The sequence below is a fragment of the Polaribacter sp. PL03 genome (assembly GCF_033875165.1).
In the GTDB taxonomy this organism is placed as follows: Bacteria; Bacteroidota; Bacteroidia; order Flavobacteriales; family Flavobacteriaceae; genus Polaribacter.
Window position 1 is genome coordinate 519,043 of sequence record NZ_JAWZSV010000004.1, and the last position, 50,542, is coordinate 569,584.

Here is a 50,542-nt window from a genome sequence, read left to right on the forward strand (position 1 = left end):
GTTTTTTAAATTAAAATATGAGTCATTTTAAAGAACTTTTCGATACTTATAATTGGGATTTTAGCCTAAAAAGTATTTTTGATAAAACAGCTGTTGAGGTACAACAAGCGTTGGCAAAAGATAAGCTAGATTTAGAAGGTTTTAAAGCCTTAATTTCTCCTGCAGCAAAACCATTTTTAGAAGAAATGGCGCATAAAAGTCAGATGTTGACTAAAAAGCGTTTTGGAAATACGATGCAAATGTACGTGCCCATGTATTTGAGTAACGAATGTCAGAATATTTGCACGTATTGTGGTTTTAGCATGACCAATAAAATTCCGAGACGAACGTTAACAGATACAGAAATTTTAAAGGAAGTCGCTTTTTTAAAAAATAAAGGCTACGATCATATTTTGTTGGTAACCGGAGAAGCAAATAAAACGGTTGGAGTAGCATATATTAAAAATGCGATTCAGTTAATCCGTTCTCAATTTTCTAATATTACTATAGAAGTGCAGCCTTTAGACCAGGATGAATACGAATTATTGGTAGAAAACGGCTTGTATGCAGTTTTAGTGTATCAAGAAACGTATCATAGAGACGAGTACAAGAAACATCACCCGAAGGGGAAAAAATCTAATTTCGATTATCGATTAGATACACCAGATCGATTAGGGAAAGCAGGAATTCATAAAATTGGTTTGGGTGCTTTATTCGGATTAGAAGATTGGCGTGCCGATAGTTTTTTTACCGCTTTGCATTTAAAATATTTACAGAAAACGTATTGGAAAACAAAATACTCGATTTCTTTTCCCAGATTACGCCCGCATTCTGGCGGCTTAGAGCCAAAAGTAGAAATGACAGATTCTGACTTGGTACAACTTATTTGTGCGTTTCGCTTGTTTGATGAAGATATCGAATTATCAATGTCTACCAGAGAAAGTGAAGTATTTAGAAATCACATTGTCAATTTAGGAATTACGTCTATTAGTGCCGAATCGAAGACAAATCCGGGAGGTTATACCGTAGAGCCACAATCTTTAGAACAATTCGAAATTTCTGATGAAAGAAGTACTGCTGAGGTGGTACAAATGCTAAAGAACCAAGATTTAGAAGTGGTTTGGAAAGATTGGGAACATTTTAAGTAATCAATAATCAGTGGTCAATTATCGGTGATCAATTATCATTTAATAATTACGGGTTTCAAATTATGAAGTTCACGTTCTAACTTAGTTTTATTATGCTAACATCAGAAGAAAAAAAACAATACAACCGTCATTTAATTCTAGATAAAATAGGAGAAGAAGGGCAGTTAAAACTAAAACAAGCCAAAGTTTTGGTTATTGGAGCTGGTGGATTAGGTTGCCCTGTTTTACAATATTTAACCGCTGCAGGAGTTGGAACGATTGGTATTATTGATGACGATGTGGTAGATCAAAGTAATTTACAACGTCAGATTTTATATACGATAGATGATATTGGTTTGTCTAAATCTAAAACTGCAGCAAAACGATTATCAAGATTGAATCCGTTTGTGAATTTTGACGTTTATAATGAAAAATTAACCCAAAAAAATGCCCTTTCATTATTCAATAATTATGATATTATTGTAGATGGAAGCGATAATTTTTCTACTCGTTATTTAGTAAATGATGCGTCTGTAATTACGAACAAACCTTTGGTTTACGGATCTATATTTAAATTCGAAGGTCAGGTGAGTGTTTTAAATTATCAAGGAAGTGCAACGTATCGCTGTTTGTATCCAACGCCGCCAAAACCAGATGAATCTCCAAATTGTTCAGAAATTGGAGTTTTAGGTGTGCTACCCGGAATTATAGGAAGTTTACAAGCCAATGAAACGATCAAAATTATTTGTGGAATAGGAGTGGTGCTTGCCAATAAATTATTGATTTATGATTCTTTAGAAATGAATCAAACAATCTTAAATTATGAAAAAGATACAACTTCAGAAGTTACTGTTTTAGAAAACGATTATGATTTTTTCTGTGGTATTGTATCATCAGAAGAAATTACTTTAGAAGAACTTAATAAAAATAAAGAGAAATATAATTTATTAGATGTTCGTGAAAATGGTGAACGACGAGAATATCATATTGGTGGACAACACATCCCTTTGGGCGAATTATTAGAGCGTATTGATGAGGTTTGTTTGAATAAAGATTTAGTTGTTTATTGCAAATCTGGTGCGCGAAGCAGTTCAGCAATTACTACTTTATTAAGTAGTAATTTTAAATCTAGAGTTTTAAATTTAAAAGGTGGTTGTTTTTAATTAATAACATAAAAAGTGTCTTTTTATATAAAATTAAGGTTTAGATAGTTAAACTTTTTTAGAATGAATAGATTCTTTAATCTAAAATCACTACTTTTGCACGAAATTTAAGAACATATTAATGCAGCCAATTAGAAATATTGCTATTATAGCCCATGTCGATCACGGAAAGACAACGTTAGTAGATAAAATTATAGATCAAGCTAAAATCTTAGACGATCGTAAAGAACGTACAGATTTATTGTTAGATAATAACGATTTAGAACGTGAAAGAGGAATTACGATTCTTTCTAAAAACGTTTCTATTCAATATAAAGGAACAAAAATCAACGTTATTGATACTCCTGGTCACGCCGATTTTGGTGGTGAAGTAGAGCGTGTATTAAAAATGGCTGATGGTGTTCTATTATTAGTTGATGCATTTGAAGGTCCTATGCCACAAACTCGTTTTGTATTAGGAAAAGCCTTAGCTTTAGGATTAACACCTATTGTTGTTGTAAATAAAGTAGATAAAGAAAACTGTACTCCTGACATCGTTCATGAAAAAGTTTTTGATTTAATGTTTGCATTAGAAGCTACTGAAGAGCAATTAGATTTTGCAACAATTTATGGTTCTGCAAAGAACAACTGGATGTCTACAGATTGGCAAAACCAAACAACTGATATCGTTCCTTTATTAGATGCTGTTTTAGAATCTATACCAGCAACTAAATACAATGAAGGTACGCCACAGATGCAAATTACTTCTTTAGATTTTTCTAAATTTACAGGAAGAATTGCTATTGGACGTATTTTTAGAGGAGACTTAGAAGTTGGTAAAGAATACAGTTTATGTAAAGCTGATGGTACTATTAAAAAAGTTAAAATTAAAGAATTACACGTATTCGAAGGAATGGGTAAAGTTCAAGTAGAAAAAGTACCTTGTGGAGATATTTGTGCAATTACAGGTATTGAAGGATTTGAAATTGGTGATACAATTGCAGATTTAGAAAACCCAGAAGCATTACCAAGAACAGAAATTGATCAACCTACAATGAGTATGTTGTTTACAATTAATAACTCTCCTTTCTTTGGTAAAGAAGGTAAATTTGTAACATCTCGTCACATTAGAGATCGTCTGTTTAAAGAATTAGAAAAAAACTTAGCATTAAAAGTTGAAACTACTGATAGTGAAGATAAATTTAACGTTTTCGGACGTGGAGTTTTACACTTATCTGTTTTAATTGAAACAATGCGTAGAGAAGGATATGAATTACAAGTGGGAAGACCACAAGTAATTATTAAAATGATTGATGGTAAGAAACATGAGCCAATGGAAACATTGTCTATTGATGTACCAGAAGAAATGGCTTCTAAAGCAATTAACTTAGTATCTCTTAGAAAAGGAGATATGTTAATTATGGAACCAAAAGGAGATTTACAACATTTAGAATTTTCTATTCCTTCTAGAGGATTAATTGGTTTAAGAAACAAAATTTTAACTGCAACTGGTGGTACAGCTATTATTAACCACAGATTTAGTGAATATGGTCCTTATAAAGGAGACTTTACTGAAGAAGTAAAAGGAGCAATTGTTTCTTCTGCTGCTGGTAAAGCAACTGCATATGCATTAAACCGTTTACAAGATAGAGGAGTTTTCTTTATCGATGTAAACCAAGAAATCTATGTTGGTCAAGTAATTGGAGAGAACAGTAAGTCTGATGAAATGGCTGTTAACTTAATTAAAGGAAAGCAATTAACAAACATGCGTAAATCTGGTACAGATGAAGCTATGAAAATTGCACCTAAAGTAGATTTTTCTTTAGAGGAAAACATGGAATACATTAAAGCAGATGAGTACTTAGAAGTAACTCCAGAAAGCTTACGTATGCGTAAAATTGTTTTTAAAGGATAATTTTAAAAAAATTATTATCATTTCTGTTTAGGCAGAAATCTATATAAAATTAAAAAGCTCAAGTTTTAAACTTGAGCTTTTTTTATGGACTTTAGTTATTCTTATTAATCTTAATTAAAGATGTTTCTTGTATTTTAAAAATAATAAAATGAAGCTCTATAAACTTATTAGAAAATTAGTTCTAAATCTTATGATTTTTGTAGTTTTCCGTTTTAAAAAATAATACAATGTTATATATAATTACAATTGGTATACTTCTTCTTATTTTGTTCGTTAGTTTTAAATCTAAGAAAAAAACAGCAACAATACCTTTAACAAACCTTGTAATTCCAACATATTGGCATCATTTATTATTAAAGAATGTTCTTTTTTATAAAAAGTTAACCATTAAGGAACAGCAATTATTCTGTTCTAAGATGTTGCATTTTTTAAAGAGAACAAATATTAGAGCCATTCATTTTAAATTAGAAGAGTTAGATACTTTGCTAATTGCAGCAAGTGCAGTAATACCAGTTTTTAGATTTTCTAATTGGCATTATTCTAATTTAACAACTGTTTTAATTTATCCAGATTATTTTGATGATGATTTACAGTTTGATGCTAAAGTGGAAGGTAGAACTATTGGCGGTTTGGTTGGTACTGGAAGGTTCGAAAATCAAATGATTCTTTCTAAGAAAGCTTTATATCATGGTTTTAGTAACAAGACAGACAAAGGAAATACTGCAATTCACGAGTTTATACATCTCTTAGATAAAGCAGACGGAGTTATAGATGGTATTCCTGCTGTTTTATTAGATAAGCAATACATAATACCATATTTACAGTTAGTACACAAAAAGATGGAGGCAATTAACAATGATGCTTCTGATATACGTAGTTACGGAGGAACTTCTGAAATTGAATTCTTAGCAGTAGCAGGCGAATATTTTTTTGAAAGACCAAAGCTGTTTAAAAGAAAACACCCAGAGTTATATAAAATGCTAGAAGCCTGTTTTATTAAATAATTTTAATTCTTATTTAGTTTAAAGTATGAACTCAATGAGAATAAAATGAGAATAAAAAGCAATTAACAATTTGTTATTTATATTTTTGCAGCATGAGTGAATTTAAAGTTTTATTTGAAACATTGCAACGTAGTCTTACAAATGATGAATTTGTAAAACTTACATTAAGTAAACCGATGCGAAAAAGTGAAGGATTATTAAATGTATATGTACGTTTATTTAAAATTGAAGATAAAGATGTTTTTGAGTTAAAATACCGTCATGAAGAAGAAAATAAATTCCAACAATTTTCTTTGGATGCATTAAAATCTGAAGTAGAAAGTTTATTAATAAACAAATTTAGAACAGGATGTTTATTTACTTTAAGTGAAGATTTAATTGTTCTTGTATCTAAAAAGAAATTAGTTTCTTACAGAGATAATGCACCAAGTTTTAAAAACAAATTACCAGAAATTCCATTACAATCTTAAGGTTTTTAAATAGATGATATATAAAAAAGCTCAAGAATTAAATCTTGAGCTTTTTTATTCAGAATATTAAAAGATATTCTTTATTGAATGAATTGTTTTTTTATATTCTTTACATCAATTTTAGATACTATTTTTGCAGACTTTTTTATTTTGTTAATAAATTCATTTACCTCTTCTGCACTTGCGGGCCCTCCTAAATTTTGACCATTATTATCGAAAGAATCAGTAATTACTTTTAAATCTGAATCTAATATTAACCAAAATGGCAAACCAGCTTTATCTCCTTTGTATTTTTTTAATAAATCTCTAGAACCCGGATTTTCTAACTGCTCTTTTCCTTTAGATTCATTTACTACAACTGGTACAATTACATAATTGTCTTCAAAAAACTTTTTAGTGTTTTTAGCTTTCATGTCTTTTGTCATTTTATGACACCAACCACACCATGAAGCTTCAAACTTTATAAAAACAGATTTACCTTCTTTTTTTGCTTTTACTTGAGCTTTTTCTAATAGACTAGCAGTAGTTTCTTGTGCAGAAACTGCAGTTGTAAAATAAAATATACTGGTAATTAATAGCACTAAAATTTTAATTTTCATAAACTAATTTTTGAGTTATTCTCAAATATAAAAAATTAATATTCTGTAATTTATAAAGAAATGATAAATTTTAAGCGAAATAAGAAATAAGACTCTTTAGATTTTTTTAGTTAAAGGGCTGAAAGCAGATAAACTAGATTGATTTTTTTTTGAACTTTAAAGAAATTAAACCAAAAACAGGACCAATAGCTAATAATAAATAAATAAAAGTAGAATTTGTAATATGGTACAAATTACTAACTAATTGTATGCTAATAATAGTAATAGTAAACCCAATACAATTTACAATGGTAAGTGCTGTTCCTTTGTCTTTTTCAGGAGCATTTTGTGCTACTAGAGTAGAGAATAATGGCGAATCTGCTATTACAACCATTCCCCAGAAGAGTAAAAAGAGTATGAAGATATTCTCATTTTCAATCATAAAAAAGAATGGAGAAATTAAACAGCAAATGCAAGATAATAACAAGGTGTAAAAAGCTGTTTTTTGAGTACCTAATTTTTCTGCCAAATAACTAGCTATAACACAAGAAATACTTCCTATAGCTATTATAAAAAAAGATAATAATGGTATGTTAAAATCTACATCATTATGTAATTTTGAATATGTTTTTAGTAAAATTGGCACAAACGCCCAAAAAGTATACAATTCCCACATATGTCCGAAATAGCCAAAAGCAGCTTTTCTAAAAGAGATATTTTTAAAAACTTTAAAACAAATTGCAATATCTAAAGAAGTTCCTTTTTTTCTAAACGGTCCATTAGGAACTAAAATAACTAATAAAAGTCCGCCAAGAGAAGCTAACATAGAAATAAAAAGTAATATTGTTTGCCAAGAAAAAGCATGCATACTATCTTTTAATAAATGAGGTAAAGCAGTTCCTAAAACCAGTGCACCAACTAAAAAACCTAAAGATTTACCCAATCCTTTTTGATAATAATCTGTAGCAATTTTCATTCCTACAGGATAAATACCCGCTAAGAAAAAGCCTGTTAAGAATCGTAGTATTAATAAACTAGAATAAGTATTGTTTTCTAATATTAAGCAACCATTAAAAACAGCACCTAAAATAGCACAAAAGAAAAAGACTTTAGAAGGTGAATAACGATCTGCAATAGTAAATAAGGCAAACAAAAGTGTACCAATTATAAAACCAAATTGAACGGCAGATGTTAAATTTTCTAAAGCATTTGAAGCCAAATTAAAGTTAGTAACTAAATCGCTTAAAACTGCATTTCCAGCAAACCACAAAGAGGTGCAGCAAAATTGAGAAATAACAATAATAGGAAGTACTAATTTGTGATGTTTCATTTACAAAGCAAATTTATTGAAAATAATGTAATATTCAATTTAAAAATATCATAGAAATCAGTTTCTTTCTATATCTTTGAATTGATGAAAAAAGTCAAAATTATAGAATGTCCTAGAGATGCAATGCAAGGAATAAAATCTCATTTTATTTCTACAGAACAAAAAGCATTGTATATAAATTCGCTTTTAAAAGTAGGTTTTGATACTATTGATTTTGGCAGTTTTGTTTCGCCAAAAGCAATACCGCAAATGCGAGATACCGCAGAAGTTTTAGCAAAGTTAGATTTGTCTAAAACAGAAAGTAAATTACTTGCTATTATAGCCAATGTTAGAGGTGCAAATGATGCATCACAATTTGAAGAAATAGATTATTTAGGATACCCTTTTTCTATTTCAGAGAATTTTCAAATGCGTAATACTCATAAAACTATTGCAGAATCTATAGAGACTTTAGATGAAATTCTAAATATTGCAGACAAATCTAAAAAAGAAGTTGTTGCATATTTATCTATGGGTTTTGGAAATCCTTATGGAGATCCTTGGAATGTTGAAATAGTAGGTGAGTGGACAGAAAAATTGTCTAAAATGGGTGTTAAAATTTTATCGCTTTCAGATACTATTGGTAGTTCTACGCCAGATGTTATAGAATATCTTTTTTCTAATTTAATTCCAGAATATTCTACAATTGAATTTGGTGCACATTTACATACAACTCCAGATAAATGGCATGAAAAAGTGAACGCTGCTTTTAAAGCCGGTTGTAATAGATTTGATGGTGCTATAAAAGGTTATGGTGGTTGCCCAATGGCCAAAGACGATTTAACTGGTAACATGCCAACAGAAAAATTATTGTCTTATTTTACTGCAGAAAAAGCGTACACAAATATAAAACCAATGAGTTTTGAAAGTGCATATAACAAAGCGTTAGAAACTTTTATTTAATTTTTTATTATAATTTATAGGTAACTTTAAATACCAAAATTCTTTAAAAAAAAAACGTACCTCTTTATTTTAGTAAATAAAATAGAAGACAAACTAGAACTTAATTTATACGTATAATTACCAATATTTGTAGCTACAATTTCTTAATCTTAAGCGCTATTTCTTTCTGATAAAAAACGGAAGCTTCTAATTTATTAACAGCTATTTATAATATAAAATTGCAACTTTTTAAGAAAGATCGTCTTCTTTTTCTTCTGTATAATCTATAAATTCAACACAATAGCAAGTGTTAAAATTACTTTTTTCAGAATAAAATTTTAATTAAATATTTTGTACCAATCTATAAGGTGTATTACATTTGCAATACTTTTATAGCTTTACCTTTTGTTTCTTTACGTAAGCATTAGTATTTAGGTTAACATTATTGGTAAACTGTTTCATTTAAACTTATAACCTATTTTTACTTTTTAAATAATTACGTAGGACATTAAATACCGATAAATATGGTATTAAAACTTAACCATAAAATTGTAACGAAAAGAAAACAATTTTTCTTTTCATTATTCAAATAATTTTTAGTGATAATAATAAAATATAAAAATAATATAAAATGAGTTTCTCAAATATTTTTTATAAAAATAAAAAAAACAAGTTTTTCTACTTAATTATAGTTCTAGTGTTTCTTTCTTGTAATAAAGATGACAATAAAATAGAATTTACATTTCTACAATTAAATGATGTTTACGAAATTGCACCAATACAAGGTGGTGAATTTGGTGGAATGGCAAGAGTAGAGACAATTCATAAAGAATTATTAAAGGAAAATGAAAATACTATGCTTTTTATGGCAGGTGATTTTCTAAATCCGTCTTTATTAGGAACTATAAAAGTTGACGGAGAACGTGTTCGAGGAAGACAAATGGTGGAAGTTATGAATGCTATGAATTTTGATTTGGTCGCATTTGGTAATCATGAATTTGATGTTTCTCAAAAAGATCTTCAGAAAAGATTAAATGAAAGTACTTTTCCTTGGATGTCTGCAAACGTAAAATTGAAAACTAAAGAAGCTTCGATTCCTTTTTACAAAGAAATAAACGGAGAAAAAGAAGCTTTAAATGAAACTTTCATAAAAGAGTTTACAGACGAAGATGGTACAAAAATAAAAGTAGGTTTTATTGGTGTTTGTATACCGTCTAACCCAAAAGAGTTTGTAGAATATGGCAATATGTTTATAAAAGCAAGAGCTTCATATGCTAATTTAAAAGATAAGGTAGATGTGGTTTTTGGCTTAACACATGTAAAATTAGCAAACGATAAAAGAATTGCTAAATTAATACCTAATTTACCTTTAATTATGGGAGGTCATGAGCATACAAATAGTAATAATTTTATTGGTAATGTTCAAATTTCTAAAGCAGATGCAAATGCAAAAACTGTATATATTCATAGAATTACTTATAACAAAAAGACTAAAAAAACAGTGGTAACATCAGAATTAAAAGAAATTAATTCAACTATAATAGAAGATGAAAAAATAGAGAAAATTGTAACAAAGTGGCAAGGTATTTTAAATACTAAAATTAAAGACGTTATATCAAATCCTTCAGAAATTATTTTTAAAACAGAAATACCTTTAGACGGAAGAGATACACCAATTAGAAGTACACAAACTAATTTAGGAGAAATTATAACAAGTGCTATGTCTTTTGCTTATGATGATAAAGTAGATGCAGCTCTTGTAAATGGTGGTTCTATTAGAATTGACGATGAATTGGTTGGTAATATTACAGCTGTAGATATTTTTAGAGTACTGCCTTATGGAGGTGCTATTTTAAAGGTTAAAATTAAAGGAAGATTGCTTAAACGTGTTTTAGATTACGGGCAATTAGCTGAAGGAACTGGTGCGTATCTGCATAGACATGATATTACATTAGAAGGAAAGAATTGGTTTATCTCTAAAAAACCATTAGATGTTAATAGAATATATACTATTGCTTTTTCAGATTACCTGCTAAAAGGTTTTGACATTCCATTTCTTTCAGATAAAAGTAAAGAAGTTTTGTCTATTTATACTCCTAAAGAAGATGATTTAGCAATTGATATTAGAAAAGCAGTGGTTTCTTACTTAAAAACAAAATAGCTATCTTATTTGTTTTTAGGTTATTATGAATTTTATTTTTTATTGTTTTAATTTATTCTAAATAAGCTTTGTAGGATTAGTTATGAGTAGTATATTTGCAGAAATATAAAACACTATTTATAGTTAATCTAAATAAAAATGAAAAAAGTACTTTTAACGCTAGCTTTAGCTGCATCAATAGTTTCATGTAATAACAATAACGAAGACGTAAATACAGTTGCACCTTCAACCTATAGTTTTACAAGAAACGCTACAACTTCTGTAAGTTTCGACGGACAAACAACAAGAATTAAAATGGGAGCAGAGTTTCTTACTGCTCTTAGAAATACTTCTGAAACAGTTACTACTTTAAATGCAAAATTTGCGCATGAAGAAGGAAATGCAGATTTTATAGATACAGATTTAAATGCATCTTCAAAAAATATTAGAAGTAAAACAGCTGCATCAACAGATTTTTTCTCTGCAAATACAACAGATGCTACAGCAATTAAAAATCAGTTTGATTCTTGGATAGCTGCACAAGTAAATGATGTTTTTCCTAATTGGTCTACTGCTGCTTCTGCAGGAGTTGCAGGTCAAATACAACAAGCAGGTGGTGGTTCTATAAGATATGTAAATGAAAAAGGAATAGAGTACAATCAATTAATAGCTAAAAGTTTAATTGGTGGTTTAATGGTAGATCAAATTTTAAATAATTATTTAAGTACTGCAGTTTTAGATGCAGGAACTAATAGTGCAGATAATACTGCAGATGTTTTAGAAAGTGGTAAGAATTATACTTCTATGGAACATAAATGGGATGAAGCTTTTGGTTATTTATACGGAAATGAAGCTGATGTAACTGCGCCAACTTTAGATGCAGATAAATTTTTAAATGAGTACTTAGGTCAAGTTAATACAAACCCTAACTTTGCAGGTATAGACGTAGCTGTTTATGATGCATTTAAATTGGGTAGAGCTGCAATTGTAGCAAAAGATTATAATACTAGAGACGCACAAGCAGCAATTTTAAAAGAAAAATTGTCTATGGTTATTGCGGTTAGAGGAATACACTATTTACAAAATGGTAAATTAAAATTAACATCAGATAAAGCAGCTGCTTTTCATGCATTATCAGAAGCTTTAGGTTTTGTTTATAGCTTACAGTTTACAAGAAAACCAAACTCTACAGATTCTTACTTTACAAAAGCAGAAGTAGATGGTTTTATGGCAACTTTACAAACAGGTAACGGTTTTTGGGATGTTACAGAAACAACTTTAGATGAAGTTTCTAATGCAATTGCTGCTAAATTCAATTTTACAACAGAACAAGCAGGAATATAAATTACGAAGGTAATTTAATAGCAAAAAGCAACCTTAATTGGTTGCTTTTTGCTATTTTTGTATCTTTATTTAGAATAAATAGAAATAATATGTTTAAAAGATTTTTAATACTTTTTGTATCAGTAATTACAATGTATGCGTGTTCTTCATCAGAAGGAGGAACCCCAGTTGTAACAGATAGTTTCGATAGAAGTGCTATGTTAGTAAATATTGCAGATAATATAATAATTCCTGCATATGATGATTTTAGCTCTAAAATGACTGCTTTAAAAATTGCAGGAGAAACATTCACTTCAAACCCTAATCAGGTTAATTTAGATGGTTTAAGAGCTTCTTGGTTAACAGCATACAAAACGTGGCAACACGTAGAAATGTTTAATATAGGTGAAGCAGAAGAACTTCAGTTTTCATTTTACATGAATATCTATCCATTAACAGTGCAAGATGTAGAAGATAATATAGCAAATGGAAGTTACGATTTAAACAGTGTAAATAATCATGACGCACAAGGTTTTCCTGCCTTAGATTATTTATTATATGGTGTTGCTGTTACAGATGCTGCTATTTTAGAGAAATACACAACTGCTACTAACAACGATAATTACAAGAAATATATTACAGATGTTTTAAAGCAGATGAATACACTTACTACAAGTGTTGTTTCAGCTTTTAAAGCAGAAAGAAATACGTTTATTACAAGCACACAAAATACGGCAACTAGTGTTGTAAATAAATTAGTAAACGATTATATTTTCTATTATGAAAAAGGGTTAAGAGCAACTAAGTTTGGTATTCCTTCTGGTGTTTTTTCTTCAACTACATTACCAGAAAAAGTAGAAGGATTTTATAAGAATGATATTTCTAAAGATTTAGCTTTAGAGTCTTTAACTGCTGTAAAAAATGTATTTGAAGGTAAATATTACGCTTCTTCTGATGTAGGCATTGGTTTTAAAGACTATTTAATTAAATTGAATAGAACAGATATTGCAACAAGTATAACAAACCAATTTAGTGTTGCAACAACAGAAATTAATAAATTAGATAACAGTTTTTCTACACAAGTAAATACAGATAATACTGCAATGACAAGGTCTTATGACGAATTACAAAAAGTAGTTGTGTTTTTAAAGGTTGATATGTTGCAAGCTTTCGATATAAATGTAGACTATGTTGATGCTGATGGAGATTAATAAAATATTTTAAATTAAATAATCACCTGATTTTCTATTGAGTAATCAATAAAAAATCAGGTTTTTTTATGTTGAATAAAAGACTCAAATACAATTTTAAAGAACAAACAAGTAGTGCTCCTTTGGCAATATTTCGTTTGTTTTTTGGGTTGATGATGTTTGCTAGTATTCTTAGATTTTGGGCAAACGGTTGGATTGAAAAACTTTACATAGAACCAGAGTTTCATTTTACTTATTTTGGTTTTAGTTGGTTGCAACCACTTGGTAATTATACGTATTTACTTTTTGTTATTTGTGGTGTATCGGCACTTTTTATAGCTTTTGGCTATAAATACAGAATAGCAATTATTCTTTTTTTTCTATCGTTTTTGTATATAGAATTACTAGACAAAACAACATATTTAAATCACTATTACTTTATAACTATTCTTAGCTTTTTGCTAATTTTTCTACCAGCTAACGCTTATTTTTCTGTAGATGCTTTTATCAGAAAAAAACAATACAAACAAATTCCAAAATGGACAATAGATAGCATTAAATTGCTATTAGTAATCGTTTATTTTTATGCAGGTTTAGCAAAACTAAATTCAGATTGGTTGTTTAAAGCAATGCCTTTAAAAATTTGGTTGCCATCTAAGTACGATTTACCTTTTATAGGAGAAAACTTAATGCAACAGAATTGGTTTCATTTTGCAATGAGTTGGTCTGGTATGTTGTATGATTTGGCAATTCCATTTTTGTTATTGTATAAGAGAACACGTTTTGTAGCATTTCTATTTGTAGTTTTTTTCCATGTATTTACTCGAGTTTTGTTTCCTATTGGTATGTTTCCGTTTATTATGATTGTTTCTGCGCTTATTTTCTTTGATACAAAATTGCATGATACAATTATAAACTTCATAAAAAAATACATTTTAAAATCGAAAGAAACACTTGTATTGGTTAATGAATTCCATTTTTCTAACGGAAAAAGAAAAGTACTTTTAGTGCTCTTTGGTATCTTTTTTACAATTCAGATTTTGCTTCCTTGGCGTTATCTATTATATCCTGGAGAATTATTTTGGACAGAAGAAGGATACCGTTTTTCTTGGCGAGTAATGCTTATGGAAAAAGCAGGAAGTACTAATTTTAAAATTGTAGACTTAGAATCTGGAAACTATTTTAGAGTAAATAATACTGATTTTTTAACTTCATTTCAAGAAAAACAAATGAGTCATCAACCAGATTTTATTTTAGAGTATGCACAATTTTTAGGAGATCATTTTACAAAACAAGGCCATAAAAATGTTGGTGTTTTTGCAGATAGTTATGTCGCTTTAAATGGTAGGTTAAGTACTCAATTTATCGATAAAAAAGTAGATTTATATCAACAAAAAGAATCATTTAAACATAAAGAGTGGGTAATTCCATTTCAATCAGAAATAAAAATTAAAGGAATATAAATAATGAAATTTAGAATACTAATTATATTATTAATCTTGTTACAAACAAGTGTTTTTAGTCAATATAAAATAACAGGAGTTGTATTAACAGAAGGAAATAAACCTATTAATAAAGTACAAGTTTATGATGAAACAGGTGGTTTATTAGCTCAAACAGGAGTTTTAGGTAAGTTTAGTTTTTCTACAGAAAAAACGGCATTACCCTTAATTTTTTATGTCGAAAATTATCGTCTTAAAAACGTATTTATAGAATTAAAGGATTTTGTAAATTTAAAAGTGACTTTAGAAAATTTTACAGAGAGTTTATCTGAAATTCAAATTAAAGCAAGAAAAGAAAAGGTTTTTGAATTGAAGCGTTTAAAAGATGTCGAAGGAACATCGATATTTGCAGGTAAAAAGACAGAAGTTATTTTAGTAAATCAATCTACAGCAAATTTAGCAACAAATAATGCACGTCAGATTTTTAATCAAATAGCAGGTTTAAATATTTACCAAAATGACGATGCTGGTTTGCAATTAAACATAGGAGGTAGAGGATTAGACCCAAATAGAACCGCTAATTTTAATACACGCCAAAATGGATATGATATAAGTGCAGATGTTTTAGGTTACCCAGAAAGTTATTATACTCCAGCAGCAGAAAGTTTAGAAGAAATTCAGGTAATTAGAGGTGCAGCTTCACTTCAATACGGTACACAATTTGGAGGTTTGGTGAATTTTGTAACTAAGAAACCTACAAAAGAACAAGAGATTGTTTTTAGAAATACAGCAGGTAGTTTTGGTTTGTTTACTAATTTTACAAGTTTAAGTGATACGCAAGGAAAATGGAGTTATTATACATTTTTAAACTATAAGAAAGGAGATGGTTTTAGACCAAATTCTAATTTTGAATCTAAAAATGCATTTGTACATCTTGGATATCAATTTAATGAAAAAAGTAAACTTTCTTTAGAGTTAACAGTTTTAGATTATTTAGCGCAACAAGCTGGTGGTTTAACAGATGCGATGTTTAATGAAGATCCTTACCAAAGTAATAGAGCGCGTAATTGGTTTCAAGTAAAGTGGTTTTTGTACAACTTAAAATGGGAACATAAATTCTCTAATAAAACCAATTTTTCTTTTAATTTCTTTGGGTTAGATGCATCTAGAGACGCTATTGGTTTTAGAACAAATAGAGTAAACCAAGTAGATCCTGGTACAGAAAGAGATTTAATAAAAGGAACTTTTAAGAATTTTGGTTTTGAAACAAGATTGTTAAGTAATTACAAAGTTTTTAATAAAAAAGCTACTTTTTTAATAGGTACAAAGTTTTATAAAGCCAACAATACAAATATGCAAGGTCCTGGTTCAGATGGTTCAGATGCAGATTTTAAAATTCGTTTAGATGAATATCCTAATTATTCTAGACAATCAGACAGTAGGTTTCCTAATTTAAATGTGTCTTTATTTGGTGAAAATATTTTCTATTTAAATGATAAATTATCTATTACCCCTGGTTTTAGAATGGAATATATAAATACACAAAGAGATGAAATTATAAAAGATATTGTTACTGATGCTGCAGGAAATGTAATTAATGATAATTTAAGGGATGAGGAAGAAACAAACGAAAGAAACTTTATCTTATTAGGTGTTGGAACTAGTTATAAATACAGTAAATCGTTAGAGTTTTACGGTAATATTTCTCAGAATTATAGATCTGTAACTTTTTCTGATATTAGTACTGCAAACCCAGCTTTTGAAATTTCACCAGATATTACAGATGAAAAAGGATTTACTATTGATGCTGGTTTTAGAGGAAATTATAAAAATTATTTTTCTTACGATGCAAATGTATTCGGAGTATTTTATAATGATAGAATTAATATTTACACAAGAGCAGATGGTAAAGCAGAAAGAGATAATATTGGTGATGCCAGAATTTTAGGAATAGAGAGTCTTATAGATTTTAATTTAAAGAAAGTTTTTAACATGAATTCAGAATATGTTTTTAATTACTTTATAAATTCATCATTTATTACATCAGAATATACAAAATCAGAAAAGAATGGGGTTGTTGGTAATGAGGTAGAATTTATACCTAATATCAATATAAAAACAGGAATTCGTTTTGGTTATAATAACTTTTTATCTAGTTTACAATATTCTTATTTATCTAGCCAATTTTCTGATGCAACAAATGCATCTGGAGGAAGTATTAGTGGTGTAACAGGAGAAATACCTGCATATAGTATTTTAGATTTTTCTACATCTTATAAATACAAATTTGCAAAGTTAGAAGTTGGTGTAAATAACATGTTAGATAATTCTTATTTTACAAGAAGAGCAACCGGTTATCCAGGACCAGGAATTATACCTTCTGCGCCCAGAAATTACTATGTTGGCTTAGAGTTAAAATTCTAACAAAAAAAAGTCCTCGAGTTAATATATCGAGGATTTTTTTTTTGAATGATATTTAGAATAATCTCTAAAATTGTCTGCTTTCTAAACAAATTAATCAACTTTTGTTTGGTTTATAATAAAATGTATTAGATTGTTTTTTTAAGAAATACAGTCTTAATAACTATTAAATTTATTGTTATTTAATAAAATAGTTTCTGTAACTATTCTATCTTTTAAACCAAGACGAATAATTTGTTGTTTAACTCTTAGAGCACTTAAAATACCTTAAAGAGAACAAATAACTATTCGTATGAATTTAAGTGATAAAAAAATGTATTCTCAATAATAAATTGTAAATTTGTTCGCAATTATACCTTAATTGCAACATGACAGCACACGACAACAAAATTTTAGGAGAAGGTTTAACGTATGATGACGTTTTATTAGTTCCTGCCTTTTCAGATGTACTTCCAAGAGAAGTAAACATTCAAACAAAATTCACTAGAAATATTACTATTAACGTTCCTATTGCTTCTGCAGCGATGGATACTGTTACAGAAGCTGCTTTGGCAATTGCCATTGCAAGAGAAGGTGGTATTGGTGTTTTACATAAAAACATGACTATTGAGCAACAAGCACAAGAAGTTAGAAGAGTAAAACGTGCAGAATCTGGAATGATTCTAGACCCTGTTACTTTACCTTTAACTGCTACTGTTTTAGATGCAAAATCTAGCATGAAAGAACATGGAATAGGTGGAATTCCTATTATTGATGAAGACGGTACTTTAAAAGGTATTGTTACCAATAGAGATTTACGTTTCGAGCATGATGTTAATAAGCCAATTGTAGAAGTAATGACAAGTGAAAACTTGGTAACTGCAGCTGTTGGTACTTCTTTAAATGATGCTGAAAAAATTCTTCAAAATTATAAAATAGAAAAACTTTTAATTGTAGACGATGCTTACATATTAAAAGGATTAATTACGTTTAGAGATATTACAAAAGTTACTCAGAAACCAATAGCAAACAAAGATACTTTTGGTAGATTAAGAGTTGCTGCTGCTTTAGGTGTTACCGGTGATGCTGTAGAAAGAGCAGAAGCATTAGTAAATGCTGGTGTAGATGCAGTAATTATAGATACAGCACATGGGCACACAAAAGGTGTGGTTACTGTTTTAAAACTAGTAAAAGCAAAATTTCCTAACTTAGATGTTGTTGTTGGTAATATAGCAACGGGTGCTGCTGCTAAATATTTAGTAGAAGCTGGTGCAGATGCCGTAAAAGTTGGTATTGGACCTGGTTCTATTTGTACAACAAGAGTTGTTGCAGGTGTAGGTTTTCCTCAGTTTTCTGCAGTTTTAGAAGTTGCAGCTGCTATTAAAGGAAGTGGAGTGCCTGTTATTGCAGATGGTGGAATTCGTTATACAGGTGACATACCAAAAGCAATTGCTGCTGGTGCAGATTCTGTTATGTTAGGTTCTTTATTAGCCGGAACAAAAGAATCTCCTGGTGAAACAATTATTTACGAAGGAAGAAAGTTTAAATCTTACAGAGGTATGGGCTCTGTTGAAGCAATGAAACAAGGCTCTAAAGATAGATACTTTCAAGATGTTGAAGCAGATATTAAAAAGTTAGTGCCAGAAGGAATTGTAGGAAGAGTGCCTTATAAAGGAGATTTAGATGAAAGTATTCACCAGTTTATTGGTGGTTTACGTGCAGGAATGGGATATTGTGGTGCAAAAGATATTGAAACATTAAAAGAAACTGGAAGATTTGTAAGAATTACAGCTAGTGGAATTAATGAAAGTCACCCGCATGATGTTGCTATTACAAAAGAATCACCTAATTACAGTAGAAGATAAAAGAATAATTTTATATAAATTAAAAGCTCAAGAATTTTATTCTTGGGCTTTTTTTATTTTAAGGGTCAACGTAGTTTAAATTACTTTTAAGTTTAATGAGTAGTTAATGAGTAGTTAATGTGTTGTTAAAGAATGAGATTACACTTTCTGAATTCTTATATTTGTTAGCTAACCAAATTCGTACTCACATGAAAAAAATATTACTTCTTTTTTTATTTGCATCCTTTTCTATAACTGCCCAAAAGGTAGATTTATCTTACTACTTACCTAAAAATGTTACTTATAATAAAAACATACCAACACCAGCATCTATTATTGGTCATGAAGTAGGTGAGTGGCATATTACGCATGACAAATTGGTGGAGTATATGAAAGTTTTAGCAGCTTCATCAGATAGAATTTCTATTGAAAATAGAGGTAAAACATATGAAGATAGACCTTTGTTGTTATTAACGATAACGTCACCAAAAAATCATAATAATTTAGAAAATATTAGAAAGCAACATATAGAAGCTACTAACAATAGTACTGTAGACATTTCTAAAAATCCGATTGTAGTTTACCAAGGTTTTTCTATTCATGGTAATGAACCTAGTGGTTCTAATGCAGCTTTGGCTGTAGCTTATTATTTGGCTGCTGCACAAGGTACAGATATCGATAATTTATTAGATAATACTGTTATTTTATTCGATCCTTCTTTAAACCCAGATGGTTTACAGCGTTTTGCGTATTGGGCAAATACAAATAGAAGTAAAAATATAAACCCAGATCCTAACGATAGAGAATATTCAGAAATTTGGCCTCGTGGTAGAACAAACCATTATCAATTTGATATGAATAGAGATTGGTTGCCAGTTCAATTGCCAGAAAGTAAAGTAAGAATTGCAAGTTTTCATAAATGGTTGCCTAATATTTTAACAGATCATCATGAAATGGGAAGCAATTCTAGTTTCTTTTTTCAACCAGGAATTCCTAGTAGAACAAATCCTTTAACACCACAGATGAATCAGGATTTAACAAAAGAAATAGGAACGTACCATGCAAAAGCATTCGATAAGATTGGTTCTTTATATTATTCAGAAGAAAGTTACGACGATTTTTATTACGGTAAAGGGTCAACCTTTCCAGACATTAACGGTGGTATTGGTATTTTGTTTGAACAAGGAAGTTCTAGAGGACATGCACAAGAAACTGTAAATGGAGTTTTAACGTTTCCTTTTACAATTAGAAACCAGTTTACTGCGGCATTATCTACTTTAGAAGCAGGTAGAAAAATGAGAACTAAGATTTTAAAATATCAGCAAGATTTTTATAAAAAATCTAGAAATACAGGAACAAATAAAGCAATTGTTTTTGGTGATGAGAAAGATGCTGCAAAAACATACCGTTTAGCAGAAGTTTTAAAACGTCATCAAATTAAAATTCACGAAGTAAAAACAGATTTTACAGAAAATGGAAAAAACTATAAAAAAGGATATAGTTATGTAGTTCCAATGAACCAGAAAAATCAACGCTTAGTTAAAGCAATGTTCGATGTTAGAACAACATTTAAAGACAGTTTGTTTTATGATGTTTCTGCGTGGACTTTTAACCACGCCTTTGGTGTAGATTATGCAGAGAATATTTCTCTTTCTAAAGCTGGAAAAGAAATTTTAGATTTAAAAATGAAAGAAGGAATAGTTTCTTCTAAAAGTGATTATGGGTATTTAATGTCTTGGAATGAATATTACACACCAAAAGCTCTAAATGCAATTTTACAGAAAGGAATTCGTGCTAAAGTTTCTATGAAAAATTTTAAAAATGGAGGAAATTCTTATGATTACGGAACCATTTTTATACCGGTTCAGAATCAGGAATTAAATACTTTAGAATTGTTTCAATTTTTACAAAAGATAGCAACAGAAAGTTATGTTTCTATAAATGGTGTAGCTACAGGTTTAAATGACGGAATTGATTTAGGTAGTAATAATTTTAGCAATATTAAAAAGCAAAAAGTAGCCATGTTGGTTGGTGATGGAATTGCAGGAAATGATTCTGGAGAAATTTGGCATTTGCTAGATCAACGTTTTGATATGGCTATAACTCGTTTAGATATGAGTTACTTTACAAGATTAGATATTAGTAAATATTCTGCTATAGTTGTTCCTAGTAGTTATAATCTAGGTAAAGGTGCAGAAGATAAATTAATGACTTGGGTTAAAAATGGTGGAATTTTAATTGGTTACAAAAATACTGCAAGATGGTTAGCTAGAAGTAAGTTTATAAATTTAGAGTTTGATAACGCAAAAACAGATACTATTAAAGATATTTCTTTTGAAAACAAATCTTTAAGATCTGGTGCACAAGTTATTGGTGGTGCTATTTTTGAAGCAAATGTAGATAGGTCTCACCCAATAAATTTTGGGTATAAAAATAGTAAGTTAGCGTTGTTTAGAAACTCTACTTTATTTATTAAAGCTGATAAGCGCAGTTATAATAACCCAATTCAGTATACTTCAAACCCTTTATTAAGTGGTTATATTTCTAAGGAAAATGCAAAAGTAATTAAAAATACAGTTCCTTTTAAAGTGCAAAGAATGGGAAGAGGAAGAGTAATTGTTTTTACAGACAATACTAATTTTAGAGCATTTTGGTATGGTACAAATAAGTTATTAATGAATGCTATTTTCTTTGGAGATAAGATGTAGTATTTAAATTAATATAAGAGATCAAAAAAGTTGTGCGTTCATTATTTATATTGTGAATTCACAACTTTTTTTAATTTATAGTTATGTGTTATTCTAAATTAGAAAAGAGTAGTAAAATTTTACAAAAAAAATATAAGTGTAACAAAATGGGCTACAACTCGTCTTTATAGTATAACCAACCAAAATTGAATTATGAGTTTTTTTAGAGTATTATTTGCTATTATTTTTCCACCACTTTCTGTTATAGATAAAGGATGTGGTTCTTTTTTTATTATCTTTTTATTAACCCTTTGTGGTTGGATTCCTGGTGTAATAGGAGCGTTGGTTATTTTAAATAATCCGAAAAATTAATTACTACTATTTAAAAAACCTTTTTCTTCTTTGGTTAATAAAATCTTAACATCATTGTTTTTTAAGTTTGTTGGCAAGTTTTCGAAAAATGGTTTATAGAAATCTATATTTTCTTTCTTCAATTTTTTATCTAAAAGACTTTCAGAAATAAATATACTTTGTTTAGAAACAACAGTATCTATATACTTTTTAGTTTTTATAATACCTTCAAATTCAGATATAAAATAATTTAGAATTTGTTTGTTATTTTTTAACCTTTTAAAAGATAATTCAACAGAATGTTTAGTGGTCTTTTTTTCATTTGGAATTTTATGTAACCTAGAAACTCCTTTTTCAAATTTGGTATTATAAAACATATTCAATTTTAAATATTTAATGTAATTATAATTTTCATCAAAGACAATTACACTATTCTTATGATAATAAATTTCTTTTCCTTTTTCGATTAAAGTTGCATCAAAATATATTTTTATTGCCTTTTTTTCTTTTTCAATAGATTTCACATTAAAATCGAATGTTAAGTTGTTTAGTACTTCTAGCCAATAATTAAGGTGTAAGACTCTAAAAAGATCTTTATTAGCTATATAAGCGCCGTTAGCGTTTAAAATACTAGCATCTGTTTGTTTAATTTTAGAATAATCTACAGATTCTAAAAAAATCTTATTCTGTTTATGAATTGCTTTACCAGATTTAAACAAAGCTTCTTTACTCCACCAATTTAATTGTACTTGAAATAGCCTGTTAAGAGAATCGTTAATTTTAAATGTTTCTTTATAAGTACTTTTATTAATTGCTCTTTTTGTAGAATAATTAGATAAATAAGTTTTCTTTAAAATATTAGAAAATTTAGCCTTTAAATCGACATTAGATATTATAATTTCATCTAATTGAATGTTTTTAGGTACAAGAAATATGGTGTCTTTTTTATAAAAAATATCAAAAGGATATTCCTTTTCGACATAGTTTATATGAGAAACAAGTATGTTTTGTTTATGAAGCGGTATTCTTATTTTTCCGTCTTCGTTAGAAATACTTCCAGTAGCTAGAGTTGGGTAAGAAATTTGTGCTAAATCTACTGGTTTATTCGAATTTGCATCTACAATAACAAATTCTTTTGATTGAGAAAAAAGTGCAAGATTTAAAAACAGAAGAGTAAGTAAAGTAATTTTTTTCATAAAGCTTAATTATTTTTCTGAGTAGAATCAATAATTAAGCCAATAAAAAAGATTAAGAAATCTGTTCTCCATTTTTACTGGTTTTAGAAGGCTGTAATAAAACAACATCTCCCTCTGTGTTATAAACGCCAATAACTAAACATTCGCTCATAAAATTGGCAATTTGTCTTGGTTTAAAATTTACAATTACAGAAACTTGTTTGTTTAGTAAATCTTCTTTTGTATACAAATCTGTTATTTGAGCACTCGATTTTTTTATACCTAAAGCACCAAAATCAATCTTAAGTTGATAAGCAGGTTTTCTTGCTTTAGGAAAATCGTTAACTTCTATTATAGTACCAATTCTAATATCTACTTTTAGAAAATCTTCAAAATTTATCTCATCTTTCATAAGTACGTATTATTTCTTTTTGCCTAGTTTTTGAATCACCCAAAGCGGTCCTATTAATAAAAATTGTAAATCTTTAGCAAAAGATGGTTTTTTTCCTTCAACTTTATGACCCCAAAATTGCCCAATCCAACCTACAACAAAAATAATAATAGAGGCGTATAATAAGTTTGTGTTATTACCTAACCAAAAGTTACCAATAATACAAAGTAGTATTACAAACAACATTTCTATAAAATACCAAAAACCTAAACGCAAATAAAATATAGAAATAAGAACACCAATAATTGCTGCCCAATTTTCTAATAAAGGATTATGTAAGTCTAAATTATTTTCTAAAAAAGTAGTTGGTATGCTCATTAAAAGGCCAATTACACTAAAGAAAATTATAGGCACACAAATGTAATGCACTAATTGGTTGGTTTCATTTTGATGGCTTATTGCATAATCATCAAACCATTGTTTTGCAGTTTTCATACTTTTAAATTAAGTTTTAAAGGTATGAGTATTTTAATAAATAGAAAATTAAATTTATAGATTGCTATTCTTTCCAACCTTTACGAAGCATTAACTCTTCTATATGTGCAAAATGATGCTTAGAATGCCAAGCATAAATGCCTATATTTTCTTTTAAACTTATTACTTCGTTATTAGAAGGATGTCTAAATTGTTTGTCTAAATCTTGTATAGATAGCGTTCTTAATAAATAGACCCATTTAGAGTGTAGGGCTTTTAAAGCATCTATAGATAAAAAGATAGGTGCAGTATTAGAATCTTCTAATTCTGCCCAACGCTCTTCATAATATGCTTTTATAATAGGTTTGTCTTCTGTTAAAGCCCATTTAAAACGAGTGTAAGAATTATGATGACTATCGTAACAATGATGTATTACTTGCCTAATTGTCCAACCATCTTTTCTATACGGAGTATCTAATTGATTTTCTGATAATTCTTTTGTTAAAAATTCTAATTCTTGAGGAAATCTTTCTAATACAGAAACCCATTCTTCAATATCTTTTTTAGTGATTTTTGTAGGTAAAACTACTTTTCCAATAGGGTATTTTAACTGTTCTATGTCCATTATTTTTTTGTAATTTTCTTTAACATTCTTAAGGCACTATTATTTTCTGAGTTTATAGACAATGCTTTCGTATAATTTTCAACAGCATTTGTGGTGTCTTTAGCTTTTAAGTATGCATCACCCAAACTATCATAAGTATTAGAACTTTTTGGATATAAATAAGTGTTTATTTTTAAGACTTCAATAGCTTTACCTATTTCATTACCTTCTAAATAATTATAACCTATTTTATTAATGTTATATTCTCTAATTACCGGACTTAAAGAATCTTGTTTTTTTATTTCTAAGAAAGTTTCCAAAGCTTTTTTGTAATTTTTAGCTTCAAAATATTCATTTGGTGTTTTTTCATTAGCTATCATTTTTCTAAAATGATATTTAACACCTTTGTGCTCTGTTTTTTCTGCCAACTCAATATGCATTTTTGGCAAATTCACAAACATTATTTTTTCATTTAAAGCTTTCATGTAGAAAGAACTATCATTTAATTTTAAAGGCTTAATATCGTCTCTGTTTCTCCATTTTACAAATAATTCTTTATCTTTAAAGTATACCTCTAAAACTTCATTGGCATTAAACAAATAACGTCCTTCGGCATTTTCAATAAATACTTCAGAATTTTTAGATGAAGAACAGCTAATGCATATAACTAATAAAAATAAAGATAAAAGATACTTTTTCATAATGGCTTTGGTTGAATGATTATGCTATTAAGACGATTAATTTAGAGGTTTTGTTACAGTTTTTATGAATTAAATTAAACTATTCAGATAAAATGAAGTCTAAATTTAAATATTAATTTATGAAATTCACTATTTTTTTTTACTTCATACTAGTTTTTATATTGATAAATTGTAGTTCGTCACCAAATACATTTGAAGAACTAGAAGTTTCTACAACGATTACAAAGCCTAATATTTTATTAGTAATTGTAGATGATGTAAGTAAAGATGTAATACCAAATTATATAGAAGGAAATGTAAAAGCAAGCATGCCAAATTTACAAAGCTTAATGAGTTCTGGTATTACATTCGATAATACTTGGGTTTATTCTGTATGTTCACCTACAAGAGCATCAATTTTAACAGGAAAGTACGGTGTTAACACTGGCGTTATAGCTGTGGGGAATGAAATATCTACAAATGAAATTTCTTTGCAACAGTTTATAAAAGAGAATACTAACAACGCATACGCAACAGCTTTAATTGGTAAATGGCATTTGTCTAATAATGCTAATGATCCAATAACAATGGGTGCAGATTATTTTGCAGGTATTCTTTCTGGCGGAGTTTCAGATTATAATAATTGGTCTTTAATAGAAAACGGAACAAGTACAACATCAACAGAATACACAACTACAAAATTAACAGATTTAGCTATAAATTGGACTAACAAACAAACAAAGCCTTGGTTTTTATGGTTGGCATACAATGCGCCTCACACACCTTTTCACTTACCTCCAATTGATTTACATTCTCAAGGCAATTTACCAACAGATAGCGCTTCTATTAATGCCAATCCTTTGCCTTATTATATAGCTGCTTTAGAAACTTTAGATACAGAAATGGGACGCTTTTTAAAGAGTTTATCTAAAGAAGAAAGAGATAATACATTAATTATTTTTATTAGCGATAACGGTTCTCCTGCTAAAGTAGCTCAAGCACCATATTCTAGACAAACAGTAAAAGGTAGTTTATATGAAGGCGGAATTAATGTACCAATGGTTCTTTCTGGAAAAGGTGTAAATAGAGTAGGCGTTAGGGAAGCAGCTTTAATAAATGCTACAGATTTGTATACTACAATTGCTAATGTAGCAGGAGTTAAATCTACAGAAATTTATAATAGTATAAGTTTTAAAGACTTATTTGCAAATGAAAATGGTGTTAAAAGATCGTTTATTTATTCAGAAAAAGAAGATGCTTATACTATTAGAAATATAAATTATAAGTACATAATCTATAATAATGGTATCGAAGAATTTTACAATCTTTCTACAGATCCTTATGAAAAATCTAATTTAATAGGAACTACTTTATCTTCGGAAGCATCAATAGCTAAAACTAATTTAATAACAGAAGCAGAAAGTATTAGAAAATAATCTTTTTTGTAAGTATTACTTTTTCTTAATGTTATAAGATAGAGTAGAAGCAAACGATTTGTTTTTTTTAATAGTAAAGAGCCGTATTTACAAATGTATATACGGCTCTTTTTTACTTTAAGATTGTTGTAATATTAAATACTTTTAACAAATTCTAAAAACACTTTTTTATGAAGATCTAAATCCATGTTTGGTGAAAGTGCAACACGAGCAATATAATCTTTATCACCTTCTTTAGTTGTACCTTGTGTAGAGGTAGCAGGTATTGTCCAATAACAACCGTTTAATTGGCCATAACTAACACAATGTTTACTCTCATTAGGTATTTTGGATATCATTAAATTTATTAATTTTAAATTAAGAGCCCTCTTGTACGATTCTCTTTCTTCATCAGTATTTCCTTTTGTAGGAAGGTCTAATGAGAAAACCGAAGGAGTAAACCCTTGAGAAGCTAATTCTTCTGAAACAAAGTTAATTTTTGCATCTGGTAAAGCATCATGAATAAAGTTAACAAACTCGCGAGTGTTCTTATAAGCATCTATAATTCTTTTATTCATAGAAGGCAATTGCTTCGCTAATATTTCATATTGAAAATCTGTAGCTTCATTATCGCAAAGAGTTAGATGTAATTCTATTTTTTCCATTAATGCAACCGTTCTTTTATTTCCTACACAGTAACCAGCAGTACATTGTCCGCCACTAGGAAATTTAGAGCCACTAGCAAAAGAAATAGTTCTAACGGTTGCCAGCATATCATCTTCACCTAAAAAGTGAACGTTAGGGCAAAAAGTTTGATCTAAAATAAAAACAGGATCAATTGCTACTTTACCTTTTTCTGTTAAACGTTTTTTACTTAAAACATCTCTTAAGGCAATAAGATTAGGTACTTCAACTCTTGGGTTTGTAGGTATTTCTGCAATTATATAAGGTACTGCATCTTCGGTAGCAATTTTAGCTAAAACAGTATCGATACTTTGTACCATATCATTATCACCATCTACAAGTAAGTCTACAATTTCTACATTATCTAAACAAGCAGCAACACGTCTTGCTTGGTCATTTGTACCACCATAACAATTTGGCGGAACAATAATTTTAATAGCCTTATCAACATGCTTTTCAACAGCATCATGAATAAGCCCCATTAAAATAGCATATTGTATAGACAACCCACTAGATGCAACTAATGCCTTTGTATGTGCATTGGTAATTTCTTTAATAGAATTTACAACAAGTTCTTTATTTGCATTTTTATTATTTTCTTTATTATTAATAGACGTATTAGTTATTAATAAATTTAAAGCAGCAAGAGAATTAGCAGGTGTCATTGCAATAGTTTCTCTTCTTCTTACATGTTGTATATCTTTAACATAACTCTCGTTTTGTGCTCCGTTAATAACTAAAATACTTCCTAGTTCTTCGTTTATATTAATAAAAAAATCGATATTAGAATTACTATTAAAAGCACCAATTTCATTTTGTTGTGAAATGAAAATAGTACTACCATTAAATTTTTTTAAGGTTGCAGCTTCTTCAACTTTTTTTAACTCGAAATTATAACCATAAATATTCTTTAAAATTTCAATATTAAAAAAACTTGGCAAGTTACCGGTATAAATTATTTGCGTTTTTTTATTTTCTAACAAGTTCTTTCTTAGAATAGATAAAATAGGCACAATTTTAGAAGAAAAACTAATTATGTTTTCAGGTTTTAAGTTATTTAGTTTTCCAATTCCCCATTCTAAAACACAAGATAAAGGATGGCCTAATCTAATATAATCATAAGCAGTTGGTAATTCGCTAAGTGCAGTTGCTTTAGAATTATTGTTATTAAATAAGTTTTCAAACTGATTCAAAAACTGGGTTTTAGCCAATTTTTCATCATAAATATCTAATCGATGGGTAGTTGTATTTAACCAGCCATTTGGCATGTTTTCTAAAACCTCTTTTATATAATTCAGTATTTTATTGTCTTGCATAATTTTTAACTTTAGATAGGCTACAAAGATACGTCAATTAGATTTTTTTAAAGAATCTAACAAAACGTTTTGCAATTTTCTACCAATAGAATAGAAGTTATTTTTATAAAGAATTTATATAAAAATATTAAGCATTATAAAAACTTGATATTTTAAAATAACAGAGCATTCATTTTTATTTAGAATAAGCACCAGAAGAATATGTTAACTCGTAACTATGTGTGTAAATTTCAAAAACAATTCCAAAAGGATCTTCAACATAACACATTTTAAAAGGTTTATCTTTTGGGTAATATTCTCTTATTGGCATTCTTTGTTTACCTCCATAAGACACAATCTTTTCAATTAAATCTTCTATGTTTGGGTCTTGTACACAAAAATGAAAAAGACCAGTGTTAAAAGGATTAAATTCTGGCGTTTCTTTTTTACCATTAGGAAAAGAAAATAACTCAATTCCAATTCCATCAGATGTTGCCAAATGAGCAATCTCAAAAGTAGTCCAATCTTCTCCAAAAACATCTATACACATTTGGCCAATAGCTGTTTCTTTTTCCTTTTTAACAATGGCAGGCTCCATAATAACATACCAACCCATAACTTCAGAATAAAATTTTACAGCTTCTTTTATATTGGGCACTGTAATTCCTACATGCGAAAATGATTTTGGGTACTCTTTGTTTGTTGTCATAATTTTTAATTTAGACTACAAAATTAATCTATATTTGCATATGTAACAAGTACTTACTTAAAAGTACTATAGTTACTTAAAAGAGTATTTAGTTGATTATCATTATTTTAAAATTATAATTTTGAGTAAAAAAGATATTTGTCCTTTAAATTACACAATGAGTTTAATTGGTACTAAATGGAAGCCTTTGGTTTTATTTCATCTATTAGAAGGTGAATTACGATCTGGAGTCTTGCAAAAGAAAGTACCAGGAATTTCAAATAAAATGTTTACACAAACGGTAAGAGAGTTAGAAAAAGACGGCCTTATTTTAAGAGAAGTCTTCCCCGTTGTTCCGCCTAAAGTAGAGTACAAATTAAGTAGTAGAGGTAGCTCTTTAAAAAGTATATTAATAAGTTTAGATAATTGGGGTTTAAAAAATTGGCAAGAATAATAAGCATTTATTTTTTGAAGCTATTTCCTGCTTTTCACTATATCTTTTTTAAGAAAAATAAAAAAGGATGTCGTTTCAATCAGGGCTAAAATATCTTGTTAACGAAATTAAATAAATAAGTTACTTATTAACTCTCAAGTTCAATTTTATTCTTTTTGTTAAGTAAACCGAAACATTTATATTTTAAAGATCATTAAGAATCTCTTTATTATAAGAATTTAGAATGTTAAAAAAGGAAGCTTTATATTTTATGAATAGACAATTTTATAGGACGGTATTGGGCAAATTATTTATTATTCACTAGAATTCAAATATCTATACTTAACTAAATCTTCTTTATTTTTAATTTCAATCTTCTTTCCGTCTTTTATTACAAAATTTATATTTGTAATTTGTAAAACATCATTGTAATAATGGTCTGTTAATATTATGCCTTTAGATTCCTTTAATTCTAGTAATAAATTTTTGATAATATCTTTGTAAATAGGTTCAATCATAGAAAAAGGCTCGTCTAACATTAAAAATGGGTGTTTTAGGTTTCCTATAATTAGTATTTCTAGATATCTTAATTGACCTAAAGACAAGTTACCAACTTTTATTTTCTCAAAACTTGATACTCGTGGTGAATAAAAAATTTTATTTTGATCGTCTCCATTAGGAAAGAACAATGATATTACTGCTCTTACTTTTTGTTCTTTTGGTAAGAAAGTGTTTTGTGGTAAATATGCTATTGTTTTTGAAGGAATAATATTGTTTTGGGTAATAACTTCTGAATTTATTTTTAAAAGAATTGAATCAGCTTTTAATGTTCCAAATATTAATTTTAATAAAGTAGATTTTCCTGCTCCATTTCTACCAAAAACGCCAATTATTTCTCCAGTTTTACAACTAAGATTAACATCATTTAAAATAATCTTACTACCATAAGACTTGTTAATATTACTTATTTCTAATACATTCATTTATTCGACTATTATATAAATTAGAAATAATTATATTTAACAGCCATACTTTTTTTATAAGATTACTTTTTGTGAAACCAAGATTATAGTAAGAGTAATATTCATTTTCCTTAAAATATTCAAATCCTAAATAACCTATTAAAATTCCAAAAGAACAAAAAGTTATCATACCCCAACCAAAACTAAGTGTTATGCCTATTACTAGAGATAAAGGAATATTGAACATATTAATATCTAAAAAATATTTTCCAATAGCTTTGGTATTCATTCTTCGAAATGAGTTTAATTTTGTGATGATTTATTTTTTTTTCCTAATAGTAAATTAAATAAATAAAGCATTCATACCCAAATTTTGAAGGTATTTTCTAAATGAGCCAAAATCAGTAATAAAATTTAAGTTACTGTTCTAATTTTCGTAAAACTTTACAAGCAATACCAACTGTAAAAACATCTGAAGGCATATCTTTAGTAACTTCACTTCCAAGTCATACGAGTAAGTGTTTAGAAAAAAACATTTTTAAAAACAAGCTAAAAATTTCGTAATAATTGCGATACAATTAATACGGAATTTTAGGTTATAAAATATTAGAATAAAAGTTTTAATTTTTCCATTCTTTAACAAAGTTTTCTCCTTCGCCAATTAAAGTAAAACTAGTATTTTCTTTTCCACGTCCAATTTTTAATGTTTTGCTTAGTCCATTATTAAAATTTAAGCTTACGGATTTGTTATTCAGTTTAAATTTTCCTTTTAAATTTTTCCCATCCCCATTATCAAATAAGAATGTTCCATTTTCATTAAAACTTACTTTTCTAATAGCATAGTGTGGTGTCCACCAACTTCCAACTAAATTACTTTTCGAATAAGACTCCAAATCATAATCTTTTTCGGTAGTTAAATTCGTCATTTTAGAGTATTTCTCTTGTTTTCCGTTATTAAGCAACCTTAGAAAAATCCCCATTGATTCGGCAGTTTCTCCAATAAAATTATTTTCTATAATATAACTCCACTCACCACTTTTAAAGATGTAATGATAACCACCACTAGTTCCTTGTCGTTCTACTTTTCCTTTATACAAGATAAGATTTGGTTCATCTAATATCGACTTTGGTTTATCCCAAGAAGTGTATCTTAAATCTCCATTTTTAAGGTCATCAATTTTAATAATAAACATTTCATTTTCACAATGGATTATGTTGCTTTTAACTTCAGAATTAAGTGCTAATATTTGCTCTTTTGTTTTTGGTTCGAGGTTATTCTCTTTCTGCGTTAATTCAGTTTCTTTTAGGTTATTTTCCTTTTTTGAATTCTTACACGAAAAAAAACTAATTAATAATACTAAACTTAAAATTTTTCTCATTGTTTGTTTGATGTGGTTAAAGGTTATACAATAATTCGAGTTAAAACCTAAACCTGTTATTGTTTTTGTATATTGTTGTATGCCGTTTTTTATTTTGAATTTTTCACGTCTTTTTGTGTGAAAAGAGGTTTACCTTTTAATGCCTGAACTAATGTTGATGTTGCAAGAAGTAAGTAAAGTATTGAAATAATTACTGTTGCTTTTGTGTTTTTAAAAATGTAAAAGGAAAGTAATGGTAATAGTTGTAAAGCGTGCATTCCTATAAAGTGACAAACTCTTAAATCGCCTACAGTTTTACTCCAACCCAAAATCCACAAATTCGAATTATCATTAATAGCTCCAACACTGTGGTTCATTCGAGATCCCATTAAACCTCCTTCAAATGAAAATATAACAAAAATTAAGATACCCAAACGAATTGACCAAACATAATAAGTTGGTAAATTTGGAAAAGACTGTGTAAAAAATAGTAAGCCAATATAAGCAGTATATAGTGTTACAATTACTGCCACTATACCCATTAAAGAATACAGAAGTGAATATATTGGTGTGCTAATATTGAAGTGAGATAATTGCCCTTTTGAAGCTTGAAAAATAATATATAAAAGTTCGAAACCGAACAATGTAATTACGGTCCAATTAAAAGGTGTTACGTTAAAATTAGACAGATAATGGCAGTACCAAGCCATAGTCCAAGAGTATAAGCCTATTGATACTGCAAATTTAAAAGGCTTAGACCAAGCATTTACGCCGTTAATTTGTGTTGATGTGGTTTTGGTAAGAACAATACAAACTATTGAAAGAATTAAACATAACAGGCCAAAATAAAATAAGTACTCGTTACGAAGTTTCAATTCTTTTATAAAGCTGATAATTCCTTCAATCATAGTTCTATTTTTTATTCAACCTTATATTTAGGAACAAAATAATTTAAACAATACAACATTGCACCATAAGTAAAAATTAAGGTAGGCATATTGGTGTTAAAGCCTAAATCAAATTCAGGAATACTTAAAATTTCTCTAAAAGAGTTTGTTGCTATTAGTGACATGAAAATAATTCCATAAGCGAAAACAGAAATAATAGCTACTTTATTTTTAGTAGTTCGTATAATTCCTTTTTTTGCTTCTCCTTTAAAGAAGTACCAAAGTGATCCAATGATGAACATTAATTCTATGAAAATAGCTAAATATACATTGGAAGCATATAAGCCTAGACCAGCGTCCATTGTACCTGCTCCAAACAGATGATGCATATGACCAGAAAAGAAATCTAAAACAAAGTGTGCCAATACTAAAGCCATACTTACTAATCCTATTTTCGTGCTTTTAAATAATAATTTTCCAATTATAAATGCGATCGCTAGCCAAAATAATAAAGGTGCTAAATCATGACTATATAACATATCTACTGCCATGTTGCTTAAAGTAGCATCAAAAGCATCACTTGGGTCTGTAACTTCAAGTCCTAAATAATGGAATGTAAACCATAATAAATCTTGTAATTGTGATATAATTAAAAAATAAAGGAAGGTTCCTTTTGGAAACTTTTGTTTTGCTATTAATGCGGTAGTAAAATGACCTGCTAACATAATTTTTGTATTTTTGCTTTCAATTCGATAGCAAAAGTAGTAATTACTTTCGAATTGATAGTAATAATTTATAAATAATGAAAAAAGAATTTCGTTCAGGCTGTCCAATCTCTTCTGCATTAGATGTTGTAGGCGATAAGTGGTCTTTGTTAATTATCCGAGATATGCTAGTTAAACACAAAAAGACTTTTAAAGAAATATCTGATTCGGACGAAAGGATTGCTCCAAGTATTTTGTCTGCACGATTAAAATTATTGGAATCTTATAAATTAATATTCAAAACAAAAATACCTGAAAATAAAAAAGAGAATATTTATTTGTTAACAGAAAAAGGAATTCGATTAACTCCAATAATCGTTGAATTCAGTTTGTGGGGCGATAGTAATATGCGAGAATTCAATAAAATAAAAGATATAGAAGGTTTAAATTTAGATAAGTCTTATGTTATTCAATCGGTTGAAGATAGTTATAATTCTATGTTGCTTAATTTTTAATTAAGTTGTTCTCAAAATGGCATACAAGGGTCTGCTTAATAAAATTAACATATATTAATAAGCAAGAGGGTAAATAAATTACAAATAGTAAGTATGCTATAGATTGTATTATACTAGCATTTTTTTTATACGGCGTTGCTAATAGTTTTTCTAATTTGTTCTAAATTTATTTTTGTTGTATCACTTCTTTTATAGCATGTAATGTAGTTTTCAATTGGTTTTCATTTGTAGATGCCCATATTCGTATTTTAAAGTTCTATTAATTCTTTCTGCAATAGCATTTTGTATTATACTGATATAGGTTGACCTTTTTTATATAAACAAAGTGTTTTAGTTTCCGTTGTAAATCTATTATCAGTAAAGCGTTTTATACAAATGAAATTAGCTAAAGTAAAGACAGATAAAAGTGATGCTAAAGCGATTTGTGAATATGGTCAAATCACTGAAGTTCCATTGTATACAGCTCTTACCGATGTTCAAAGTGAGTGTTTACAGTTGTTTAGATTGTTAGATAGTGATATTAAAAAACGTACAGCAGTTAAAAATAAAATCCATGGAGAAGAAGTTTTAGGGATTCCGTCTAAGTGGGTTTATCGATCTTTAATTAGGACAAAAAAACATTTAGATAAAGAGATTTTAGGAGTTGAATCCAAAGTACTTTCTTTAGTAAAACAAGAGCAACAAGTACAATTGACATTATTGACAAGTATTCCTGGAATAGGTCAAAAAACAGCGTTGTTTTTAATTGTGGTTACAGATGGTTTTGAGAAATTTGAAAACTCAAAACAATTATGCAGCTATGTGGGAATAACGCCTACTATAAGGGAGTCAGGAAGTAGTGTAAGAGGCAGAAGTAGAATCAGTAAAGTTGGTAACAGAAAGTTACGAAATCTTTTATTCCTGTGTTCATTTACGGCTTGTAAGCATAATAAGGGATGTATAGAGCTCTATGAGCGAATTGTAAACAAGGGTAAGAGTAAAAAATTAGCTTTAATTGCAGTTTCTAATAAGTTGTTAAAACAATGTTTTGCAATAGCAAAATCGGGATTGCTTTATGATGAAAGGCATGTTTCTGTTTTGCCTAAATAAATAGCTTTTATTCAGAAAAATAAAAGCTCATAATACTAATTAATATAATTATGAGCCTAGAATAATATTTTTAAAATTTACAAAGAAAAGGTTTATTTTTTACCTCAGTTCTTTGTTGTACTTAGTGCTTCTTCAATATTTCTATCAATTTTGTATTTACGTAGACACTCTCTCTTCCAATTTTTTGAGAAGTTAATATTCCGATTTCTTCCATTTTTTTTAAATATCTGGAAGCTGCTTTTCTCTCAACGTTTAATCTCTCTACTACAAACTCTATTTTAGAGTAAGGTTGTTCAAATAGTAATTCAATTAATTCTTTTCTATAAATTTTCGGTTCTTTTTCTTGTGCAAATAGTATAGTTTCATCTAATAGTGTTTTTATAGAATTTATTTTCTCAATAGTTCTGTTCGATGTTACTTCAACAGCTTTTAGCATGTAAATGATATATTCAGACCATTCATTTGTGTTATTAACTGTATTTAATAAACGGTAGTAATCTGCTTTATTTTCGTTGATATATGAACTTAAATATAGAATAGGAATATCTAAAAGATCGTTTATAATTAAGTATAGGATGTTTAGAATTCTTCCTGCTCTTCCATTACCATCATAAAAAGGATGAATGCTCTCAAACTGATAATGTAAAATTGCTAAATTAATTAATGGGTTTAAATCGTTCTGTTTTACATTAAAATGTTCTAAGAAATTACCTAATAAATCTAAAATTGCATCTTTTTCTTGTGGAGGAGTATATACAACTTCTCCTGTTTTATCGTTTTTTAATACAGTTCCAGCCATTGAACGAACTCCAGCATTATTTTCGATAATAGTTTTTTGAATTGTTTCAATATCCTTTAACTTTAAAAAACCTTGTTTTTTAATTAATTCGAACCCTGAAAAAATTGCGCTTCTATAATTTATAACTTCTTTAACTTGAGTTGGTTGTTTTGTGTTTGTAGCTAATGCTTTATATAATTCATCTTGAGTTGTAATAATATTTTCAATTTCAGAACTATCTTTAGCTTCTTGTAAAACAACTGCATTAATCAACATTTCCTGATTAGGAATAGTTTTAGCAATCCCTTTTAATTCACCTAATGAATTTGAAGATTTACTCAATTGACGAAGAATTTCAATTGTTTCTACTTTTTCTCTTTTTGGAGGAAGTTTTGCAAGTTTATTGTTATGGGACATTTTATCTCTAATAAATATTATATGTACCAAAAATACGAAAAATAGTTCAAATAAATTAGATGTGTGACTTTTTATCCCGCATTAAGTACAACGCTGTTGTATATGTTTTGTTGCGTGTTTCAAGCAACTAATTTAGTAAATAATTACCGACCAAGAAAGTGCGCGAGGACTTTCGTAAGTAGGCGAGTAGGCAGTAATAAATTATATACGGTGTTATGGGCTTTTATTCTTTAATAACTTTATGATTAAAAATTTCTCCGTCTTCTCGCTCAAAAACAATGTTATAAAACCCACTTGGCAGTTTAGATATATCAATTGTTTTTTTGAATTCATTTATTATTATTGATTGACCTAATATGTTCCTAACTATTATTTGTTTAATTTCTATTTCAGAACTATTTAAAATATTAATAATTCCACTTGTAGGGTTAGGGAAAACAATAATGTTATTTTCAAATATTTCTTCATTAACGTTTAAAGTATTACATTCTTGTTCAGTACTTCTAAATTGTGTTGTCGAATCAATATTTGACCAATTTTTATCACTATATGTTATGTCATCTACAACAATACAATTTAAATTTGGATTGCTTTTTGTATTAAATCTTCCATTAGTTATATTACTGTTATTTCCGTTTTTAACATTTAATGTTGATATATTGTTATTATATATACTGCAAACTAAAAGGTTTGTATTATTACTTAAATCTATTTGTCCACTAAAATTATTATAAAAATCAAGGGTTTCTTCGAAGCCTATTACAAAATATGATAAATCACTCCAATCTGAAAAAATATTAGGAATTTCTCCTAAAAATCTATTTCCATCAAGAAAAAAAAGTTTTATATTCTTTAACGCTTCAAATGATAGAGGTATATTACCAGTAAGTTGGTTGTTATCTAAATATAAGTTGATTAAATTTGTGCAATTTCCTATTTCAGAAGGGATATTACCTGTCAAATTATTGTTCCATAGGACTAAAGATTCTAATTTTAATAAATCACCCATTGTAGTTGGAATATTTCCAGTTAAAGATTCATTAAAAGTAATTTCAAGATCTTTTAATTCAGATAAATTTCCAATTTCATTTGGTAGTGTACCGTTAAGATAACTATTATCAAGCTTTATTTTTACAATGTGGTCTTGTCCAGTAATATTTTCAACTGTTACACCTGCCCAATCACTAACAGGTAAAGATGTATTCCAGTTTGTACTTGAACTTGGGTTCCAATTTACACCATCTGTTGAATTATAAAAAGCTATTAATGCATCTCTTTCTTTAGTTGGAACTTGTGATTGTATAACCTGGAACGATAATAGTATTAATAAAAGTATTTTTTTTTTCATATTGATTTATTATTTAGTGTAAAAATAGGTTTTATTTAATCTGAACTTGGTGTATTATACTGATATAGGTTGACCTTTTTTTAGGTTAATTTATATCGTTCAAATTATTTTTTTAGCCGTTTAGAAGGCAAAAAATATTTTGAACTACGTTTGTTTTTAAATTTTTAGTTCAGTCAAATTTACATTATTTTTTCGATACGATTTGTATTTGATATTCGGGTTTAAATGTACTTCAGCTGGTTTTCTTAAATCTATGCTATAATGCGTTCTTAAATTGTTGTAAATATATACAGCTTGTTTTGTTACTTCTTGAGCAATGGCAGTGTTTTTAATACAGTTTCTCAGTCCGTATTCATATTTTAAAGTTCTATTAATTCGCTCTGCAATTGCGTTTTCATAAGGATCATATTGTTCTGTCATACTCATCATTATGCCATTTTTTTCTGCAAAGGCTGTGTATTTTGGGTTACAGTATTGAAAACCTCTGTCAGAATGATGTATTAATTTTTTATCAGTGTATTTTCTATTTTTAATAGCCATTTCCAGCGCTTCTGTACAAAGTGATGTCTTCATATGATTATCGAGATTATATCCCATAATTTGCTTAGAATATGCATCTGTAACGATTGCTAGGTAATTGTGTCCATTATCTGTTTTAATGTATGTTATATCGCTTACCCATAGTTGTTCTGGTCGAGTAGGAACTTGGTCTTTAATTAGGTTTTTATATTTTTGTATTATACTGAAATAGGTTGACCTTTTTTTAGTTATTATTTCGACGTTCAAAAGATTTTTTTCAGCCATTTAGAAGGCAAAAAAATAGTTTGAACTAGGTCTGTTTTAAATCATTAGTTCAGGTAAATTTACATTATTTTTCCGATAGGATTTGTATATGATGTTAGGATTCAAATGTACTTCAGCTGGTTTTCTTAGATCCAGGCTAAAATGTGTTCTCAGATTGTTATAAATATATACAGCTTGTTTATTCATTTTTTGAGCTAGGTCAGTGTTTTTAATGGTTTGTTTTAATCCATATTCATATTTAAGAGTCCTGTTAATTCGTTCAGCGATAGCGCTTTCATAAGGATCATACTGTTCGGTCATACTCATGGTAATTCCATTGTTTTCTGCAAATTCGGTGTATTTAGGGTTGCAGTATTGAAACCCTCTATCTGAATGATGAATAAGCTTTTGATTAGGATATTTTCTATTTTTAATAGCCATAGCTAGAGCATCTTTACAAAGCGATGTTTTCATATGGTTGTCGAGTTTATAGCCCATAATTTGCTTAGAATAGGCGTCTGTAACTAATGCTAAGTAGTTATGTCCGTTTTGGGTTTTAATATAAGTGATATCGCTTACCCAAAGTTGTTCTGGTCGAGTAGGAACGTGGTCTTTTACGAGGTTTTTATATTTTTTGAACATATGATTAGAATTGGTTGTTGTGATGTAGTTTTTTGACTTAGGTACTAGTAATTTATTAAGTCTCAAGAAACTGTAGAACTTGTCTCTGCCTATTTTAATTTCAGCGTTTATAAAGTCTTGTTTAAGTTCCGTATGTAGTTTGATTCCGCCAGTTTTAGAGCCTACTTTTTTACGGTAGTCTTTGACCATTTTGATTAATTTTAGATGGTCTATTTGTTGTTTTTGTTGCGCTTTGAGTCTTTTGTAGAAGGCTTGTTTAGAGATCCCAAAACATTGATAGAGCCATTTTCTTTTAAAATGTTTTTCTTCTTTAGTTCTATCTCGTTTGCTAATGTTTCGGGCAATGACTTTTTTGACATATCGACGCCTGTAATGAGTTCCATATCAGCAATAATATCTTGTTGAAAGTCTTTTAGAAACTCTAGTTCTTCAATGCGTTCCCTTAGTTTTTTAATTTCATCGTTTTTACTCATACCTGTATTTTGTTGCACTAAGGTACTATATTTTCTTATCCAATAAGAAATGGTAGTTCTAGGAATATCATATTTTTTAGAGGCAAAGTTTGTAGAAATCTGACCATTTTGAATTTGGTCAACGACGAATAATTTGAGTTCTAAAGTTGCTTTTTTGTAGCTTTTTTTTCGCCAGTGTTCTTTTTGTGCTTTCATAAGTGACTATCATTAAGTGATGAATTTTTAGTCAACCTATTTCGTATTGTGCCTAACTCCGTATATGAAACGTAGCGTGTAAAAAGACACTTTCGTTTCGGATTATACACGAGCCGATTTTTTATTTTTTCTATTTATCTTTAATTTTCTAAATATACAAAAATAAAAAATTGGCGGACTTAACAAATAAGCAAAAACCTCTCGGAAAGCCTGTAATAGCTATGTTTTATATACATTGTTGTGCATAGTGCTTTTCACGTTCAGCTTGGTTTTCCGATGTTTTTTGTTTAGTTCAGATGTGAGCGTTGGCAAGACATACTCTTTTACAGTTTTGGCGAAGCTTGGATGATGCGACTGTAAATGTGTATGGCTTAAGCGTTGGCATTTCGGTTATCGATTTTTCAATTTAGCACCAAATTTTTACGCAATGTTACTCAATCCCAATTCATTTTCTGTAATCTAACTGCATTTAAAATTGCTAAAAGTGCCACACCTACATCTGCAAAGACCGCTTCCCACATTGTAGCTAATCCACCTGCTCCTAAAATCAACACAATCACTTTCACTCCAAATGCCAAGCCTATATTCTGCCAAACAATTTTTCGAGTGGAACGACCTATTTTTATTGCTCTGACCACTTTTGAAGGTTGGTCGGTTTGAATAATAACATCTGCGGTTTCAATTGCAACATCACTTCCTAAACCACCCATTGCAATACCAACATCACTTGCTGCTAAAACTGGTGCATCATTTATTCCATCGCCAATAAATGCAATTTTGTTTTCTGGATTTTTCTTTAATATTTCTACTTCATTCAATTTGTCTTCGGGCAATAATCCACCTTTGGCTTGTTTGATATTTAATTCGGATGCTACTTTTTGGGTAATGGAATCTTTATCGCCCGAAAGCATCATAATAGTTGTTATTCCTATCTTACGTAAATTAATAATTGTTTCTTTTGCATCTTCCTTTAATTCATCTGCAATAACTACATAACCAGCAAATTTATCATTTATAGCAACTAAAACAATGGATTCTACAATCGAGTTGGTTTCTTTTGCGACTTCAATTTTATTGGCAGTCATTAAAGCCTTATTTCCAACTAAAACAGATTTTCCGTTTACGATTCCTTTTAAACCCTTTCCTGCGATTTCTGATACATCGGAAGCTTTAAAATCTGCGCCTTCTGCTTTATATTCCAAAATGGCTTTGGCAATTGGATGTGTGGATTGTTCCTCCATTGCCATTAGGTATTTCATAAATTCGGTTTCTTCCCAACCGATTGCTTTTACCTCTTTAATTTTGAAAACGCCTTTTGTAACTGTTCCAGTTTTATCCATAACCAGCGTGTTTATTTTGGTCATAGCATCAAGGAAAGATGCACCTTTAAATAAAATTCCATTTTTTGAAGCTGCTCCCAATCCACCAAAATAACCCAACGGAATTGAAATTACCAACGCACAAGGACAAGAAATTATAAGAAATATCAAGGCACGATACAGCCAATCTCTAAATACATAATCATCCACAAAAAAGTAAGGTAAAAACGTAACTCCAATTGCCAAGAACACAACGATTGGTGTGTAAATACGTGCAAATTTTCTAATGAACAATTCGGTTTTTGATTTTCTGGCTGTGGCATTTTGTACCATATCGAGAATTCTTGCAATGGAACTATCTTTAAATTCTTTAGTGGTTTCAATTTCAATCACACCATCGAGATTAATACTTCCTGCAAAAATTTTTTCACTTTTGGCAATCGTATTAGGTTTGCTTTCGCCTGTTAAAGCTGCTGTGTTAAACGAACCTTTATCAGAAAGTAAAATACCATCTAATGGCACTTTTTCGCCAACACGGACTTGTACTTTTTCGCCAATTTCTACAGTTTCAGGATTAACCGAAATAAAATCATTATTTCTATACACCAAAGCCTCGTTTGGTCTTACGTCGAGCAACGCTTTTATGTTCGATTTTGCCCTATTGACTGCTGCATTTTGAAACAATTCGCCAACTGCATAAAATAACATAACCGCAACACCTTCGGGATATTCGCCAATAATGAATGCGCCAATTGTGGCAATTGACATTAAAAAGAACTCTGTAAAAACATCGCCTTTTTTTATGCTATTCCAACCTTCTTTTAAAACTGGAAATCCAACTGGTAAATAAGCGATGCTATACCAAATAATGCGAATCCAATCTTTAAAAAATGCAACATCAAAGTAATCTAAAGCAATACCAACAATAAGTATTATGAAGCTTACTATTGCTGGAATATATGCCTTAAAATTATTCGGTTTACTTCCGTGATTATGACCATCATCGTGACTGTGTTCTTTTTCAGAATTTGGATTTAGGTCTTTTAAATTAAGTTTTTTCTTTTTCATTTATATTCAATTATATTGTAAAAATGCTTAAAAAATAAGTGCAATGGAAGTGCATTTATTGACCACTACATTTATCGCAAATACCTTTTACTACCAAATTTATATCTTCGGAAATAAACCCGTTTGGCACTTTAATCTGTGGGATTTTATGTTCTGTTAAACAAACGGTTTCATTGCAATTATTGCAATGGAAATGTAAATGTAAATCGGTTTCAATTTCGCAATTACAACCTTTTTCGCAAAGTGCATATTTGGTAATTCCTGTGCCATCATCTATTTGATGAACGATTGCTTTTTCTTCAAATGTCTTTACCGTTCTGTACAAAGTTGTTCTATCTGCTTTTTCAAAAGCGTTTTCAATATCGCTTAATGTTACCGCTACTTGCTTTTGTGCAAGAAACTTATAAATAAGTAATCGCATTGCCGTAACTCGTATATCTTTTGACTCTAATAATTGTTCTATTGTTTGCATAATTAATGTGCGTGTTCTGCTTCGCCCTTTTTCATTTCTGCAATTAGGTAGTACGCATTGTTATAAGCAAACTTTGTATTTGTTGCTATTTCTTCGGAAAATTGAATTGCTACCCAATCGCCATCTTTATCTCCCAAAATAACCTCAATTGGTTTAAAACTCCAATCCACATTTTCTTTTTCAACTGAAAACACATAAAATTTGTCGCCTTCTTTTACAATAGCACTTTCTGGCAATGCCATTGTTTTAGTGCTTTCTGTCTGTATTCTACCTTGAATGTACATTCCTGGAATTAAATTTCCTTTTTTGTTTTCAATTTCTGCGTGAACGTGAACCGCTTTTGGGTTATCCTCAAAAGTTTTGCTTACTGAATATATTTCTGCACTCAATTCATCATCTTCAATAGATTGTATATTAAAGGTAACTTTTTGACCTTTTTTTACTTTGTAAACGTCTTTTTCAAAAACCATTAAATCTGCGTGAACGTGATGCGTATCTACAATTTCAAAGAGTTCGGTTTGTGGTTCAACATATTGTCCTGTTTTCACTTCCACCTTTTGCACATAACCTTCAATGGGACTGCGTAATGCCACACGTTGCGCTATCGTACCATTTGCGACTGAATTTGAATTAATATTCAACAATTTTAACTGTGCTGCCATTCCATTAACCATAGCTTTTGATGCGTCATATTCTGCTTCTGCTTTTTGAAAATTTGCACCAGAGCCTACACCTGCATTATATAATTTTTGTTGTCGTTCATAGTTTTTCTTTAGAAAAGTGCTGTTGCTATACGCATTCAAATAATCGGTTTGCATTTGTATAATATTGGGATGTGAAAGGTATGCAACAACTTGACCTTTGTTTACTTTATCGCCTTCAATCACTTCAATAGAAACCACATTTGCACCAACAACCGAAGTTATGGCAGCTTCATTTTGTGGTGGCACTTCCAAAGTTCCGTTTGCTTCTACATAGCCACTCATATTGCGTGAGGTAATGGTGTCAATTTTCATTTTTAAGGCTTCAAATTGTTGTGATGATAACATAACTTCTTCTCCTTCGTGATGTTCTTCTTTAGGATTAGTACTGGTTTCCTCATCGTGTGCGTGTCCATCTTCTTCATTGTGATTTTCTTTGTTGGCACAAGAGGCAGCTGAAAATGACAATATTAAAATTGTCAAGATGATATATAGTGTGTTTTTCATAGTTCTAATTTTTAAAATATTGTAATTCAAAAGTGCTTTCTAAATAATTTGCCAAAGCTGTTTGTGCTTCAATTTCGCTCTGAATAGCTTCTTTTATAAGTTGTGTAAATGCCGAATAATCAATCTCGCCTTCTTTGTAAGCGAATAATGCGCCTGTTTTTTGGTCTTTTGTAAGTGGTAATACTTGTTCTTTATAAAAGAGCCACGATGTTTTCCACTTTAGATAGTTTTCTCTGGCTTGAATAAATTTAGATTCAACTTCGTTTTGTCTGAATTGAATATTAGTTTCGGCAATTTGTTTGTCAATTTTTGCAGTTCTAATATTCGCTTTTGTTGTGCCAGATAGAAATGGAATTGATATACCAGCTTGATAGGTGTAAAAACCAGAATTACCATTTACGTTTTGCAAACCACCTTGAAGATTGAATTTGGGTAGATTTTCGGCTTTTGCAACTTTGTAATTTGCTTCTGCTTCATCTATTTGAATTTGCGCAAGGTTATATAAAGGATGTTCTTTTGCATTGAAATCGTTTATATCAATTTCATTAGTGATATCCAATTCGTCTGGTACGTTATAAAATTCATCCGAAACGAGCCATAGATTCAACTGCTGTAATGCAATTAGATAGTTGCTCTTTGTTTGCAAAAACTTGTTTTGAATTTGTAAAGCTTGGTTTTTAGCTGCGGAATATTCCAGTTTCGAAATGGCTTCCACTTCATAATTTAATTCCACCGCTTTTTCAAAATTGGTGTAAATGGAATCCAATGCTGCATACAGATTATAATTTTGTTTACTCTGAAAGGCATTTGACCACGCTTTTTTAACTTCCAATTCCAATTCTAATTCTGAAAGTTGAAAGGCTTTTTGCGCTAATAAAATACGCTGCTCCTGTAATTTTCGTTTTGGCGCAATACCAAAGACATCAATATTTGATTGTCCAATACCAACTGTGGTATAAATTCCTGTTCCATTATTGATTTCTTCGCCACCTGTAAAAATTTGAGTTGTGCCAAAATCATAAGCGGTACCTTTTAATTGTTGCTGTTTTTCAATTTCCAACTGCCTTTGTTTTAAACTTGGATAGTTTTCTTTTGAAATCTTTACAGCTTCATCCATTGAAACAGTCGGCAACGTATCATTTACTTGTTGTGCATTTCCTGTTATTGGCAATAAGAACAAAAATGCTACCATTGCAGTAACTGTTACCACTTTTTTATTAGGTCTAAACGTGAACGATTTATTTTCCACCCAATGATATAAAATTGGTAAAACGAATAAGGTTAATAATGTAGATGTCAACAATCCACCAATAACTACTGTTGCTAAAGGTCGTTGTACTTCTGCGCCTGCTGATGCTGAAATTGCCATTGGTAAAAATCCCAAAACATCTGTAAAAGCAGTTAGCATAATAGGTCTTATTCTTCGTTTTGTACCTTCAATAATTCTGTCTTTAAGATTGGTAACGCCTTCATCTTTTAGCTCGTTTAATCCGCTAATCATTACCAAGCCATTTAAAACAGCAACACCAAACAAGACAATAAAACCGACACCTGCCGAAATGCTGAAAGGCATATCACGTAACCACAATGCAAAAACACCTCCAATGGTTGCCATTGGGATAGCGATGTAAATCATTAAAGTTTGTGGAAGTGATTTTAGTGCAAAATAGATTAACACAAAAATCAACAGTAGCGCAATTGGTACAACGGTTTGTAAACGGTTGCTTGCACGTTCCAAATTTTCAAAAGCACCACCATACCGAATAAAATATCCTGATGGCAGTTCGAGGTTGGCATCCAGTTTTGATTTAATTTCAGTTACCAACGATTTTACATCACGACCTCTCACGTTAATACCTACGTAGGTTCTTCGGTTGGTATTATCTCTACTTATTTGCATTGGACCAGCTTTGTAGCTGATGTCTGCAACTTCACGTAGCGGAATTTGAGTTCCTGATGGTAAATTGATATACAAATTCTGAACATCTGAAATATCTGTTCGATTTTGAGAATTTAAACGCACCACCAAATCAAAACGTTTTTCGCCTTCAAAAATAACGCCTGCTGTTCCACCTGCAAATGCAGATTGTACGATTTGGTTTAAAGTATTTATTTGAAGTCCGTATTGTGCTAATTTACTTCGGTTATAGGTAATTGTCATTTGTGGTAAGCCTGTGGTTGCTTCCGCTTTCATATCGCCAATACCTTCAGTTCCTGCGATTATTTTGGTAATTTCTTCTGCTTTTTGTGACAGTATATTTATATCTTCTCCATAAATTTTTATGGCAATATCTTCACGGACACCTTCGAGTAATTCATTAAAACGCATTTCTATGGGTTGGGTAAATTCATAGTTTACTCCAGGAATTATCTCAACTGCTTTCTTTATTTCTTCAATGAGTTCATCTTTTGTCGAAACAGTAGTCCATTCGCTTTTAGGTTTTAGAATTACAAAAACATCTGCTAAATCCATTGGCATTGGGTCGGTTGGAATTTCGGCAACACCAATTTTACTGACTATTTTTTCAACTTCAGGAAATTTCGCTTTTATAATTTGCTCAACTTTAGTTGTTGTTTCAATCGTTTCTGTAAGTGAACTACCTGGTTTTAAAATAGCGTGAAAAGCAATATCGCCTTCATCAAGTTGTGGTATAAATTCGCCACCCATTTTGCTGAACGTAAACAAAGCAATTCCAAAGAGAACTACCGAAATACTTATTATTAGTTTTCCTTTAGATAAAGATTTTTCTAATAAAGGTTGGTATTTACGTTCTACCCAATGCACAAATTTATCTCCATAAGATTTTTTATCAGATTTTGGTGCTCGCAGAATTAATGCAGACATCATTGGCACATACGTTAAACAAAGTACCATTGCGCCAATCATTGCGAAAATGAACGTTAATGCCATTGGCTTGAACATTTTACCTTCAATCCCTTCCAAAGCTAAAATGGGAAGGAATACAATCAATATGATAAGTTGCCCAAAAAACGCAGCGTTCATCATCTTTTTTGATGCGCTGGAAGCGACGCCATCACGTTCTTTAGATGTCAATTTTTTCTTCTTATAGAGTTGGGAAGCTATTAGGAAAACGGTGCTTTCTACAATAATTACAGTACCATCAACAATAATCCCGAAATCTATTGCGCCCAAACTCATTAGGTTTGCCCAAACATCAAAAACATTCATTAATATAAATGCGAATAATAAGGATAATGGAATCGTTGAAGCTACTATTAAACCACCTCGCCAATTTCCTAAAAGGAAAATAAGAACGAAAATTACTATTAAAGCACCTTCAATAAGATTGGTTGAGACGGTTGATGTGGTTTCTGCAATTAGTTTACTTCGGTCTAATAAGGGTTCGATGGTAACACCTTCTGGTAAGGACTTTTCAATTTGAGCAATTCGGGTTTTTACATTTTTAATTACTTTGTTTGAATTGGCACCATTTAGCATCATAACCATTCCGCCAACCACTTCGCCATCGCCATCTTGCGTCATTGCACCATAACGGATTGCAGCACCATATTGAACTGTCGCAATGTCGCCAACGGTAATGGGAATGTTGTTTAAATTCTTTATAGTAATACTTTTAATATCCTCCAAACTACGCACCAAGCCTTCTCCACGAATAAAATTAGCTTGATGGTTTTTTTCGATATATGCACCACCTGTATTTTGGTTGTTGGCTTCCAAAGCTTCAAAAACATCGGTAATTGTTATTCCAATTGCCTTTAATTCGTTTGGGTCAACAGCAACTTCGTACTGCTTGATTTTACCACCAATGGCGTTAACTTCAACAACACCTTCTACCATTGCCATTTGGCGTTGGATAATCCAATCTTGCATCGTTCGCAAATCTGTAATGGAATATTTGTCTTTATATTCTGGATTTACTTTAAGTGTGTATTGGTAAATTTCTCCCAATCCCGAAGATATTGGACCCATTGTTGGTTTGCCAAAACCATTTGGGATTTCTTCCTTGACTTCGTTTAATTTTTCAGACACTAATTGACGAGGTAAATATGTTCCCATAGCATCATCAAAAACTATGGTTACAACAGATAAGCCAAAGCGCGAAATAGAACGGATTTCCTTGACATCAGGCAAATTACTCATTGCAATTTCTACAGGATAGGTTACAAATTGCTCAATGTCCTCTGTTCCTAAATTTGGTGCTTGTGTAATGACTTGTACTTGATTGTTGGTAATGTCTGGAACAGCATCAATTGGTACTTGGGTCATACTCCAAATACCTGCTGCCACAATGGTTAGCGTTAGCAAACCAATAATGAATTTGTTATTGATTGAAAAATCAATGATTTTATTAATCATATAAAAGGTGTTAATTCAGTTAAACATATCATTTTGCGCGAAGCGCAAAATAAAAGCGAAGCAACGCTTGCATTAAAAAGCGTTACGTTTGGATATAGATATCCTTAAAAAAAACTGAATTATGCCCTTGGTGGCTGTAAAATGGAAGTGGTAAAATCTTTTTCTGTACCGTTTAGGTGTAGAAAATCTTGAGTAGAAATAAGAGTTATATCGAGTGTTAAATCTGCAAAGTGCAAATATGTTGCGCTAATATGGCAACATTGGCAAATACAAAAAGGGGAACATAAATCTGAATCTTGGTACTGATGGTCATTATCCATAGCTTGTGAGATTTCAGTTTTAACATCATTATCAGACACAACGTAATCTGCACAAGGTGTTAGATTAAGTGCGAAAATGTAAATTGACAATATGAATGCTAAATGTTTCATTGATGCAAATATATGAATTTATTAATGCAATGGTGTTGCAAAGATGTTCATTGGTTTGTTCGGATTTGTGCGGTGGGAAGAAACAGCTCTTTTATTTTTTTGTGCGTTGGCTTATGTGGTTGGAAAAAATGAATGTGCTGTTTTAGCGTTGGCTTTTTTAGTTCAAATGTTCGATTTTAGCACGATTTCCGCATTATGCACAACGTTTTTGTATAAGATTAGTTGCGTGTTTTAAGCGGTGAATTTAGTAAATAAAACACGAACCAAGAAAGTCCGTTTGGACTTTCGTAAATAAGCTAAAAGCCAGCAATTAATTTTATACGGTGTTGGCAAATCGTTTTTTTTATTAATCAGTATATTTTCAATTTTTCTCTCTTTGAAATTATTTTACCAATCTTCTTCTATTTTCTTTTTTCCATTTATATAGTTTTCCAAACTTGTAGAAAGATTATTAAAAACACTTGGAATGTCTGTTATTAATTTTGAATATAAACCTCTTACTTTTCCGCTTTTTTTGTAATAACGTTTGGCATTTTCATTTATAAAAATATCGTTCCAACCGTATTCTTTAGTATAATATTCTAATTTTGTTGGATTGAATTTTATTTTCCCTTCTTTAAAAGCAATTTCAATGCTATATTTTGCATTCATAGAACTTCCACCACCAATTGTCAAAGTAGAAGGACTTATTCCTTGGATAAAAATTTTTTCATTCTCTATTTTTGAATTAATTACTTCATCTGGTTTTTTATATGTTTCTTTTATCCAATTTATGGTTTTTGAATATAATTCCGATTTTGTTTTGTCTTTAAAGTCTAAAACTAAATAATCATTTAAACCTTTGTTGTCGAAATTGAATTTGTCCTGGCTGTAAGAATTTAAATAAGTTAATAATGTAAATAATAAGGCGATTTTTTTTAGTTTGTTTTTCATTTTTTCAATTTTATAAGTTACCGTAATTTGTTTATTAATATTTGTTTGATAATTCAATTAATTTTAGAATTAGAAGAATTATTGTAATTGAAAAACTAATTCGAGCAATCCATTTTGTATATAAAAATTCAGAAAGAGTTTTGTTAATTAATTTTATGTTAACTCGTTTACTTTCTTTTTCAAGCCATTTATCTGTCATTCCTCCATTTTTCAAAAGCTCAATAATTTCTTCGCGATTAAATTTATGTCCTAAAGTTGTATCTCCTATTTCGTTTTTGTAGGAAAGAATATTTAAAGTACTTAACTCAATTATTATAAATTCAATACGCTCTTCTTCAATTCCTGTTTCTTTTAAAAAGAACGAAAGTACTCCTTTAAAGACGTTTTCTTTTTGATGTAAGTCTAAAAATCTTTTCAAAGCTAAATCAATTGAAATAGATTCATTTTCTGTTAATTCCTTTTTCATTCTTTTTGCTCTCTTGATTGGTAAATGTTTGCCAACGTTTGTGTATAAAAATAGTTGCGTTTTAAGTGTGCGAGGAATTTCGGAACGAAATTCAGAAGCAAACTTAAAAAAGCAATGAACATTGTTAAAGCACTAATTTAGCAATTTTTTTTATATTGTGTTAGGCTCTGTTGCGAAACATTTGAGTAAATACGTTTTGATTCCGTTTTGAACTTTTCAGCGTTTGAGTAAATTCCTGCATTTTACTTTTAAAACACTTTTTATAAAATAAAAAATCGAGAAAAAATTCCACTTTTTTGCTTCCGATTAAATTCCAACATTTTAATTCCGCAAAGATTTTTAATTCCGCAATTTTGGAATTCCGTTTCAGTTTTGTGTGAGTAAAAATTCCGCAAACTTGGTTTAATTCAAAATTTTCACAAACTTGCTAAATTCCGCAATTTTGAAAAATTCCGACGAGCGAGAGAGTGTTC

General features: G+C 29.6%; 44 protein-coding genes and 1 pseudogene (1 of these 45 cut by a window edge). 19 read left to right on the top strand and 26 right to left on the bottom strand.

Annotated elements, in window-relative coordinates:
- The 6 genes from SHK09_RS11030 to SHK09_RS11055 form a co-directional block, all read left to right on the top strand.
- A protein-coding gene (locus SHK09_RS11030; protein WP_319810834.1) for a thiazole synthase crosses the window boundary here: on the top strand, positions 1 to 14 show its end. The gene continues 757 nt to the left of window position 1, outside the view; the window shows 14 of its 771 coding nt (coding positions 758-771); its start codon lies off the left edge, out of view; its stop codon occupies positions 12 to 14.
- A gap of 3 nt (positions 15 to 17) precedes the next feature.
- Positions 18 to 1,127, top strand: coding sequence for a 2-iminoacetate synthase ThiH (gene thiH / locus SHK09_RS11035; RefSeq protein ID WP_319810835.1), 1,110 nt, complete (start codon positions 18 to 20; stop codon positions 1,125 to 1,127).
- 89 nt (positions 1,128 to 1,216) lie between these two features.
- Positions 1,217 to 2,269, top strand: a complete 1,053-nt coding sequence (gene moeB, locus SHK09_RS11040) for a molybdopterin-synthase adenylyltransferase MoeB (protein ID WP_319810879.1) — start codon at positions 1,217 to 1,219, stop codon at positions 2,267 to 2,269.
- A gap of 121 nt (positions 2,270 to 2,390) precedes the next feature.
- Entirely contained in the window at positions 2,391 to 4,163 is a 1,773-nt protein-coding gene (typA, locus tag SHK09_RS11045) for a translational GTPase TypA (RefSeq protein ID WP_319810836.1), read from the top strand.
- Between the two features lie 227 nt (positions 4,164 to 4,390).
- Positions 4,391 to 5,167 (top strand): zinc-dependent peptidase, encoded by a 777-nt coding sequence (locus tag SHK09_RS11050; RefSeq protein ID WP_319810837.1) that lies wholly within the window; start codon positions 4,391 to 4,393, stop codon positions 5,165 to 5,167.
- A 92-nt stretch (positions 5,168 to 5,259) separates the two neighbouring features.
- Positions 5,260 to 5,637, top strand: a complete 378-nt coding sequence (locus tag SHK09_RS11055) for a hypothetical protein (protein WP_319810838.1) — start codon at positions 5,260 to 5,262, stop codon at positions 5,635 to 5,637.
- Positions 5,638 to 5,717: 80 nt separating this feature from the next.
- Here the strand turns inward: SHK09_RS11055 and SHK09_RS11060 are convergent, their stop codons facing one another.
- Both SHK09_RS11060 and SHK09_RS11065 read right to left on the bottom strand, forming a co-directional pair.
- Positions 5,718 to 6,236, bottom strand: coding sequence for a thioredoxin family protein (locus SHK09_RS11060; protein ID WP_319810839.1), 519 nt, complete (start codon positions 6,234 to 6,236; stop codon positions 5,718 to 5,720).
- A 133-nt stretch (positions 6,237 to 6,369) separates the two neighbouring features.
- Positions 6,370 to 7,545 (bottom strand): MFS transporter, encoded by a 1,176-nt coding sequence (locus SHK09_RS11065; RefSeq protein WP_319810840.1) that lies wholly within the window; start codon positions 7,543 to 7,545, stop codon positions 6,370 to 6,372.
- An 84-nt stretch (positions 7,546 to 7,629) separates the two neighbouring features.
- On the opposite strand from SHK09_RS11065, the gene SHK09_RS11070 reads away from it, so the two are divergent.
- From SHK09_RS11070 to SHK09_RS11110, 9 genes are all read left to right on the top strand, one after another.
- Complete coding sequence (locus SHK09_RS11070) at positions 7,630 to 8,487, top strand: hydroxymethylglutaryl-CoA lyase (RefSeq protein WP_319810841.1); 858 nt, start codon at positions 7,630 to 7,632, stop codon at positions 8,485 to 8,487.
- Between the two features lie 610 nt (positions 8,488 to 9,097).
- A complete protein-coding gene (locus SHK09_RS11075; RefSeq protein WP_319810842.1) occupies positions 9,098 to 10,627 on the top strand; it encodes a bifunctional metallophosphatase/5'-nucleotidase in 1,530 nt (509 codons plus the stop codon).
- Between the two features lie 138 nt (positions 10,628 to 10,765).
- The gene (locus SHK09_RS11080; RefSeq protein WP_319810843.1) at positions 10,766 to 11,950 is read left to right on the top strand and encodes a DUF4856 domain-containing protein; all 1,185 of its coding nucleotides are present in this window, start codon (positions 10,766 to 10,768) and stop codon (positions 11,948 to 11,950) included.
- An 89-nt stretch (positions 11,951 to 12,039) separates the two neighbouring features.
- Complete coding sequence (locus tag SHK09_RS11085) at positions 12,040 to 13,140, top strand: imelysin family protein (RefSeq protein ID WP_319810844.1); 1,101 nt, start codon at positions 12,040 to 12,042, stop codon at positions 13,138 to 13,140.
- 68 nt (positions 13,141 to 13,208) lie between these two features.
- On the top strand, positions 13,209 to 14,582 hold the full coding sequence (locus SHK09_RS11090; RefSeq protein ID WP_319810845.1) for an HTTM domain-containing protein: 1,374 nt from the start codon (positions 13,209 to 13,211) through the stop codon (positions 14,580 to 14,582).
- Between the two features lie 3 nt (positions 14,583 to 14,585).
- A complete protein-coding gene (locus tag SHK09_RS11095; RefSeq protein WP_319810846.1) occupies positions 14,586 to 16,985 on the top strand; it encodes a TonB-dependent receptor family protein in 2,400 nt (799 codons plus the stop codon).
- Positions 16,986 to 17,350: 365 nt separating this feature from the next.
- Positions 17,351 to 18,826: an IMP dehydrogenase gene (gene guaB, locus SHK09_RS11100; RefSeq protein ID WP_319810847.1), complete on the top strand. Its 1,476-nt coding sequence runs from the start codon at positions 17,351 to 17,353 to the stop codon at positions 18,824 to 18,826.
- Between the two features lie 188 nt (positions 18,827 to 19,014).
- A complete protein-coding gene (locus SHK09_RS11105; protein WP_319810848.1) occupies positions 19,015 to 21,513 on the top strand; it encodes a M14 family metallopeptidase in 2,499 nt (832 codons plus the stop codon).
- A 192-nt stretch (positions 21,514 to 21,705) separates the two neighbouring features.
- Positions 21,706 to 21,864 carry a YqaE/Pmp3 family membrane protein gene (locus tag SHK09_RS11110; RefSeq protein WP_076686390.1) on the top strand — a complete coding sequence of 53 codons (159 nt, stop codon included), beginning with the start codon at positions 21,706 to 21,708 and terminating at the stop codon, positions 21,862 to 21,864.
- Here the strand turns inward: SHK09_RS11110 and SHK09_RS11115 are convergent.
- The 5 genes from SHK09_RS11115 to SHK09_RS11135 all read right to left on the bottom strand — a co-directional run bounded on the left by SHK09_RS11115 (position 21,861) and on the right by SHK09_RS11135 (position 25,188).
- On the bottom strand, positions 21,861 to 23,039 hold the full coding sequence (locus SHK09_RS11115; RefSeq protein ID WP_319810849.1) for a hypothetical protein: 1,179 nt from the start codon (positions 23,037 to 23,039) through the stop codon (positions 21,861 to 21,863). The genes SHK09_RS11110 and SHK09_RS11115 overlap by 4 nt on opposite strands.
- Before the next feature lie 52 nt (positions 23,040 to 23,091).
- The gene (locus tag SHK09_RS11120; RefSeq protein WP_319810850.1) at positions 23,092 to 23,430 is read right to left on the bottom strand and encodes a tRNA-binding protein; all 339 of its coding nucleotides are present in this window, start codon (positions 23,428 to 23,430) and stop codon (positions 23,092 to 23,094) included.
- A gap of 9 nt (positions 23,431 to 23,439) precedes the next feature.
- Complete coding sequence (locus tag SHK09_RS11125; RefSeq protein WP_319810851.1) at positions 23,440 to 23,904, bottom strand: DUF962 domain-containing protein; 465 nt, start codon at positions 23,902 to 23,904, stop codon at positions 23,440 to 23,442.
- Positions 23,905 to 23,968: 64 nt separating this feature from the next.
- Complete coding sequence (locus SHK09_RS11130; RefSeq protein WP_319810852.1) at positions 23,969 to 24,508, bottom strand: YfiT family bacillithiol transferase; 540 nt, start codon at positions 24,506 to 24,508, stop codon at positions 23,969 to 23,971.
- On the bottom strand, positions 24,508 to 25,188 hold the full coding sequence (locus tag SHK09_RS11135) for a hypothetical protein (protein WP_319810853.1): 681 nt from the start codon (positions 25,186 to 25,188) through the stop codon (positions 24,508 to 24,510). The genes SHK09_RS11130 and SHK09_RS11135 overlap by 1 nt, the downstream gene beginning before the upstream one ends.
- 119 nt (positions 25,189 to 25,307) lie before the next feature.
- Between SHK09_RS11135 and SHK09_RS11140 the strand changes: the two genes are divergently transcribed.
- A complete protein-coding gene (locus SHK09_RS11140; protein WP_319810854.1) occupies positions 25,308 to 26,603 on the top strand; it encodes a sulfatase-like hydrolase/transferase in 1,296 nt (431 codons plus the stop codon).
- A 134-nt stretch (positions 26,604 to 26,737) separates the two neighbouring features.
- On the opposite strand, the gene SHK09_RS11145 is transcribed toward SHK09_RS11140, so the two are convergent.
- Both SHK09_RS11145 and SHK09_RS11150 read right to left on the bottom strand, forming a co-directional pair.
- A complete protein-coding gene (locus SHK09_RS11145; protein WP_319810855.1) occupies positions 26,738 to 28,582 on the bottom strand; it encodes a cystathionine beta-synthase in 1,845 nt (614 codons plus the stop codon).
- Positions 28,583 to 28,757: 175 nt separating this feature from the next.
- Positions 28,758 to 29,270, bottom strand: a complete 513-nt coding sequence (locus SHK09_RS11150; RefSeq protein WP_319810856.1) for a VOC family protein — start codon at positions 29,268 to 29,270, stop codon at positions 28,758 to 28,760.
- 157 nt (positions 29,271 to 29,427) lie between these two features.
- Between SHK09_RS11150 and SHK09_RS11155 the strand changes: the two genes are divergently transcribed.
- Complete coding sequence (locus tag SHK09_RS11155) at positions 29,428 to 29,703, top strand: winged helix-turn-helix transcriptional regulator (protein ID WP_413774279.1); 276 nt, start codon at positions 29,428 to 29,430, stop codon at positions 29,701 to 29,703.
- A 293-nt stretch (positions 29,704 to 29,996) separates the two neighbouring features.
- Here SHK09_RS11155 and SHK09_RS11160 read toward each other — a convergent pair whose 3' ends face one another.
- From SHK09_RS11160 to SHK09_RS11180, 5 genes are all read right to left on the bottom strand, one after another.
- Positions 29,997 to 30,665 (bottom strand): ATP-binding cassette domain-containing protein, encoded by a 669-nt coding sequence (locus SHK09_RS11160; RefSeq protein WP_319810858.1) that lies wholly within the window; start codon positions 30,663 to 30,665, stop codon positions 29,997 to 29,999.
- Positions 30,643 to 30,933: a hypothetical protein gene (locus tag SHK09_RS11165; RefSeq protein WP_319810859.1), complete on the bottom strand. Its 291-nt coding sequence runs from the start codon at positions 30,931 to 30,933 to the stop codon at positions 30,643 to 30,645. Before SHK09_RS11165 ends, SHK09_RS11160 begins: the two co-directional genes overlap by 23 nt.
- A 331-nt stretch (positions 30,934 to 31,264) precedes the next feature.
- Positions 31,265 to 32,023 carry a hypothetical protein gene (locus SHK09_RS11170; protein WP_319810860.1) on the bottom strand — a complete coding sequence of 253 codons (759 nt, stop codon included), beginning with the start codon at positions 32,021 to 32,023 and terminating at the stop codon, positions 31,265 to 31,267.
- 89 nt (positions 32,024 to 32,112) lie between these two features.
- A complete protein-coding gene (locus SHK09_RS11175; RefSeq protein ID WP_319810861.1) occupies positions 32,113 to 32,910 on the bottom strand; it encodes a hypothetical protein in 798 nt (265 codons plus the stop codon).
- Between the two features lie 11 nt (positions 32,911 to 32,921).
- Complete coding sequence (locus SHK09_RS11180; RefSeq protein ID WP_319810862.1) at positions 32,922 to 33,614, bottom strand: hypothetical protein; 693 nt, start codon at positions 33,612 to 33,614, stop codon at positions 32,922 to 32,924.
- Between the two features lie 77 nt (positions 33,615 to 33,691).
- Here SHK09_RS11180 and SHK09_RS11185 point away from each other — a divergent pair, with 77 nt between their 5' ends.
- Positions 33,692 to 34,108, top strand: coding sequence for a helix-turn-helix domain-containing protein (locus tag SHK09_RS11185; protein ID WP_319810863.1), 417 nt, complete (start codon positions 33,692 to 33,694; stop codon positions 34,106 to 34,108).
- A gap of 309 nt (positions 34,109 to 34,417) precedes the next feature.
- Positions 34,418 to 35,197, top strand: a pseudogene (locus SHK09_RS11190) (IS110 family transposase); the annotation flags it as partial.
- Between the two features lie 121 nt (positions 35,198 to 35,318).
- Here SHK09_RS11190 and SHK09_RS11195 read toward each other — a convergent pair.
- The 12 genes from SHK09_RS11195 to SHK09_RS11250 form a co-directional block, all read right to left on the bottom strand.
- On the bottom strand, positions 35,319 to 36,392 hold the full coding sequence (locus tag SHK09_RS11195) for a Fic family protein (protein ID WP_319810864.1): 1,074 nt from the start codon (positions 36,390 to 36,392) through the stop codon (positions 35,319 to 35,321).
- Between the two features lie 223 nt (positions 36,393 to 36,615).
- Entirely contained in the window at positions 36,616 to 37,740 is a 1,125-nt protein-coding gene (locus SHK09_RS11200; protein ID WP_319810865.1) for a T9SS type A sorting domain-containing protein, read from the bottom strand.
- A gap of 156 nt (positions 37,741 to 37,896) precedes the next feature.
- Positions 37,897 to 38,526: an IS3 family transposase gene (locus SHK09_RS11205; RefSeq protein WP_319810866.1), complete on the bottom strand. Its 630-nt coding sequence runs from the start codon at positions 38,524 to 38,526 to the stop codon at positions 37,897 to 37,899.
- 54 nt (positions 38,527 to 38,580) lie between these two features.
- Positions 38,581 to 39,429, bottom strand: a complete 849-nt coding sequence (locus SHK09_RS11210; protein WP_319810880.1) for an IS3 family transposase — start codon at positions 39,427 to 39,429, stop codon at positions 38,581 to 38,583.
- Positions 39,375 to 39,833, bottom strand: a complete 459-nt coding sequence (locus SHK09_RS11215) for a helix-turn-helix domain-containing protein (RefSeq protein WP_319810867.1) — start codon at positions 39,831 to 39,833, stop codon at positions 39,375 to 39,377. Before SHK09_RS11215 ends, SHK09_RS11210 begins: the two co-directional genes overlap by 55 nt.
- A gap of 434 nt (positions 39,834 to 40,267) precedes the next feature.
- A complete protein-coding gene (locus SHK09_RS11220) occupies positions 40,268 to 42,220 on the bottom strand; it encodes a heavy metal translocating P-type ATPase (protein WP_319810868.1) in 1,953 nt (650 codons plus the stop codon).
- Positions 42,221 to 42,275: 55 nt separating this feature from the next.
- Positions 42,276 to 42,692, bottom strand: coding sequence for a Fur family transcriptional regulator (locus tag SHK09_RS11225; RefSeq protein ID WP_117881269.1), 417 nt, complete (start codon positions 42,690 to 42,692; stop codon positions 42,276 to 42,278).
- A gap of 2 nt (positions 42,693 to 42,694) precedes the next feature.
- Positions 42,695 to 43,900 carry an efflux RND transporter periplasmic adaptor subunit gene (locus SHK09_RS11230; protein ID WP_319810869.1) on the bottom strand — a complete coding sequence of 402 codons (1,206 nt, stop codon included), beginning with the start codon at positions 43,898 to 43,900 and terminating at the stop codon, positions 42,695 to 42,697.
- Positions 43,901 to 43,904: 4 nt separating this feature from the next.
- Positions 43,905 to 48,239 (bottom strand): CusA/CzcA family heavy metal efflux RND transporter, encoded by a 4,335-nt coding sequence (locus tag SHK09_RS11235; RefSeq protein WP_319810870.1) that lies wholly within the window; start codon positions 48,237 to 48,239, stop codon positions 43,905 to 43,907.
- A gap of 119 nt (positions 48,240 to 48,358) precedes the next feature.
- On the bottom strand, positions 48,359 to 48,670 hold the full coding sequence (locus tag SHK09_RS11240) for a DUF6660 family protein (protein ID WP_319810871.1): 312 nt from the start codon (positions 48,668 to 48,670) through the stop codon (positions 48,359 to 48,361).
- A gap of 387 nt (positions 48,671 to 49,057) precedes the next feature.
- Positions 49,058 to 49,603, bottom strand: coding sequence for a DUF4468 domain-containing protein (locus SHK09_RS11245; RefSeq protein ID WP_319810872.1), 546 nt, complete (start codon positions 49,601 to 49,603; stop codon positions 49,058 to 49,060).
- Between the two features lie 34 nt (positions 49,604 to 49,637).
- Entirely contained in the window at positions 49,638 to 50,069 is a 432-nt protein-coding gene (locus tag SHK09_RS11250; RefSeq protein ID WP_319810873.1) for a hypothetical protein, read from the bottom strand.
- Between the last annotated feature and the right edge of the window lie 473 nt (positions 50,070 to 50,542).

Excerpts from the sequence above, each read along its gene's own strand:
- SHK09_RS11230 (WP_319810869.1), bottom strand. The coding sequence starts at position 43,900 with ATGAAAAACACACTATATATCATCTTGACAATTTTAATATTGTCATTT.
- SHK09_RS11150 (WP_319810856.1), bottom strand. The coding sequence starts at position 29,270 with ATGACAACAAACAAAGAGTACCCAAAATCATTTTCGCATGTAGGAATT.
- SHK09_RS11220 (WP_319810868.1), bottom strand. The coding sequence starts at position 42,220 with ATGAAAAAGAAAAAACTTAATTTAAAAGACCTAAATCCAAATTCTGAA.
- SHK09_RS11075 (WP_319810842.1), top strand. The coding sequence starts at position 9,098 with ATGAGTTTCTCAAATATTTTTTATAAAAATAAAAAAAACAAGTTTTTC.
- SHK09_RS11120 (WP_319810850.1), bottom strand. The coding sequence starts at position 23,430 with ATGAAAGATGAGATAAATTTTGAAGATTTTCTAAAAGTAGATATTAGA.
- SHK09_RS11250 (WP_319810873.1), bottom strand. The coding sequence starts at position 50,069 with ATGAAAAAGGAATTAACAGAAAATGAATCTATTTCAATTGATTTAGCT.
- SHK09_RS11140 (WP_319810854.1), top strand. The coding sequence starts at position 25,308 with ATGAAATTCACTATTTTTTTTTACTTCATACTAGTTTTTATATTGATA.
- SHK09_RS11175 (WP_319810861.1), bottom strand. The coding sequence starts at position 32,910 with ATGATTGAAGGAATTATCAGCTTTATAAAAGAATTGAAACTTCGTAAC.
- SHK09_RS11215 (WP_319810867.1), bottom strand. The coding sequence starts at position 39,833 with ATGAAAGCACAAAAAGAACACTGGCGAAAAAAAAGCTACAAAAAAGCA.
- SHK09_RS11135 (WP_319810853.1), bottom strand. The coding sequence starts at position 25,188 with ATGAAAAAGTATCTTTTATCTTTATTTTTATTAGTTATATGCATTAGC.
- SHK09_RS11180 (WP_319810862.1), bottom strand. The coding sequence starts at position 33,614 with ATGTTAGCAGGTCATTTTACTACCGCATTAATAGCAAAACAAAAGTTT.
- typA (WP_319810836.1), top strand. The coding sequence starts at position 2,391 with ATGCAGCCAATTAGAAATATTGCTATTATAGCCCATGTCGATCACGGA.
- SHK09_RS11050 (WP_319810837.1), top strand. The coding sequence starts at position 4,391 with ATGTTATATATAATTACAATTGGTATACTTCTTCTTATTTTGTTCGTT.
- SHK09_RS11185 (WP_319810863.1), top strand. The coding sequence starts at position 33,692 with ATGAAAAAAGAATTTCGTTCAGGCTGTCCAATCTCTTCTGCATTAGAT.
- SHK09_RS11245 (WP_319810872.1), bottom strand. The coding sequence starts at position 49,603 with ATGAAAAACAAACTAAAAAAAATCGCCTTATTATTTACATTATTAACT.
- SHK09_RS11060 (WP_319810839.1), bottom strand. The coding sequence starts at position 6,236 with ATGAAAATTAAAATTTTAGTGCTATTAATTACCAGTATATTTTATTTT.
- SHK09_RS11160 (WP_319810858.1), bottom strand. The coding sequence starts at position 30,665 with ATGAATGTATTAGAAATAAGTAATATTAACAAGTCTTATGGTAGTAAG.
- SHK09_RS11110 (WP_076686390.1), top strand. The coding sequence starts at position 21,706 with ATGAGTTTTTTTAGAGTATTATTTGCTATTATTTTTCCACCACTTTCT.
- SHK09_RS11165 (WP_319810859.1), bottom strand. The coding sequence starts at position 30,933 with ATGAATACCAAAGCTATTGGAAAATATTTTTTAGATATTAATATGTTC.
- SHK09_RS11055 (WP_319810838.1), top strand. The coding sequence starts at position 5,260 with ATGAGTGAATTTAAAGTTTTATTTGAAACATTGCAACGTAGTCTTACA.
- SHK09_RS11080 (WP_319810843.1), top strand. The coding sequence starts at position 10,766 with ATGAAAAAAGTACTTTTAACGCTAGCTTTAGCTGCATCAATAGTTTCA.
- SHK09_RS11065 (WP_319810840.1), bottom strand. The coding sequence starts at position 7,545 with ATGAAACATCACAAATTAGTACTTCCTATTATTGTTATTTCTCAATTT.
- SHK09_RS11155 (WP_413774279.1), top strand. The coding sequence starts at position 29,428 with ATGAGTTTAATTGGTACTAAATGGAAGCCTTTGGTTTTATTTCATCTA.
- SHK09_RS11200 (WP_319810865.1), bottom strand. The coding sequence starts at position 37,740 with ATGAAAAAAAAAATACTTTTATTAATACTATTATCGTTCCAGGTTATA.
- SHK09_RS11225 (WP_117881269.1), bottom strand. The coding sequence starts at position 42,692 with ATGCAAACAATAGAACAATTATTAGAGTCAAAAGATATACGAGTTACG.
- SHK09_RS11170 (WP_319810860.1), bottom strand. The coding sequence starts at position 32,023 with ATGAGAAAAATTTTAAGTTTAGTATTATTAATTAGTTTTTTTTCGTGT.
- SHK09_RS11195 (WP_319810864.1), bottom strand. The coding sequence starts at position 36,392 with ATGTCCCATAACAATAAACTTGCAAAACTTCCTCCAAAAAGAGAAAAA.
- SHK09_RS11115 (WP_319810849.1), bottom strand. The coding sequence starts at position 23,039 with ATGAAAAAAATTACTTTACTTACTCTTCTGTTTTTAAATCTTGCACTT.
- SHK09_RS11105 (WP_319810848.1), top strand. The coding sequence starts at position 19,015 with ATGAAAAAAATATTACTTCTTTTTTTATTTGCATCCTTTTCTATAACT.
- SHK09_RS11125 (WP_319810851.1), bottom strand. The coding sequence starts at position 23,904 with ATGAAAACTGCAAAACAATGGTTTGATGATTATGCAATAAGCCATCAA.
- SHK09_RS11235 (WP_319810870.1), bottom strand. The coding sequence starts at position 48,239 with ATGATTAATAAAATCATTGATTTTTCAATCAATAACAAATTCATTATT.
- SHK09_RS11070 (WP_319810841.1), top strand. The coding sequence starts at position 7,630 with ATGAAAAAAGTCAAAATTATAGAATGTCCTAGAGATGCAATGCAAGGA.
- SHK09_RS11095 (WP_319810846.1), top strand. The coding sequence starts at position 14,586 with ATGAAATTTAGAATACTAATTATATTATTAATCTTGTTACAAACAAGT.
- guaB (WP_319810847.1), top strand. The coding sequence starts at position 17,351 with ATGACAGCACACGACAACAAAATTTTAGGAGAAGGTTTAACGTATGAT.
- SHK09_RS11240 (WP_319810871.1), bottom strand. The coding sequence starts at position 48,670 with ATGAAACATTTAGCATTCATATTGTCAATTTACATTTTCGCACTTAAT.
- SHK09_RS11130 (WP_319810852.1), bottom strand. The coding sequence starts at position 24,508 with ATGGACATAGAACAGTTAAAATACCCTATTGGAAAAGTAGTTTTACCT.
- SHK09_RS11085 (WP_319810844.1), top strand. The coding sequence starts at position 12,040 with ATGTTTAAAAGATTTTTAATACTTTTTGTATCAGTAATTACAATGTAT.
- SHK09_RS11145 (WP_319810855.1), bottom strand. The coding sequence starts at position 28,582 with ATGCAAGACAATAAAATACTGAATTATATAAAAGAGGTTTTAGAAAAC.
- thiH (WP_319810835.1), top strand. The coding sequence starts at position 18 with ATGAGTCATTTTAAAGAACTTTTCGATACTTATAATTGGGATTTTAGC.
- SHK09_RS11090 (WP_319810845.1), top strand. The coding sequence starts at position 13,209 with ATGTTGAATAAAAGACTCAAATACAATTTTAAAGAACAAACAAGTAGT.